Genomic DNA, 57671 nt, shown 5'->3' on the forward strand with positions numbered 1-57671 from the left:
GGCCCGGCATCGGCCGGCCGGTACGGGTCACCCGTACGGTCGGCGGCCACGGCGAGGAGGACGCGGAACTGGCCGCGTACAACCGCTACCTGTCATGGTTGAACGCCAATCCGGGCGCCAAGCCCGGCGACTATCCCGGCTGAGCCGGGCCCGGAAGGACACGAGAAGTGCGCGCTGCCCTCACCCGTTACCGCGTGATCGCCTGGATCGTCGGTGTGGTGCTGATCATGCTGGTCGTCATCGGCATGCCGTTGAAGTACGGCTTCGACGAGCCGATCGTGGTGGAGACCGTCGGCCAGGCGCACGGCTTCCTCTACATGCTCTACCTGGTCGCCACCTTCGACCTGTCCCGCCGGGTCGACTGGCCGCTCAAGCGGATGATCCTGGTGATGCTGGCCGGGACGGTGCCGTTCCTCTCCTTCTGGGCCGAGCGCCGGGTGAGCACCCTCGTCCTCGCCGAGCACGCCGAGCCGGCCCCGCAGCCGGTCGCCGGCTGATCCGACCCCTCGTCGACAGCGGGCTCAGCGCCGGGGACGCCACAGGTCGGCGTTGGCGAGCGGGTCCTCCCAGCCGCCGTGGCGGTGGATCTCGAAGGCCCGCCGCAGCGCCCGGCTCACCTGCCCGAACTGGTGCTCGTCGTCGCTGCTGAACAGCAACTCCGGCACTCCGCCGCGCTGCCCCCACAACTCGTACGCCGGCGGCCGCCACCGGTCGCCGGCCGCCGCGACCAGGATCGGCACCAGGAACACCACCCCGAGCAGGAGGTACGCCCCGGCGGTGAGCCGGTGCAGCCCTCCGGTGAAGCCGAGCGCCAGCCCGATCCCACCGATCACCGCGGCGGAGACCAGGGCGGCCCGCATGGCCACCCGGTCGTGTGGCCCCCGGGTGGTGTGCAGGTGGGTCAGTTCGGCGACCCGCCAACTGGTGCTGCCGACGGTGAACCGGTCGGCCGTGACGATGATCCCGGGTCGGGCGTAGAGCAGGGTCGGTCTGCCACCTGCGGTACCGCCCGGCGACCAGGGCGGTCGTGTCGTCGCACCTTCACGCTCCACGGCCCCTCCTCCACTGCTGGTGTGGGGGGCGGCCCGCTTGCCGGCCCCATCGATGCAGATGTGCGGGAATCCCGGCTGTGGGCTTCATTGTGTGCCCGCCTCGCCACCCTGGCCTGCCGGTTTGCGGTGCTCAGCGGGGTCCGGACGGACCGACGACGCCGGAAACACCACCCCGAGTCCGGCTTGTCGGACATACCGCGGAGTCATCCGACGTCATGTGCCGAGACCGACCCCTTTCGCATCTCCGGTATACCGGACTATTGCCACGGAACACGAACGTGATTCAAGCTCAGCATCCCCATTGGTCTCGGCTTTCACTGCCACCGACTCCTGTCGCGTACTACGTTGGGCGGGTCGGCCCGGTCGGCCGCCGTCCAGCCGGACGGCACCGGGTTGATGCCGCCGCGGAGCGTCAGCAGGCCCGCGCCGGCCATGGGAGAGGAGCATCGAGCTCTTGTCGCCCCTGTTACACACGCTGCGCGCCCTGACCGTCACCGCCTTCGCACTGGTGCTGATCGCACCCGCGACGGTGGCCCGGGCCGAACCGTCCCCCGCCGAACTGACCCGGCGGATCGACAAGGCGTCCACCGAGTTGGAGAACGTGGTGGAGGCGCACAACGAGTTACGCGAGAAGATCAAGAAGAATCAGGCCGCTGTGGCCCGGCTCCAGGAACGGATCGGTCCACTGGAGCGGCAGGCCGCGCAGAGCCGCGCGGATGTCAGCGAGTTGGCCGCCACCGCGTACAAGACCGGCAACCTCGGCGCGGTCGACGCGTTGCTGCACGGTGGCGACTCGGCGTCGGTGCTGGACCGGCTCGGCACGCTGGACCACCTGACCCGGCAACGCCAGGCGACCATCGCCGGCTACACCGCCGACCAGCGGCGACTGCTCGACGAGAAGACCCGGCTGGACGTGACACTGACCCAGCAGGCGGCCCGCTCGCGGGAGCTGAGCACCGCGAAGCGCCGGATCGAACGGGATCTGGCCAAGCTGTACGAGCTGCGCCGGCAGGCGTACGGCCGAGCCACCGAGCGTCCGAACAACCGGCCGGACAGCGCCAACGACGCGCCGGCCGTCTCCGGCCAGGCCGGCGTGGCCGTCCGGTACGCCTACGGCGCGCTCGGCAAGCCGTACGCCTGGGGCCAGGACGGGCCGAACGGCTACGACTGCTCGGGCCTGACCTCTGCCGCCTGGCGGGCGGCGGGCCGGTCGCTGCCGCACAACACCCGGATGCAGTGGGGGGTGGTCGCCCACATCAGCCGCAGCGAACTGCGCCCGGGTGACCTGGTCTTCTACCGCAGCCTCGGGCACGTGGCGATCTACGTGGGCGGCGGGCAGGTCATCCACGCACCCACCTTCGGGCGGAACGTGGAGAAGCGTGCCGTCGACCTGATGACGCCGTACGGCTACGGCCGGGTGCGCTGAGTTCCACCGCGCGACGAGGCGGCCGGGCGACCGGCCGCAGGCACGACGAAGGGCCGGCGTCCCCCTACCGGACGCCGGCCCTTCGTCGTCATTACTACCAGCTCAGGCCGCTTGCAGACCCTCCGCGCGAGCCAGCTCACGGAGCCGGCCGAGCGCCTGGATCTCCAGCTGCCGGATCCGCTCCCGCGACAACGAGAACCGCGAGGCGACCTCCGTCAACGAGTGCTCCCGGCCGTCCTCGAGCCCGTAGCGAGCCCGCATGATGCCGGCGGAGCGGTCGTCCAGGTGGTTGAGCAGACCCTCGATGCGCTGCCGCTCCAGGCCGGTGAGCACGATCTCCTCCGGCGAGGGCGCGTCGCTGTCGGCGACCAGATCACCGAGGTTGGTGTCGCCGTCGTCACCGACCGGCGTGTCCAACGACACGGTGTCCTGCGACCAGCGGACCAGCTCGTTGACCCGCTCGACGGTCACGCCCAGCGCCGCCGCGATCTGCTCCGGCTCCGGGTCGCTGCCCAGCTCACGGGTGAGCTGCCGGGCCACGTTGCGCATCCGGTTGACGTCCTCCACCAGGTGCACCGGCAGCCGCACGGTGCGCTCCTGCTGGGCGATCGCCCGGCTGATCGCCTGGCGGATCCACCACGTCGCGTAGGTGGAGAACTTGTAGCCACGTTCGTAGTCGAACTTCTCGACCGCCCGGACCAGACCGGTGTTGCCCTCCTGGATCAGATCCAGCATGGGCATCCCGGAACGGACGTACCGTCGGGCGATCGACACGACCAGGCGCAGGTTGGCGCGGATGAACAGGTCCTTGGCCCGCTCACCCTCGGCGACCAGCCGCGTCAGCTCATCCCGGGTGACGCCGTCGGGTACGCGGTCCTCGCCGAGCAGGTGCTCGGCGTACAGGCCCGCCTCGATGGCCTTGGAGAGGTCGACCTCCCTGGCGGCGTCCAGCAATGGCGTCCGGGAGATCTCGTGCAGGTAGACTCCAACCAGGTCGCGCTCCTCGGCAACCTCGTCGGTTCGCATCCCGATGTTCTTGTCCACGTTGCCCACGGTCCCCTCTATCGCGCCGGTTACCCGGTTGCTTGCCATCCCCACGCTCATCAGCCCCTCCCCGTAACCTCCGCTGTGCCCATCGGTGCTGACATCTACACAACAGATGAGACGTATCGGGGATTCCATGTCGTGGGTCGAAAGTGTCACGAATGCCTGATAATCAGCTGAGAGCACGGTCCATGTTTGCTGTCAGCACCCTGTCGGTGGTTGAGTCGACAGGGACCTGCTGAGGTCGACGGATCGACGAGTCACTGACCGTACTGGCCCATGGCAACACCGCCTGGCCGTCGTACACAGCGACCCGGGTCACCACCGTGCTGCGATCCTGGTCACTGCCAAACACGCGTACGCGGACCGATTGGTTCATCCACGCCGGTGGTAATACCCCACGCCCTGATGAACAATCCGCACCCCGGTTCTATGCCCGGGTTTGCCCCGCTGCTGGCGCTGATGCCTCGTCCGATGCCGTCGCGTCGGTGATCATGCCCGCCGTCGGCCGGATCCGACCCGGCGAGAGCGGACCGCCTCGGCGCCGGCCTCCAGTGCTTTACGCGCCCGGGGTCGGTTACGGGCGGCGACGCCGACGTAAAGGCAATCGACCACGGTGAGCTGAGCAATTCGGCTGGCCATCGTCCCCGAACGATAGGTGGTTTCGCGAGCCGCGGTGGTGAGCACATGGTCGGCGAGCACGGCGAGCGGTGACCGCGGGAAATTGGTGAGCGCCACCGTCGTCGCCACTCTCGACCGCGCCTGCGCCAGCACCTCGATCACGTCGGAGGTGGCGCCGGTGTGCGAGACACCGACGGCGACGTCACCGCGCCCCAGCAGGGCGGCCGAGGTCAGGGCGGTGTGCACGTCGGGGAAGCAGAAGGCGGCGCGGCCGATGCGGTGCAGCTTCTGTTGGAAGTCCAGCGCCACGAAGGCGCTGGCGCCCACGCCGAAGATGACGATCCGGCCGGCGCCCGCGATGGCCTCCACCACCTGCTCGCAGACCGCCGGGTCGAGTTGCTCGGCGGTCTGTTCGACGGCGCGCGCGTCGTTGAAGCCGATCATCGCGATGATCTGGGCCAGGTCGGCTCCGGGTGGGATGTCCCCGCCGGCGATTCGCCCGTCGGACGGTTCGATGCGCCGGGCCGCCTCGGCGGCGAGCCGGATCCGCAACTGTGGGTAGCCGTCGACGCCCACCGAGCGGCAGAACCGGATCACCGTCGCCTCGGACGTCTCGGCGGCGGTGGCGAGGTCGGTGATGGTCCGTCGGGCCGCCTTGGCGGGGTCGGCGACCACCAGCCGGGCCACCCGCTGCTCCGCCGGCGACAGGGACGGGAGCAGGCCGCCGATGTGGACGATCAACCCGCTCGGCTCGCCGCTAGCAGAAATTTTCGGAGCCTTCGCCACCAATGGAACTTACTTTCAGTAGGCCGGGAGTGCAATCGCACCGCCGGGCTCGGCACGGGCGCACCGGCGAGGCCGGCGACCGTCGGACAGCCTGGCATCCACGGCGCGTACGGCGCTTCCCCCGCAGGGCCGGGCACGGCCGGTCGGGTGGGCCCGGTGCACCCGCCGACCGGTCGGCGGCAGTAGCGTGAGGACCATGGCGGGACGCAGCGTGTTGATCACCGGAGGCACCGGCGGGCTCGGCGCCGCGGTGACCGCGACCTTCGTCGACGCGGGCTGGCGGGTAGTGGCTCCACAACGGAGCCAACCGACGCCACACCCGGAGCCGGACGCCAACGCGCCGGTACGGCTGGTCGCGGACCTGACCGACGCGGCCGACGCGGCGCGGGTCGCGGAGGTGGCCGCCGGGGATCCCGAGGCGCCGCTGCGGGCGGTGATCAACCTCGTCGGCGGGTACGCCAGCACCGGCCTGGTGCACGAGACTCCGGTCGAGGAGTTCGACCGGATGCTCACCCTCAATCTGCGTCCGACTCATCTGGTCACCCGGGCGGCCCTGCCGCATCTGATCCAGGCGGGCGGCGGCGCGGTGGTGTGCGTGGCGTCCCGCGCGGCGGTCGCTCCCTTCCCCGGCGTGGCCGGTTACGTGACCGCCAAGGCCGCGGTGCTCGCCTTCGCCTCGGCCGTCGCGGTGGAGTACAAGACCGCCGGGGTGCGCTGCAACACGGTGCTGCCGAGCGTCATCGACACGCCGAGCAACCGGGCGGCCATGCCGGACGCGGATCACACCCGGTGGGTGGCACCGGCCGAGATCGCCTCGGTGATCCACTTTCTGGCCTCCGACGAGTCCGCGCCGACAAGTGGGGCGACCGTGCCGGTCTACGGCCGGGCCTGAACCGGCACCACGGGAGCGGTGCTCGCGGCGCGTACGCCACACCACAGCGGGTCGGTTCCGGTCGGGGAGTCCTCCGCCGTCAACCATCCGGCCAGATGTCCCCGGATCTCCCGGGCCACCTCGTGGGGGGGTCGGGCCGCGTCGATGACGACGAACGTCGGGTACTCCGGGAGGGTGCGGTAGGCGTGGTCGGCGGAGGCCAGGTAGGTCAGGCTCTCCTGGTCGGTGCCACGTCGCTCGATCCGCCGGTACGCCTCCGCCGGGTCGACCGCCATCAGGAACGTCACCTGCGGTTGCGGGAAGATCCGGTACGCGGCTCGGACGAGACGCTCCCAGCGTCGCCCACCGTGCGCCCGAAGGCTGGCGTACTGGCAGACGGCGTAGCGGTCCATGATCGCCGTCCGGCGCGTCGCCCAGGAGGCGAGCAGTGCCGCCGCGATGGCCAGCCAGCGCAGGACGGACTCCACCAGGAGCATCCCGTCGCGCCCGAGAAGCCGTTGCGCGTCCGGCCGGCCCAGCCGGTGGGCCGCCCGACCCAACCACCGCCGGCCGCCTGCATTGCGGTGATAGGTGGCGGCATGACCGGCTTCGGTGAGTGTGTCGGCGAGCAACTGCGCCTGGGTGGTTTTGCCGGACCCGTCGATGCCGACCAGCGCCACGGCACGCAGCCGCGCCGCGCGTCTGCTGGACGTCGGTGCCGACCAGGCCGGCCGAGAAGCTCGCGTCGAACTAACCACTCTCGACAGGTTATCCGACCGGTGCTCACGGCCTGCGTGTTACCTCCCGGTTAGGGCAGGTTCACGGTGTTCCGCAAGCAGGACAGGTGTGGGCGGGCGGAATGCCGGGTACGGACCCTGAACCCCCCAGGGTGCACCCCCAACGAGTCGACGGGAGAGTCGAAATGGCCGAGCGCGACGACGAAACTCTTCTCCACACCCTGAAGAAGGTCGCCGCCGTGCTCAAGCAGGCCGACATTCCGTTCGCCCTCGGCGGGAGCTTCGCCGTCTACGCCCACGGCGGGCACTCCAGCGAGCACGACGTCGACTTCCTGATCCGTCAGGGCGACGTCGACGCCGCGCTGGAGGCGCTCGTGGCCGCCGGGTTCACCGCCGAGCGGCCACCGGAGGACTGGCTGGTCAAGGTCTACGACGGCGGCCGGATGGTGGACCTGATCCACCGCCCGATCGAGACTCCGGTGACCGAGGAGACCTTCACCGACACGGTGGTGCGTCCGGTGGACGCGATCCACATGCCGGTGCTGTCGGCGACCCAGCTGATGGTGCACAAGCTGCTCAGTTTCTCCCAGCACTACTGCGACTTCGCCCGGGGTCTGCCGCTGGCGCGGTCGCTGCGGGAGCAGATCGACTGGGAACGGGTACGTAAGGACACGCAGCACTCACCGTACGCGGAGGCGTTCCTGGTGCTGCTGGACAGGCTGGACGTCGTGCCGGACGCCGGCACGGCCGACGGGAGGGGAACACCGTGACCGTGCACGACCCCGGCGCCGGGCCACCCGACGAGTACGTCGAGGCGGAGATCCACCGGCTGCTCACCGAGGATCCGGCCGTGGCCGAACAGGGAATCACCGTGGTCCGTACGGAACGCGGCCTCGTGCTGTACGGCGAGGTGGAGAGCGCGTACCGGCGGAACGAGATCCTGCGCCGGGTGGCGGGACGCTTCCCGGACGTGCCGATCACCAGCGACATCGGGGTGACTCGCACGCAGGCGCCCACGGAGATCGAGCAACTGCCCTGAGGGAGGTTCGATGGTTATCCGGATCGCCGCCGTGGGTGACGTGCATCTGGACGAGGACGTGGTCGGCCGGTTCCGGCCGGCGCTGGAGGAGCTGCCCGACCGGGCCGACGTCCTGCTGCTCGCCGGCGACCTGACCCGGCACGGCACCGAGGCCGAGGCGCGCTGTGTGGCCCAGGAGTTCGGCGGTCTGGGCGTACCGGTGATCGCCGTGCTCGGCAACCACGACCACCAGTGCGACCAGGTACCGCAGGTGGTCGGGGCGCTGACGGAGGCGGGGATCACCGTGCTGGAGGGCGACGGGGTGGTGCTCGACTGCCCGGACGGGCGACTGGGCGTGGCCGGGGTCAAGGGCTTCGGTGGCGGATTCGCCGGCCGCTGCGCCAGCGACTTCGGCGAGCCGGAGATGAAGGCCTTCGTACGCACCACGACCGAGAGCGCCGACCGGCTGTCGGCGGCACTGAAGTCGCTGGACTGCGACGTGCTGGTGGCACTGACCCACTACTCGCCGGTGCCGGACACCCTCGCCGGTGAGCCGTTGGAGATCTACCCCTTCCTCGGCTGTTACCAGTTGGGCCAGGCGATCGACTCCGCGCCGACCGCGCTGGCCCTGCACGGGCACGCGCACCACGGCTCGGAGCGGGGTGTCACCCCCGGTGGGGTCCGGGTACGCAACGTCGCCCATCCGGTGATCAAGCAGGCGTACAGCATCTTCTATCTGGGTGATCACCTGGATCAGGCAGAGGTTTCCTCAGTCGGCACCGGGGGTATTCAGCAATCATGGAGCTGATTCTCTGGATTCTCGCAGTTGTACTGGTCGTCGCCGGCATCCTCGCGCTGTTCCGCCGGCAGATCCTCTGGGGCATCGTCCTCATCGTGGTCGGGCTGCTGGTCGGCCCGGGTGGTGTCAGCATCTTCAATTGACGTGGCGACGAAGGCGTCGCCCACAGAAGGACCCGCCGGGGTCGTCGTGACCGGAACTCCGTCCTCCCGACCGGAGCCACCGGGTACGGCGACCCCGGCGTGCTGTCTGCACCGTCCGATGTGTCCACCGGGGCGGCAGGTTTGCCGACCTCCTGACGCGGAGAAGCTGCCATCATGCGGATGACTACGGCACGTACCCGACAGCACACCCGCGGCGCGCGACAGTGGTGGGCGCTGGCCGGCTTCGCGGTGGCCGTGTTCGCAGCGGCGGCCCTCGGCAGCCTGGCCGTCACCGGCACGTCGGCCGAGTACGCGAGCCTCGACCAGCCCGGCTGGGCGCCGCCGTCGTGGCTGTTCGGGCCGGTCTGGACAGTGCTCTACGCGATGATCGCGGTGGCCGGCTGGCTGGTCTGGCGTCGGGTGGGCTTCGGCCCGGCCCTGATCGCCTGGGTGGTGCAGCTCGTGCTCAACGCCGCCTGGACGCCGTTGTTCTTCGGCGCCGGCCAGTACGGTCTGGCGTTCGCCGAGATCGTGGTGATGTGGCTGGCGATCGGCGTCACCGTGCTGCTGTTCCGGCGGGTCAGCACCCTGGCGACGGCGTTGCTGCTGCCCTACTGGGCCTGGGTCACCTTCGCCGCCGCGCTCAACTACTCGATCTGGCAGCTGAACGGGTGACCTGCCCCGGATACGGCGCTTGTGGCGCCGCGCCCGGGTGCCGTCGAGGTGCCGTCAGCAGCGCGGGACGTTCGGAATGAACCCGTCATGACCGGTGTAGACGTACGCGTCCGCGATGAACCGGCCCGCGCCGATCCGGTTCCAGATCGAGCTGGTGCCGTACGTGCCGGTGACCGTGGTGCCCCGGGTCTGGCAGTGGATCGTGACTGAGGCGCCGTTGGCGAGCGAGCCGACGGCCGAGTAGTCGGTGCCCGGGCCGGAGCGTACGGTCAGGTTGGCACCGGCGGTGCGCACGGTGCCGGAGCCGGTGTTCGACGAGCAGCCGTTGCCGCTGGTGTAGGTCTTGGTGCCCCAGTACAACGCGAGCGTGCCGCTGAACCGGATCTTGATGTCGGCCCCGTTGAGCCGCTGCTCGTAGTGCAGATGGGCGCCGCTCGAATTGCCGGTGCTGCCGACCCAGCCGATCACCTTGCCGTAGCCCACCGACTGGCCGACGGAGACGTTGAAGCCGCTCAGGTGGGCGTAGTAGGTGTGGTAGCCGTTGCCGTGGTTGATCCGGACGTACTTTCCGTAGCTGGTGCCGCCCAGGTCGGTCACCCGGTCGACGGTGCCGGGCGCGCTGGCCACCACCGGGTCGCCGGCGTCGTTGGTGCGGTTGAAATCGATGGCGTTGGCCGGGCTGTGGCCGCTGCGGGTCTGCCCGGACCACGACTGGCCGCACGGGAACGGCACCTTGAAGGTCGGCGCGGCCATCGCAGGCGCCGCCGGCACCAGCACACCGACGACGAACAGCACCAGGGCTCCCGCGGCGACCAGCCGGGCCGCGACAGGATTCAGCCACCGATCACGCATCTAGCACCTCCGACGTTGAAACCGCTCAATGGGTGACAACCAGCGTGACAGGAATCCTCCGGTGTCGATAGATGCCACAACCGCTGGGAGCGCACCCAGCAGCGGTGAGTCGATTTCGGGATTGTTACTCGTCCGTGTCGTCCCAGGGGTGGACCCCGTCGGATGCAAGCGCTTACATGTGAAAACGCCCCATCGGACCGGCGCCAGGATGACCGGATGCGACCCGGCCAGCGCCGGCTAGAAAGGAGGACGGCATGGCGGTCTTTGCCAGGCCACGCCAGGCCCTCGCGATCGCTGGCGTGCTCGGGCTGACGCTCGGCGTCACCGCGTGCGGCACCGGAAGCAGCGACAACAGCGGCGGCAACAACAACGCCGATTCCGCCGAGTGCGCCCCGTACGAGAAGTACCAGGGTCACAGCGGCAAGAAGGTGAACATCTACTCCTCCATCCGCGATATCGAGGCCGACCGTCTCGACCAGTCGTGGAAGGAATTCGAGGACTGCACCGGCATCGACATCAGCCACGAGGGCAGCGGTGACTTCGAGGCCCAACTGCCGGTACGCGCCGACGGCGGCAACGCCCCCGACATCGCGTTCATCCCGCAGCCCGGTCTGATCCAACGCTTCGCCGAGCGGGGCCAGATCAAGGCCGCCAGCGCCGACACCAAGGCGATGGCCGAGCAGAACTACCCGGCCGACTGGCTGAAGTACAGCACCGTCGGCGGCACCTTCTACGGCGCGCCGCTCGGCTCGAACGTCAAGTCGTTCGTCTGGTACTCGCCGAAGATGTTCCAGGAGAAGGGTTGGACCGTTCCGACCACCTGGGAAGAGATGATCAAGCTCAGCGACACCATCGCTGACAGCGGCATGAAGCCGTGGTGCGCGGGCATCGAGTCCGGTGACGCCACCGGCTGGCCGGCCACCGACTGGATCGAAGACGTCATGCTGCGTACGCAGACTCCCGAGGTCTACGACCAGTGGACGACGCACGAGATCCCGTTCAACGACCCGCGGGTCGTCGAGGCGGTCGACCGCGCCGGCAGCATCCTGAAGAACGAGAAGTACGTCAACGGCGGCTTCGGCGGGGTGCGCAGCATCGCCACCACCGCGTTCCAGGAGGGTGGCATCCCGATCACGGCCGGCAAGTGCGCCCTGCACCGGCAGGCGTCGTTCTACGCCAACCAGTGGCCGGAGAACACCAAGGTGGCCGAGGACGGCGACGTGTTCGCGTTCTACTTCCCGGCCATCGACCCGTCGCGGGGCAAGCCGGTGCTGGGTGGTGGCGAGTTCGTGGTCGCCTTCGCCGACCGTCCCGAGGTGCAGGCGGTGCAGACCTACCTGGCCTCCGGTGAGCACGCCAACAGCCGCGCGAAGATCGGCGACTGGGTGTCGGCGAACAACAAGCTCGACCTGGCCAACGTGAGCAACCCGATCGACAAGCTCTCCGTGGAGATCCTCCAGGACGACAGCTCGGTCTTCCGGTTCGACGGTTCCGACCTGATGCCCGCCGCCGTCGGCGCCGGGACCTTCTGGAAGGGCATGGTCGACTGGATCAACGGTAAGGACACCGCCAGCGTCCTCCAGGGCATCGAGAGCAGCTGGAAGTAATTCCGGTGGTGGGCCGGTCCGCGTTCGCGGGCCGGCCCACCGGCTCCGTGGAGTAACCCCTGGGAGGGTTGATGAACTTCGACTTCGCCGACCAGGCGCCGAAGATGATGATGTTGCTGTGGGGGCTTGTCGCCTTCGCAGTGGTGGTCGGCGGCCTGCTCTTCGTGCTCGACGCGGTGCCGTCCTACTTCGCCCGGCGCCGCGAGGCGCAACTCGTCGCCGCCTCCGCCAGCGGGGCTCCGCTGCCCGGGCGGAGCAAGCCCCGCGAGGGGTTCTTCGCGCTGTTCTTCCTGCTGCCGACGGTGTTGCTGCTGCTGATCGGCCTGGTGGTCCCCGCGATCCGGACCACCCTGCTGTCGTTCATGGACGGCGGCAGCGAGAACTGGGTCGGCCTGGACAACTACCGCTGGATGTTCGCCGAGGACGCGATCGTCCGGGTGCTGCTCAACACCCTGGTCTGGGTGACGTTGGTGCCGCTGGCCGCCACCGCCATCGGCCTGATCTACGCCGTGCTGGTGGACAAGGCCCGGCTGGAATCCGTCGCCAAGTCACTGATCTTCATGCCGATGGCGATCTCGTTCGTCGGCGCCAGCATCATCTGGCGGTTCGTCTACGCCTACCGGGGCGAGGACCAGGACCAGATCGGTCTGCTCAACCAGATCGTGGTCAGCCTCGGCGGCGAACCCCGGCAGTGGCTGCTCGACTCGCCGCTGAACACCCTGCTGCTCATCGTGATCATGGTGTGGATCCAGGCCGGTTTCGCCATGGTGGTGCTCTCCGCGGCGATCAAGTCCATCCCGGCGGACATCGTGGAGGCGGCCCGCCTCGACGGCGTCAACCCGTGGCAGATGTTCTGGCAGATCACCATGCCGAGCATCCGGCCCGCGCTGATCGTCGTGGTCGTCACCATCTCGATCGCCACGCTGAAGGTCTTCGACATCGTGCGGACCACGACCAACGGCAACTACGACACCAGCGTGATCGCCAACGAGATGTACAACCAGGCGTTCCGGTACGGCCAGAACGGGCAGGGCTCCGCGCTCGCGGTGTTCCTGTTCATCCTGGTGGTGCCGATCGTGATCTTCCAGATCCGGAACCTGCGTCAGCAGCGACGGGAGGGCTGAGATGACCACCACCACTCCCCCGGCCGCGGTCGGCGCCCAGCAGAGCGACGGTTCCACCCGGGCCTCCCGGGTACGCAAGCGGCTCAACAGCCGTACGGCGACAGTGGTCGCGATCGTCATCGCGCTGGTCTGGACGATCCCCACCTTCGGCCTGTTCATCTCCTCGTTCCGGCCCGAGGCGGAACTGAAGACCACCGGCTGGTGGACGGCCTTCACCGATCCGCAGTTCACCCTCAAGAACTACCAGGACGTGCTGTTCGGGCAGACCGCCTCGTCGGGGCAGCTCGCCAACTACTTCGTCAACTCGCTGGTGATCACCCTGCCGTCGGTGTTGTTCCCGCTGGCCTTCGCGGCGCTGGCCGCGTACGCGCTGGCCTGGATCAACTTCCGCGGCCGGGACTGGCTCTACATCGGCATCTTCGCGCTCCAGATCGTGCCGTTGCAGATGGCCCTGGTGCCGCTGCTCAGCTTCTTCTCGCGCGGAGTCAGCCTGGGCGGGGTCACCCTGATGCCCGCCTGGAACCTCGACGGCGCACAGAACTTCGCCCAGGTGTGGTTCGCCCACACCTGCTTCGCGCTGCCGTTCGCCGTGTTCCTGCTGCACAACTTCATCTCACAACTGCCCAAGGATCTGATGGAGGCGGCCCGGGTCGACGGGGCCACCCACCCCAAGATCTTCCGCACCATCGTGCTGCCGTTGGTCGCACCCGCCCTGGCCGCGTTCGCCATCTTCCAGTTCCTCTGGGTCTGGAACGACCTGCTGGTCGCGCTGATCTTCGCCGGTGGCAGCGAGGTCACCGCACCGCTGACCGTGCGGCTGGCCGAACTGGCCGGTACCCGGGGCAACGAATGGCAACGGCTGACCGCCGGGGCGTTCGTCTCGATCGTCGTACCGCTGATCGTGTTCCTGTCGTTGCAGCGCTACTTCGTTCGCGGGCTGCTCGCCGGCAGCGTCAAGGGCTGACTCACCGGTGGTGCCGCCGCCACGGCGGCACCACCGCAGGTCGTGAGCGGGGTTACCGTGACGAGGATCGACGATGTCGCCCGGTTGGCCGGAGTCTCCACCGCCACCGTCTCCCGGGCCCTGCGGGGACTGCCCACCGTGTCGGCGGCGACCCGCCGACGGGTGCTGGCCGCCGCCGAGCAGTTGCAGTACGCCGTCTCGCCGAGCGCATCGCGCCTGGCCGGTGGCCGTACCGGTGCCATTGCCGTGGTGGTCCCCCGGATCACCCGCTGGTTCTTCGGGGTGGTCGTCGAGGCGGTCGAGGACTTCCTCCACCAGTGCGGCTACGACCTGTTGCTGCACAACCTGGGCGGGCGGGAACAGAACCGCCAGCGCCTGCTGCACCCCGCCAACCTGCACAAGCGGGTCGACGGGGTCATGCTGGTCGCCACCCCGCTGCGCCCCGCCGACCTGACCGCCCTGACCAGGCTGGACCTGCCCGGGGTGACCGTCAGCTCCGGCACCGACGTGCCCGGCTGGCCCTGCGTACGCATCGACGACGTGGCCGCCGCGCGGCTCGCCACCCGGCATCTGCTGGACCTCGGTCACCGGCGGATCGCGCACATCTCCGGCGACCCCGACGACGAGTTGGCCTTCACCGCGCACCTGGACCGGCGGCGTGGCTACCAGGAGGCGCTGCGCGCGGCCGGGCTGCGGCCGGACCCAACCCTCGACGTGGAGTCCGGGTTCGACATCGCCGGCGGCACCCGGGCCACCGAGGAGCTGCTGCGCCGAGGTGACCCCCCGACCGCCATCTTCGCCGCCTGCGACGAGATGGCGATGGGCGCGTTGACCGCGCTGCGCGACGCCGGCCTGCGCGTACCGCAGGACGTCAGCCTGATCGGCATCGACGACCACGCGCTCTCCGGCGTGCTCGGCCTGAGCACCATCGCCCAACCGGCGGCCGAGCAGGGTCGGTTGGCCGCCGAGATGCTCATCGACCCGCTTCGGGGGCGGACCCGTGCCCCCGACTGCGGCGCGGACGATCTGCCGGTGATCCTGCCCACTCGGCTGGTCGTACGGGACTCGACCGCCCCACCACGGGCAAACTGATTCGACGGGTCACCGTCGCCCGCCGCCGCAACCCGCTCGGACCATGGGAGTACGCCCTGAACGACAACCCGATCCCCCAGCCCATGCCCGCCGTGGCGACCACCGGATGGTGGACCGAGGCGGTGATCTACCAGATCTACCCGCGCTCGTTCGGTGACTCCGACGGCGACGGCATCGGCGACCTGCCCGGCATCACCGCCCGTCTGGATCACCTGCGCCAGTTGGGGGTCGACGCGATCTGGCTCTCCCCGTTCTACCCGTCGCCGCAGGCCGACGCCGGGTACGACGTGGCCGACTACCGGGACGTCGAGCCGCTGTTCGGCACGCTGGCCGACGCCGACGACCTGATCGCCCAGGCACACGCCCGCGGGCTGCGGGTCATCGTCGACCTGGTGCCCAACCACACCTCGTCGGCCCACGAGTGGTTCCGGCAGGCCCTGGCCGCCGGGCCGGGCAGCCCCGAGCGGCAGCGCTACATCTTCCGCGACGGGCGGGGACCCGACGGCGCCGAACCGCCGAACGACTGGCAGAGCGTCTTCGGTGGGCCGGCCTGGACCCGCGTCGCCGACGGCCAGTGGTACCTGCACCTGTTCGACACCGCCCAGCCCGACCTGAACTGGGACGACCCGCAGGTACGCGCGGAGTTCCTGGACGTGCTGCGGTTCTGGCTGGACCGTGGCGTGGACGGCTTCCGGGTGGACGTGGCACACGGCCTGATCAAGCAGGCCGACCTGGCCGACTGGCACGAGCCGCAGGAGATCCTCTCCGGGCAGGAGGTGGACAAGCCGCGCCCACCGATGTGGGACCAGGACGGCGTGCACGAGATCTACCGCGACTGGCGGCGGCTGCTGGACGGCTACCCCGGCGAACGGGTCCTGGTGGCCGAGGCGTGGGTGGAGCCGGCCGAGCGGCTGGCCCGTTACGTCCGCCCCGACGAGATGCACCAGGCGTTCAACTTCGAGTACCTGCTCGCCTCCTGGACCGCCCCGGCCCAGTACGCGGTCATCACCCGCTCGCTGGAGGCCACCGACGCGGTCGGCGCCCCCACCACCTGGGTGCTGTCCAATCACGACGTGGTGCGCCACGCCTCCCGGCTCGGCCTGCCGATCGGCACCCCGCGACCGAACGGCATTGGCATCGGCGACCCGCAGCCGGACACCGCGGTCGGTCTGCGCCGGGCCCGCGCGGCCACCCTGCTGATGCTCGCCCTGCCCGGCTCGGCCTACCTCTACCAGGGTGAGGAACTCGGCCTGCCGGAACACACCCTGCTGCCCGACGAGGCCCGCCAGGACCCGACCTGGGAACGCAGCGGGCACACCCAGCGCGGCCGGGACGGCTGCCGGGTGCCGATCCCGTGGGAGGCCGACGCGCCGTCGTACGGCTTCGGGCCGACGGATGCGAGTTGGCTGCCCCAGCCCGGCGTCTGGGCCGAGTACGCGCTGGACCGCCAGCGTGACGTGCCCGGCTCGACCTACGAGATGTACCGCACGGCGCTGCGCCTGCGGCGTGGCCACGGGCTGGGTCGGGGCACGCTGCAGTGGCTCTCCTCCGGAGATGAGGTGCTGACCTTCCGCAACGGCGACGTGGTGGTGCTGACCAACTTCGGCCCCACCGGCGTACCGCTGCCCGCCGGCGAACTGCTGCACAGCAGCGCGCCGCTGGGCGAGGACGGCTCGGTCCCCACCGACGTCACCGTCTGGGTGCACACCGGCTGAGGCTCACAGCTTCTCCGCGCGGGCGTGCAGCAGGTCTGCCACGTCGGCGATGTCCTTGGGTGAGGTGCGGGCGGCGAGCCAGTACATGATGCCGGTGGGGATGAAGAAGAGCTGGAAGGCGGCCAACCCGACCGCGTAGTTCAACGGTGGCGGGAACGCCGCCCGCAGGGCGTGGAAGGCCACCCCGACCAGCCCGTTCCCGGCCGCCCGCCCCACCCCGTTGACCAGGTTGCCCAGGCTGTAGACCGTGCCCCGGTGCTCCGGCGGGTTCGCGTCGGCGATCAACGCGAACCAGTTCGGCGAGTTCGCCGAGGTCAGCGCCAGCGCGAGCAGCGCGGTGAGCAGGCTCAGCCCGACGGTGGGCTCGGTGACGACGCTGGCCAGCACGGCCCGTACCACCGTGCCGGTGCCGGCGCCGTCGGGCACGTCGATGCGGATCGGCACGAAGAAGAGCACCAGGTAGAACGGCAGCGCCGCGAGCACGCCGACCGCGGCGACCATGGCCCGACCGGACGGCGTACGCCGTTGCAGCGCGTCGCCGACCAGACCACCGACGATGGAGAGCACCCCGCCGAGCTGGAACAGGGTGGCGAAGACGCTGCCCACCACGATCGCGGTCGCCATCGAGTAGCCCTGGTCCTGGGCCCGCTCGGCGAACAGCACCGGCAACCAGACCAGCGAACCGAAGGCGGCCTGTGCGGTGAGGCCCTGGAGGATGAGCCAGCGGTTGGTCCGGCGGCGGAGGATGACGGGCAGGTCGCGGCGGCTGATCCGGTAGTCGTAGTCCGCGCCGCCGGCCAGCGCGTCGGCCAGTTCCGGTTCGCTCTGGCCCCGCCGGATGTCGTACGTGAGCAGGTAGGCCACCGTGGCGACCAGGCCGACGACGGTGAGCAGCAGGAACGGGCGACGCCAGTCGGCCGCGCCGAGCAGCCCACCGACCAGCGTGCCGGCCAACGTGCCGGCGCCCTGGGACAGCCCCCAGAAGCTCATCACCAGGCCCCGCCGACGCGGCGAGATCAGGTCGGTGACCACCGAGAAGCCGACCGAGCCGACCGCACCCAGCCCCACCGCGGCGAGCAGCTGCGCGGCCAGGAAGGTCGGATAGCTCCCGGCCAGGCCGCTGCCGCCGGTCCCGACGGCCCAGATCAGGGTGCCGATCATCAGCAGCGGTTTGCGGTTGGTGCGGTCGCCGACGTAGGCCCAGCCGACCGCCGCCACCGCGCTGACCAGGAAGCTGACCGCGGTGACCAGGCCGAGCAGGCGCTGCGGCACCGCGAACGACTCCGCGATCGTGCCGTACAGCGGTGGCACCAGCCCGATCGCCACGTTGTCCAGCGAGGCGAGCAGCACGAACACGACGACGCTGTAGAAGCGGTGCGCCGCGCTGCCACCCCACACCCGTGGGGCGCGGCCCGTGGTCGACGTCATGCGGGCAGCCAATCAGGACGCGACGACGGACCGATCACCGGCCCACCCCGTCGGGCGGGACGAATCCCCGGATCGAGTGGCTTCACCCCCGTGGGAGCCACTCGATCCGGGGATCGAGGGGTGGATCACCCCTGGGCCAGGCGGTCCAGGTGGTGATCGCGGGCCTGCGCGTAGCGCTCCCGGATGGCCGGGACCGGTTCGGCGGCGTACTCCCGGGTGCCGGCGGGCGTCCAGGAGGGCGCCTCCGTCGTGCCGAGCGCCAACCAGGCGGCCTGGCGGGCGGCGCCGTCGGCGACGTACTCACCGGGCGGCGGGACGACCACCGGGCAGCCGAAGACCTGCGCGGCGATGCGGCGTACGGCGGCGGAGCGGGCCCCACCACCGACCAGGAGCACCCGGCGCGGCTGCGCGCCCTGGGCGGCCAGCGCGTCGAGGCCGTCGGCGAGCGCGCAGAGCATGCCCTCCACGGCCGCCCGCGCCAGGTGCGCCGGGGTCGAGGTCCGCAGGGTCAACCCGTGCACCGCCCCGGTGGCCAGTGGCCGGTTCGGGGTGCGCTCACCCTCCAGGTACGGCACCAGCACCAGCCCGTCCGCCCCGGGCGGGGCGGAGAGCGCGAGGTCGGCCAACTCGTCCAGCCCGACCCGGAGCATCCCGGCGGCGGCGTCCAGCACCCGGGCCGCGTTGAGCGTGGCGACCAGCGGCAGGAACCGGCCGGTCACGTCGGCGAACCCGGCGACGGTGCCGCTGGCGTCGGCGGCCGGGGTCTCCGCGATGCTGAAGACGGTGCCGGAGGTGCCGATCGAGACCAGCACGTCACCGGAGCGGGCCCCCACCCCGAAGCCGGCGGCGGCGTTGTCGCCGGCACCGGGAGCCAGCAGCGCCGGCGCGGCACCGGGCACGGCAGCCGGGTCGAGGTGGCCGGCGGACTCGGCCGGGCCGAGCACGGTGGGCACCCGTACCACCCGGCCGAGTGCCCGTTCCAGCAGGTCGGGGCGGTACTCCCCGGTGGCCGGCGACCAGTAGCCGGTGCCGCTGGCGTCGCTGCGGTCGGTCCGCAACGCCTCCAGCCCGGGCGCACCGGCCAGCCGCCAGGTCAGCCAGTCGTGGGGCAGGCAGACCGCAGCCACCCGGTCGGCGTTGGCCGGCTCGTGCCGGGCCAACCAGCGCAGCTTGGTGACGGTGAAGCTGGCCACCGGCACGCTGCCCACGGCGTCGGCCCAGAAGCGCCCACCACCGGCCTCCGCCACCAGTTCGGCGGCGGCGTCGGCCGAGCGGGTGTCGTTCCACAGCAGGGCCGGCCGGATCACCTGCCCCGCGTCGTCCAGGCAGACCATGCCGTGCTGCTGACCGGCGACGGAGACCGCGGCGACGTCGGCCAGCCCGCCGGCGGCCTCGATCGCCGTCTGAAGGGCCGACCACCAGGCCTCCGGGTCGACCTCGGTGCCGTCGGGGTGCGGCGCCCGGCCCTCGCGGACCAGGGTGCCGGTCTCCGCGTCCCGGACGACCACCTTGCAGGACTGGGTGGAGGAGTCCACCCCCGCGACGAGCGGCATGCCGTCCGCCTCAGCGTGCGCCGAGCAGGTGCTCGACGGCGAGCTGGTTGAGCCGGACGAAGCCGAAGCCACGGGCGGCGACGGCGTCGACGTCGAACTCCTCGAACGCGCTGGTGTCGGCGAGCAGTTCGGCGTACCCCTCGCCCTCGCCCAGCGTCGGCACGCTCAGCTCGGCGACCTTGCTGGCGGCGAGCGCCTCGGCCACCTCCGGGTCGGCGCGGAACGCCGCGGCCCGCTCCTTGAGCAGCAGGTAGGTGCGCATGTTCGCCGCTGCGGAGGCCCACACCCCGTCGAGGTCCTCGGTGCGGGAGGGCTTGTAGTCGAAGTGCCGCGGCCCCTCGTAGGCGGGCGCGCCGGCCGGGCCGCCGTGCTCCAGCAGGTCGACCAGGGCGAAGGCGTTGAGCAGGTCACCGTGGCCGAAGACCAGGTCCTGGTCGTACTTGACGCCGCGCTGACCGTTGAGGTCGATGTGGAACAGCTTGCCCTGCCAGAGCGCCTGGGCAATGCCGTGGGCGAAGTTGAGCCCGGCCATCTGCTCGTGGCCGACCTCCGGGTTCAGCCCGACCCGCTCCGGGTGGGCCAGGGTGGAGATGAACGCCAGGGCGTGCCCGACGGTGGGCAGCAGGATGTCGCCGCGCGGCTCGTTCGGCTTGGGCTCCAGCGCGAACCGCAGGTCGTAGCCGCGGTCGATGACGTACTGGCAGAGCACGTCGACGGCCTCCCGGTAGCGCTCCAGCGCCGCCTGGACGTCCTTGGCGACGTCGTACTCGGCGCCTTCCCGGCCGCCCCACATGACGAACGTCTTGGCACCCAGTTCGGCGGCGAGGTCGACGTTGCGCAGCACCTTGCGCAGCGCGAAGCGTCGTACGTCGCGGTCGTTGCTGGTGAAGCCGCCGTCCTTGAAGACGGGCTGCTGGAACAGGTCGGTGGTGACCATCGGGACCACCAGGCCGGTCTCGTCGAGCGCCTTGCGGAACCGGGCGATCTGGGCGTCACGGGTGGCGGCGTCCGACCCGAAGGGGATGAGGTCGTCGTCGTGGAAGGTCACCCCGTACGCGCCCAGTTCGGCGAGTCGGTGCACCGACTCCACCGGATCGATGGCGGTACGGGTGGCGTGGCCGAACGGGTCTCGACCCTGCCAGCCGACCGTCCAGAGCCCGAAGGAGAACTTGTCGGCGGGGGTGGGACGGGGTGCCATGGCAGACCTCCGGTGATGTCGTCCGCTATTTGTTCAGTGGTTGAATTAAATGGCGGTGATGTGGCAGTGTCAAGAGGTGATCCCAACCGCAGCCCCGGCCGGCGCGGTGCGCCAGGGCAGCCTCCGCGAACTGAACCTCGCCCTCGTGCTCGGCCGGATCGCCGCCGCGCCCCGCCCACCGTCGCGGGCCGCGCTGGCGGCCGAGACCGGCCTGACCCGGGCCACGGTCTCCGCCGTGGTGGAAGACCTCGTCGCCGGCCGGTTGGTCACCGAGGCGGAGCCGCAACCGCGCTCCGGTGCCGGTCGACCGGCCCGTGGTCTGGTGCTCGCCGGTGACGGCCCGGCCGGGCTGGGCCTGGAGGTCAACGTCGACTACCTGGCGGCCTGCGTCGTCGATCTCGCCGGTGAGGTCCGACACCACTGCGTGCACCGTGCCGACCTGCGGCCGGTCTCCCCCGCCGACGCGCTGGGCCGGCTGGTGCGGCTGGCCGCCGAGGCCCGCGCCGCCGCCGACGCGCAGGGCCTCATCCTGGCCGGTGCCGCCCTGGGGGTGCCCGGCCTGGTCGACGACGTCGGGCAGGTCCGGCTCGCGCCGAACCTCGGCTGGCGCGACGTGCCGGTCCCCGAGCTGCTGGCCGGACATCCGCCGCTGACCGAGGTGATCGACGGCGTGCCGGCGCTGGTGGTGGACAACGAGGCCAACCTCGCCGCGCTCAGCGAGTTGCACGCGGGCGCCGGTCCGGGCAGCTTCCTGCACATCTCCGGCGAGGTTGGCATCGGTGCCGGCATCGTGCTCGACGGCGCCCTGTACCGGGGCGCCCGAGGCTGGAGCGGGGAGATCGGCCACATCCCGGTACGACCGGACGGCCCGCCCTGCCGGTGCGGCGGCCGGGGCTGCCTGGAGCGCTACGCCGGGCAGGAGTCGATCCTCGCGGCGGCCGGCCTGGCCGGGGCGGATCTGCCCGCCGACACCGCGCCGAACCGGTTGGCCGAGCTTGCCGGGGCCGGCGACGCGACCGTGCTGCACGCCCTGCACGAGGCCGGCGTGGCGCTCGGGGTGACCGTCTCCAGCGTGATCAACCTGCTGGATCTCGACACGGTGGTGCTCGGCGGCGGCTACGCGCCACTGGAGCCCTGGCTGCGGCCACCGATGCTCGCGGAGATCGACCGCCGGGTGCTGACCGCGGCCTGGTCGCCGGTGACCGTCCGCCCGGCGGCCCTCGGGGCGACCGCAGCCGCCGTCGGCGCGGCCGGATCGGTGGTACGCCGGATCATCGCCCGACCCGTCGCCTGGTTGGCTCGGCTGTAGCGGACTGCGCGCCGCGCGTCTCGTCGTGTCCCGGCGGCACTCGGTACCCTTGCTCCACAGCAACGATCACCGTGACCGCAGGAGCGACACCACCGGCATGCGCACCTCTCGACAGCGCAGGACGCACGGCGGGCATCGATGACCAGCACCCGCGAGGGCCGGGTCGCCGGCCCCGGACGCAGCAAGGGCCCCGGCAGGTCCGCCCGACCGGGGGTGGCCGCGCGCGTCGATCTGGCCGGTGAGCTCCTCGACGGGCTCACCGACGCGGTGCTGAGCACCGACGACCACGGGTCGGTCGAGCTGATCAACGCGGCCGCCGCCCGGCTGCTCCCCGAACTGCGCCCCGGCGTCGACCTGGCCACCTGCGCGGTGCCCGCGCTGGCGGCGGCGACCGTCGCCGGGCACACCCACTTCGAGGACGAACACCACCACCGGCAGCTGCACGGCGTACGGCGGGCACTGGCCGGGGGCCGGTCCGTCTGGTACGTCCGCGACGTCACCGAGGAGCGGGCCCGCAGCGAGGCCCTGCTGAGCGAACGCGGTCGTACCGCCTTCCTGGCCGACGCGGGCCGCCGGCTCGGGCTGGCGCTGCACCGCGACCAGGCCCTGCGGGCCGCCGCCACGCTGCCCGTGCCCTACCTGGCCGACCTGGCCCTGGTCGTGCACCTGCCGGCGGTGCCCGCCGAGCAACGGCCGCACTGGGTCCGGCACGCCGAGCACCAGTCCGGTCCGGTGGCCGGGGCGGCCGACTGGAGCCTGACCACCGCCCTGCCGGAGCTCGACGAGGCGCTCGACGGCGGGTTCCCGCCACCCCGGGTGTGGTCGGCCGGCCAGTTGGACCCGATCGTCGCGGCCGACCTCGAGCCCGGTGCCACCCTGCTGGTCAGCCCGATGCCCGGGGCCGGTCGGACGGCCGGGGCGCTGGTGCTGCTGCGGTACGCCCGACGAGGCGGCTTCGACCCGCGCGACGTCGACCTGGCCCGCGAGTTCGCCGCCCGCGCCGGCGCCGCCCTCACCATGGCCGAGTTGTACGACGAACAGGCCCACCTGGCGCGGGTGCTGCAGAACAGCCTGTTGCCCCCGGAGCTGCCCGGGATCGTCGGGATGGACGTCGCCGGGGGCTACCGCGCCGCCGGGGACAGCCTGCGAATCGGTGGCGATTTCTACGATGTCCTGCCCACCGACGGCGGCGCGTTGTTCGCCCTCGGCGACGTCTGCGGCAAGGGGGTCGGCGCGGCCGTGCTCACCGGCCGGGTACGGCAGTCGTTGCAGACGCTGCGGCTGGTCGAACAGCGACCGCTGGCGCTGCTGCGGCTGCTCAACCAGGCGCTGCTCGACATGTCCGACGCGGCCCGGCGCAGCCAGTTCACCACCCTGCTGCTCGGTACGCTGCGCCGCGAGCCCGAGGGCGGCCTGCGGATCCGGGTCGCGGGCGGCGGGCATCCGGCACCCCTGGTGGTTCACGCCGACGGCACGGTCACCTCGGTACGGGTGGGCGGGATGCCCGCCGGTGCCCTGCCCGACGCCCGGTTCACCGACGTCGACCTGCGGCTGCCGCCCGGTTCGGTGCTGTTCGCCCACACCGACGGGGTCACCGAGGCTCGGGGCGGCCCACACGGTGCGGAGATGTTCGGCGAGCGACGGCTCCGTCAGGCGCTTTCCTCCGGTGCCGGTCTGCCTCCCGCGGCTCTGGTCGACCGGGTGTTGCGCCTGGTCGACGAATGGTCCGCCGGGCAGCGGCACGACGACATCGCGATGCTGGCGGTGACCCCGGCCGGCTGAACCGTCAGGCCGTCCGGAAGACCGCAGTCTCCCCGTTCGACCAGCTCAGCGGGGCGTCGACGACGTCGCGGACCTCCGACAGATGACCGGTGTCCGGCTCGTCGGGCTGGGGCACCAGCGGCGACACCGGCCGGACCACGCGGGCCCGGGCCGCCTCGTCGAACTCCCGCAGACCACGCAGCAGCGCCTCACGGCCCTCCGGCGTCATGTCGGCCAGGATTTCGGCCAGGTGCTGGCGACGATCCTCGCGCAACTCGTCGAGAAGGCTGCGGGCCTCGGCGGTCAGGTGCAGGGAGATCTCCCGCCGGTCCGCCCGGCCGGGCTCACGCTCCAGCATGCCGGCGGCGACGAGCCGGTCGCAGAGCCGGCTGGCCGAGGAGAGCAGCATGTCCAGCCCGGCGGCCAGCCTGCGCAGGTTGATCCCGTCCTGCCGTTCCACGAGCATGACGGCACGAAGCTGGGCGGTGGAGATCCGGTTCGCTGTGCGCTCCCGGGCACCGTCCCAGACAGTCAGCAGGGCACCCGCCGCGACATCCACCTCGGCAGCCATACTCATCTCGGGTCCTGGAAAACCATGCTGTTCCGCCATCGTGCGCCTGAGCGTACTCCGATTCTGTCGGTCAATGGGCTTGTGATCAAGGAGATAGCCATGAGCGAGCCGGTCGAGCAAGCCCGCACCGTGCTCACCACGGCCCCTGCGGATCTCCTGCTGAGCCGGATCAGAGCGCTGCTCGACCAGGAGTACGGCATCGCGGACGTCGAACTCCTCCAGGTCGACTACCGGCTGGCCGCGCTGCTTCCGCTCACCTCCGGGGAGGCGGTGAGCGAACCGGGACACCCGGCCTGGCGGTGCTTCGACCACCAGAGCCCGGTGTACGTCGACAGCGCGGCCTACCTGCCGGTCAGCATGCGCGGCGAACGACGCGGGGTGCTCCGGGTGCACCCGGTCACGGACGAGGGCCTGCTGGCCGACCTCGCCGAGATCGGCACCGCCCTGGCCCACGAACTGACCGCGGTCGACCCGGGGACGGACGTCTACCGCACCGCTCGGCGGGCCCGGCGGCTCACGCTCGCCGCCGAGATGCAGTGGGAGCTGCTGCCGGGGCGCAGCCGGATCCGGCCCTCCTTCAGCCTGGCCGGGCAGCTGGAACCGGCGTACGCGGTACGCGGGGACAGCTTCGACTGGTCCGACGACGGTGACCGGGTGTGGACCGCCACCATCAACGGCATGGGTGCGGGCGTCGCCGCGTCGATGCTCACCACGTTGGCCACCTGCGCGCTGCGCAACGCCCGCCGGGCCGGCATCTCCCTGGCCGACCAGGCCGCGCTGGCCGACCAGGCGATCTACGCCCTGCACCGGGGCGAACAGTACCTCGCCACGCTGCTGCTCGAGGTCGACCTGCACAGCGGGTTGCTCACCGCCGTCGACGCGGGCTCGCCCCGGCTCGTCCTGCTTCGCGACGGCGAGGTCAGCGTGCAGCCGCTGGAGGCGCAGTTCCCCCTCGGCATGTTCGAGGGGTCGCACTATCGCGAGCAGCACATCCAACTCCAGCCCGCCGACCGCCTCTTCATGATCAGCGACGGGGTGCTCGACGCGACCGGGCAGGACGTCCGCTACGGAGAGAGCGCGTTGGACCGGATGCTGCGCCGCACCGCGCCGATGAGCCCGCTGGACGCGGTCCGCTCCCTGCTGGGCGACCTGCGGGCGTTCGTCGCCGGCGATCTCACCGACGACGCGGTGGTGGTCTGCCTGGACTGGTACGGACCGCAGCCGTGACCGGTCGGGTCAGTACGCGCCCCGGCTGTTGACCACCGCGCCGAAGGTCTTCCAGAGGATCGTCAGGTCGGCCGCCAGTGACCAGTTCTCCACGTAGTAGAGATCCAGCCGGATGCCGTCCTCCCAGCTCAGATCCGACCGGCCGCTGACCTGCCAGAGGCCGGTCATGCCCGGCTTGACCAGCAGCCGGCGGGCCACGTCACCGTCGTAGCGGGCCACCTCGGAGGGCAGCGGCGGGCGGGGGCCGACCAGGCTCATCTGCCCCAGCAGCACGTTGACCAGCTGCGGCAGCTCGTCCAGCGACCACTTGCGCAGCAGCCGTCCGACCCGGGTCACCCGCGGGTCGTCACGCATCTTGAACATCAGCCCGTCGGTCTCGTTCCGCGCGGCCAACTCGGCCAGCAGGGCATCGGCGTTGACCACCATGGTGCGGAACTTGAAGACGCCGAACTCCCGACCGCCCTGCCCGACCCGGATCTGCCGGAACAACACCGGCCCGCGGCTGTTCAGCTTGATGGCCAACGCGATGACCACGAGCAACGGCAGCAGCAGCGCCAACGCCACGAGCGAGATCGACCGGTCGACGAAGCCCTTCACCAGCTTGCGGATGCCCCGGAACTCGGGCGCCTCCACGTGGATCAACGGCAGGCCGGCCACCGGGCGGGTGTGGATGCGCGGGCCGGCGACATCCGTCAGCGCCGGGGCGAGCACCAGGTCGATCCCGGTGCCCTCCAGTTGCCAACCGAGCCGGCGCAGGCGGGCGGCGGTGAGTTCACCGCTGGCGGTGACGGCGACGGTGTCCGCGCCGATGGCGGCGGCGGCCTCCGGGATGCCCCGGAACGAGCCGACCACCGGCACGTCGCCGAGCCGCTGAGCCACCGGGGCCAGCAGGGCGTCCGGGATGCACGCGCCCACCACCTGGTAGCCCGCGTACGGCTCGCGGCGCAGGGTGTGCACCAGTTCCAGCACGTGCGCGGTGTCGCCGACCACCAACACCCGCCGGGACCAGCCGGTCCCCGCGGAGCGGGCCCGGTGCAGGCGCTTGCGCGCGGCGAACCGGGCGAGTTCGAGGCCGACCAGGCCCACGGCGAACGAGATCGCCAGGAATCCCCGGGACACGCCGACGTCGGCGATGTAACCGGCGATGGCCACCGCACCGGCCAGGCGGAGGCTGGCCATGCTGACCCGCCGGTACTCGTCCGCGCCGTAGCCGATCACCCGGTCGTCGTAGCAGCGCATCGCCTTGAGCGACAGCAGCCAGGCCAGCACCAGCCCGGGAGCGACCAGGACGTACGGCACGTGGGTGCCACGCGGAGCGGCCTCACCGAAGCGGGCCGCGTAGCCGGCGAGCACCGCCAGGGTCAGGACGGTGGCGTCCAGCACCACCAGGGTTCGCACGTAGGCCCGCTGGGCACCGCGTATCGAACTGCTCGATGACGCCGTGCCGTCGGGTCTTGCTGAAGATCTGGCGGGGGTCAACAGCGTCGCCGAGGTCACCAGCCCTCCCACTTCGCTCGCCGACGGCACGGGTCCGGCTCGTTGGAGAGCCGGAGCTGCCGATGCACGTCGACATCCTCCCCTGAAAACTATGACGGCCAATTGCTTCCGACGTATTGCCGTCACTTTCCGTGCCGGGTAACCAGCCGGAAGCTGGCCTGTGGTAAGGGTTTCCCCGATACCGCAGGGCTCGCCCTTGAGGCACCGATCAGGCCGGCGCCTTCCGCAGGGCGATCGCTCGCAGAAAGATGTCACCGATCTTAGTCGGGTCGGCGGCGACGAACGCACCCCCACCGGCGCTCTGTGCGATGGTGTCCAGCTCCGCCTTGCTGACCTCGGTGCCGATGCCGATGATGATCACCTGGATCGGCTGGTCCGGGTCCTTGATCCGCTTCAGCTCGGCGAGCAGCTGCCGCTGCGAGATGCCGTCGGCGTCCTCGTTCTTGCCGTCGGTGAAGAGCACGATCGAGTTGACCTTGCCCGGCTCCCAGTTCTGCTGCACGTCCTTGTACGCGGCCAGCAGCGTGTCGTACAGACCGGTGTCGCCGCTCGACGAGGTGATCGTGTCCAGGCTCCGCTCCAGGGTGCTGCGCTGCCGCGACAGCGGGCCGGTCGGCACCACCTGACGGTAGTCACGCGAGCCGTCCAACCGGGTGGAGAAGACCCACAGGCCGATCGACCAGGAATCGTCGAACAGGTTCAGACCCCGCCGGGCCGCTTCCGCGGTGACCTGCTGCCGGGTCGCCCCGTTGGCGGTCGGCACCGCCTTCTTCATCGAGCCGGACACGTCGATGATGCAGAGCATCCGACCGGAGAGGGTGGCGATGGACCAGCTGGAGACGGCCCGCTCCACCGCATCCGGCGCGAGGCCACCGGCGGCGATGCCGCCCTGGGGAGGTGGCGCCGCGGAGGGGTCACCACCGGCCGGGCTCGGTGCGCCCTTGGGCGGCTCGAAACCGCTGCCCCAGTTGCCGTCCGGCCCGCGCAGCGCCTGGGCCGCCAGCTTGTCCTTGAACGAAGGTGTGGTGAGCACCTCGAACAGCACCCGGGCGGCGGAGTCCTTGGCCGGCTCGATGCCCGGCAGCACCGCGTACGGGTAGTCCAGCGGCAGCGGCGACGGCTTCAGGTAGAGCGCAGCCAGCGGTACCGGCGGCTTCTTCGCGTTGTACTGGATGACGTCCTCTTCGGACAGCGCCGCCGCGCCCAGCGAGCTGGCCAGCGTGGTGCCGTCCGACGCGGTGGGGAACTTGGCGAGCAGGTCCTGGCGCAGCGCCGAGGCGCCCGAGGCCAGCGCCCGCAGCGCGCCGATGCGGTCCTGCTCGGCGGTGGCACCACCGGCGGAGGAAGCCGCCGTCATCAGCGACAGCAGTCCGGACAGTCCGGCGGCGTCGCGGGTCGGCTCGACGATGCCGGTCTTCAACGGCCGGTCGCTGTTGACCCGGGCCAGCAGCTCGGTCCAGCCGATTTCCTTGTCCGGCCAGCCCAGCACCTCGGCCCTCGGTTCCGGCATGGCAACCACCACCGGGCTGCTGGCGATGGAGGCGCCGTTGCCCGGCGCGAAGGCCGCCGCGCCACCGGTCTGCAACCGCAGCAACCAGGTGGAGGAGTCCGGGATCCAGACGTCGGGGCTCACCGCCGTGCCGCTGGCCTGACCGACGCCGGCCAGGGTGGCGCCGTGCTTAGCCGCCACCACCGCCGCCACCTCGACCGCGTCGGCGGCCGCTACGGTCACGTCGATGCAGGTGCCGTCGACCGCGGCACCTTTCTGCTCCCACTCGGAGGCCGCCGCGTCGACCGCCGGCGCGAGTTCGGTCGCGACCGCGACCGACAACTCGATCTTGCCAGAGCAGTCCGGGCCGGCAAGCTGGCGATAGCCCACCCACCCACCGGCGGTGACGACGAGCACGCCGACCGCTGCTGCGGCGGCGGCACCGTGAATACCTGAACGCATGCGATGGCGGCCTGCTGACACGCTGACCATCTTGCGGACCCGGCCATGGGACTGCCATGGCCGTTCGGACGAAAGTTACAGAGGAGAAACAGTTTACCGCGATTTAGTAACTTTGAGTGACGATTCAGCGGCGCAATGTGGATGGATCGCTGTCCACCACCACGATCAGGGCAGAACGCAAGTAGGGCTGGGAATCGGCAACGGCTCACCGACCGCCACCGGCACCCCGGTCTCCCGATCGACCCGGAAGGTGCGCACCATGTCCGCCCGTTCGTCCGCGACGTAGAGATGCGCTCCGATCAACACGAAATGGCGGGGCCATTCGCCGCCGGTCTCCACTTCATCGACCAGTTCCGGTAGACCCGCCCCGAGCGCGAAGACGGAAATCGTGCCGACCCCCCGGTTGGCCAGGTAGAGATGGCGACCGTCCGCGTCGACGGCGATCTCCGACGGCTGGACGTGCCCGGCCCGGTCGCTGGCGTCGACCCGCCCGCGCTGGTGCAGCACGCCGTCCTCGTCCGCCTCGTAGACCAGCACCGACCGGTCCAACTCCCCGGAGACGTAGCAGCGGCGTCCGTCCGGATGCCGGGCCAGGTGCCGGGGGCCGGCTCCCGCGGGCGTACGCACCCGGGGTGGCCGGGGCACCAGCCGTCCGGAGGCGGCGTCGAGGTCGTACCGGTAGATCGAGTCGGTGCCGAGATCGACCGCGAGCAGCGGCTGACCACCGACCCCGGGCGAGACCATGTGCGCATGGGCCCGCTCCTGGCGCTCCGGATCCGGCCCGTGACCGGAATGCTCCACCACGTCGCTGCGCTCGCCGGGCACCCCGTCGGCGTCGAGCGGGAAGACCGTCACACTCCCGCCACCGTAGTTGGCCACGAACAGGAACCGGCCGTCCGGCGCGACGGCCAGGTGGCAGGGCTCGGCCCCGCCGGTCGCCCACGAGCCGATCTCGGTCAGTTCGCCCTCGGGCCCCACCTGCCAGGCACTGACCTGCCCGTCGGGCAGCTCGTTGACCGCGTAGAGCACGGGCCGGCGGGGATGACGGGCGAGGAACGACGGCGACGCGGCGAGCGCGACGGTGCCCAGCGAGGTCAACTCGCCGGTCTCCGGGTCACGTCGAACGGCGACGATCCCCGTGCCCCGGCCGCCGCTGTGCGCCGTGTATCCGCCGATGTAAACGATCTCGCCTCGACCTGCCACCAGGTGTCACCTCTCCGCTGGACACTGCCCCGCCACCAGAAACCTTCCCCCGACACCGCCGGGTTAGACCTGCCGCCCGGCGCCGGCGGTGGTCACGCCGCCGGCACCGGCTCGCCCCGTTGCCGTGCCACGTGCTCGACCAGGGAGATCAGCACCGCCTTGCCGGACTGCCGGTCCCGGGCGTCGCAGAGCACCATCGGCACGTCCGGGTCGAGGTCCAGGGCCCGGCGTACGGCCTCCAGACTGAACCGTTGCGAGCCGTCGAAGCAGTTGACCCCGACCACGAACGGCACGCCCCGCTGCTCGAAGTAGTCGATCGACGGGAAGCAGTCGGCCAGCCGGCGGGTGTCGGCGAGCACCACCGCACCCAGCGCCCCGAAGGCCAACTCGTCCCAGAGGAACCAGAAACGGTCCTGTCCCGGCGTACCGAACAGATACAGCTGGAGATCGTCGTTGATGGTGATTCGTCCGAAGTCCATCGCCACCGTGGTCGTCGACTTGCCCTCGACGCCCGAGATGTCGTCGGTATCGACGCCTGCCCCGGTGAGGATCTCCTCGGTCTGCAGCGGCCGCACCTCACTCAACGCGCTCACCAGAGTCGTCTTGCCGGCGCCGAAGCCACCGGCGATGAGGATCTTCAGCGCGATCGGGATCCGAGAACCCTGACGCTCGGCGTCATAACGCACGGAGTCCATCCACCACCGCCTTGAGGATGTCGTTGTCGGGCAGGTACGTGGCGCGCGGCGGTTGTTGCACGGCGACCAGTCCCCGGGTGAGCAGATCACCAAGTAGCACCCGGACAACACCCACCGCCAGGTCCAGATCGGCGGCGAGTTCCACCACCGGCGTGCCCCGGCCCGCCAGTTCCACCAGCAGCCGGTGCTCGGGATGCAGTTCCGGGTACGCGCCGAGATCCGGGTTCGGGCTGGCCAACACGTACGCGACCAGGTCGAATCCGTCCGCGCAGGAGCGCACCCGGCCACCGGTCAGGGTGTACGGCCGCACCACCGGCCCGGCGTCGTCGTCAAGCCACTCGTGTCGATGCCCCGGTAAGTCAGTCCGCATCGGCGGCACCCAGCGACGCCCGGACCGGTGCCTGCAGGTTCTCACCGACCCGGGTCACCAGCATGGCCATCTCGTACGCGACCAGCCCGATGTCGGCGTCCGTGTCGCTCGCCACGGCCAGGCAGGCGCCCTGCCCAGCCGCCGTCACGAACAGGTACGCGGACTCCATCTCCACCACCGTCTGCCGGACCGGTCCCCCGGCCAGGTGCCGGCTGGCGCCTCGGGCCAGGCTGGCGAGACCGGAGGCCAGGGCACACAGGTGTTCGGCGTCGGCCTGGTCCAGTTCGGCGGAGGAACCGAGCAGCAGGCCGTCCGCCGACAGCACCACCGCCCGCCGCGCGGCGGGCAGGCGCTCCACCAGATCGTCGAGCAACCAGTCGAGATTGGCACTCTGCCTCGTCGATTGCATCAGGCGTCCCTCTCAGTAACGGTCAGGGATTCCACGGTGACCGGTCCGCCGGGTGGCGGTCCAGCCTCGTCGGTGCTCGTTTCCCGGTTCGCTGTGGCGGTCTCGTCCGGCGGATGCCCGGCGGGCGGGTCACCCTGCCCCTCGCGGCCGGCGGAGCCGACCTCCGCGGGGCGACCGTCGCCCGACTGCGTACGCGCGGCGGCCAGCCGGCCCTGCGCGGTGCCGGACTGCAGCGCCGACATGAACCGACGTGCCTCCTCCGGGCTGCGCGGCGTCGGCTCGGCCAGCCGCCCGGCGCTGCCTGCGGGGATCGTCAGGGGCTGGCGCAGGGTCGGCCCGTCGAGTGCCCCCGATCCGGGCGATCGGCGGGTCAACGCGGGCAGTGGGATGGTCGGGGCGTCCACCACGGCACCGCGGTCCGTCGCGGTCGGCACCGTCCGCCCCGAGGCCCCGTCGCCGCCCGCAGGCACGGCTTCCCCCGGCGACCCGGCGGCCGACTCAGCCTCCGTCCCGCCCGGCCCAACGTCCGACCCGACCGACTCGGCGCTCGCCCTGGCCGGCGCAGCGCCGGCCTCAGCGGTTTCCGCCGCCTCGGTGGTGGAACTGGACGCGGTCGGCTCGGCGGTGGAGCCGACCGGACGCCGTCGGATGCGCCGAGGCAGACCGTCGGATTCGGCCACACCGACGGTCGAGGCCTGGCTCGGGCCGCCCAGCTTCGTGGATGGGCGGGACGACTGCGGCCGCTCGGACGTCCCCCCACGGGTGCGTGGTCGGGGGACGGTCGTGAGCCGGGTGGCCCGGACCAGCCGCCGCTGCTCCATGCTGGCGTCGTCGCCACCCTCCATCGCGTCGAGTGGGGGCAGCGCCGACGGCTCGGCGGTGATCAACTCGGTGGGAATCAGCACCACCGCGGTCAGCCCCGCCCCGTCCGACCGGCGCAGTCGCACCCGGATGCCGTGCCGGCCGGCGAGTCGCGCCACCACGAACAGTCCGAGCCGGGCGGTCTCCGCCGGATCGAACTCCGGCGCCCGGGCCAGCTTGCGGTTGGCCTCCTCGATGGCCTCCGCGGTCATGCCGAGGCCGTGGTCGGAGACGGAGAGCGCGTACCCGTGGGCGACGTGCTCACCGGAGACCTGCACCCGTGACTCGGGCGGCGAGAATGCGGTTGCGTTCTCGATCAGCTCGGCGAGCAGGTGGATGATGTCGCCGACCGCCCGACCCACCGTGCCGGCGGGTTGCAGGTCCGTGATGTCGACCCGGTCGTACGACTCGACCTCGGAGATCGCCCCCCGGATCAGGTCCACCATGGCGACCGGTTCGCGCCAGCCGCGCCCTGGCGTGGCCCCGGCCAGGATGACCAGGTCCTCCGCGTGCCGGCGCAGCCGGGTCGCGAGGTGGTCGACCCGGAACAGCTCGGCCAGATGGTCCGGATCCTCCGCGTCGCGTTCCAGCCGGTCGAGCAGGGCGAGCTGGCGGTGCACCAGGCCCTGGCTGCGACGCGCGATGTTCAGGAAGACCTCGTTGAGCCCACGGCGCAGGGTGACCTCGACCTGGGCCGCGCGGATGGCGACCTTCTGCACCTCGGTGAAGGCCTGGGCCACCTGGCCGATCTCGTCGGTGCCCTGGTCGGCGACCGGCGTCTCCCGGGCGACGTCCACCTGTTCACCCCGGCGCAGCCGCTCCACCACGTCGGGCAGGCGCTGCTCGGCAGTCTCCTTCAGCCGCCCGCGCATCAGCGTGAGCCGCTGTGCCAGGGACCGGCCGATCCGCAACGCCACCACCAACGACGCCACCACGGCGATCAGGCCGAGCAGCCCGGCGCCGGCCAGCCGGGTCAGGATGCTGACCGCCATCGGCACCGACCGGTCGGCCAGTCCGTCGGCCTGGGTCAGCTCGAAGTCGCGCAACGACTGCTGGACGGTGTCGTACCCGGACTGCCAGGCGCGCGCGTCGACGGTGACCCGTCCCGACGGCCCGGCGGCGATCAACTCGTCCTGCATCGCGCGCAGCCGCGCGAACCCGTCCTGCTCGGCCAGGCGCTGGTACGCGGCCTGCTCGGGAGCGGGCAGGTCGGCCACCGCCGAGGCGAGGAGGAACCGCTGGTTACCGATGCTCTGCACGAGCAGCGTGTGTTCGCCCTTGGCGAACCCGCCGGCGGCCAGCGCCCCGGCCAGCAGCGCATCGGTCTGCCCGAGCAGTTCCCGGGAGCGACCGAGGTCGGTCAGCGCCCGCGCCTCCCGGTTGAGATCGTGGTCGGGCAGGTTCGCCAGGGCCTCGAAGGTGTGGAACGCGGCCGAGACCAGGTCGCTGTAGAGATTGACGGCGCCGATCCGGTCCAGATCCCGGCGGTCGATCGCCGCCCGTCCCGCCGGCAACGCCTCCAGCTTGCCGAGCAGCCGGTCCAGCCGCGCTTCGAGCAGCTCACCGGCGGCGTCGCGGAACTTCTCGCCGGAGACCCGCAGGCGCAGCTGCGTCACTGCCGCGTCGGTGCGCTCCCGCTGCTCACGCAGCGCCGGGAGGTTGGTACGGGACGAGGCGAGCTGCACCACCGAGAGCCGCCGCTCGCGCTGCAACTCGGCCACCACCGTCTCGCCGGGCCGGCCCAGGTCGTACAGGAGAGTCCGGGCGGCCAGCAGATCGAGCGCCGGGCCGAAGGTGAGCGTGGTCGCGAATATCCAGAGCGCCAGCAGCGCGGTCACCGGCACGACGACCAGGGCGGTCAGCTTGGAGCGGATCGGCCAGTCGCGGGTGTTCAATCGGACCTCGCCCGGAAGGGTGGCTGGAGGGGCTCCGGCACGGCCGGGCAGCACCGTTGCCGGGAACGCCCCAGTTGTCCGCCGGGGCGCCGGCTCGGGCGCCTTGGGCAGGATACGTAATCCGCGCTCGCCGCACTACCGTCCGTCGAGACTACCGGTACGTTGACGAACGTTCGGTTGACGCGCATCCCGCCCGAATCCATCCCGAACCGGTCGTTGCCGGTGCAATCGGCGGACACCGCAGCGGCTCCGGGGCCGCCAGGGGGCGACGTGGGCGAGGAAAGTGCTCCGGAAGGGGATTGGCGATCAGTGGACGGAGGGAATACCTGCAGGCGAAGGAGGAGCCATGTCGCCCACGCAGATAGTCGTCACCGTCCTCATCATCCTGATCGTCGCCGCCGTCGCCGCGGCCCTGGTGGTGGCCGGCCGCCGCCGGGCGCTCCGACAGCGCTTCGGGCCGGAGTACGACCACGTCATCGCCGAACAGGACAGCCGTAGCGCCGCCGAGCGGGAGTTGCGCGAACGCGAGCGCCGGCACGCCGAACTCGAACTGATCCCCCTCGACCCGGCCGCCCGGGCCCGGTACGCGGAGGCCTGGGAGGAACTTCAGGTCCGTTTCGTCGACTCCCCCGCCGAAACCGTCGGGCAGGCCGACGAACTGGTCACTCGGCTGATCGCCGAACGTGGCTACCCCACCGGTGACTTCTCCGACCAGATCGCGCATCTGTCCGTCGAACATGCCCGCACGCTCAGCCACTACCGGGACGCGCACGAGATCCACCTGCGCAACAGCCGTGGCGAGGCCAGCACGGAGGACCTTCGCCAGGCCGTCGTCCACTACCGGGCCCTCTTCGCCGACCTGCTCGGGTCCGAGCCTGCGGCACGGACCCCGGACCAGCGCCAGCCCGACGCCGCCCACGACGCCACCAACCGCTGAGGAGACCACCATGCGGCAGCAAGAGCAGCTCAACAACGACCACCCCGAGACCGTACGGTCGACCCCCGTGCCGGTCACCGACGACGACCACGTGACGGACGAGTTCGACGGCACCGACGAGCGGGGCGCCCGCGCGGAGGCCGGTGCGGACCGGAACCGGCCGTGGGACGGCCGACCGGGCGACGACGAGCGGGCCGAGTTCCACGACCCGGGGCCGGTGCCGACGGCCTTCGGTGCCACCTCGGTCGGCGGTGCGGTGGCCGCTTCCGCGCTGGCGAACCCCCGTCCGGAGAACGAGCCCGACCCGCGTGCGGAGCGCACCGCCCGGCCCGGCGACGGTGCCGTCGACGGCGAGCGTGAAGGGCTGCGCGCCGACCCCACGGCCGAGTTCGGCGGACGGCACGACGAGATCGACCCGGCCGAGGTGACGGAGGCCGACGATGTCGCCCGTGACGCGGGGACGCATCGGGCCGACCGCTCCGACGAGGTCGACGAGGACCGGTTCGACGACGAGGAGCGTGCTGCGGTGACCGACGAGGACCGGTCGCCGGGAACCGACACCGCGGCCGCGGCGGCCGGCGGGGCCGGCTACGGCAGCGCCACGCCCGCGATGGTCGACCCGGACACGCAGTCCGCAACCGGTGTCGCCGCCAACGGGTCCAGCGCCGCCGTACCGGCCGGAGCGGCGACGCTCTTCGACGACACGACGGCCCAGGGCTTCCGGGACCGCTGGCGCGACGTACAGCTGCGGTTCGTCGACGATCCCCGGGCCGCGGCCGGTGAGGCCCAGACCCTGGTCGACGAGGCCATGCAGGCGCTGTCGACCGCGTTGACCCAGCACAAGGAGAAGCTCGGCAGCTGGCAGGAGGCCGGTGCCACCGACACCGAGCAGTTGCGGGTCGCCGTACGCGAGTACCGCGACTTCCTGGACCGGGTCCTCGGTCGCTGACCACCACGAGCGGCGGGCGTCCTGCGGATGCAGGCGTCCGCCGTTTGCCGTGCGGTCCCAGCGGCGCGCTGTTCGTACCGCCCACGGATTCCCGTGCACCGAGCCGGCTCGGCGGTGAGGCATGTCGTCCCACCTGGCGGGTACCCCGCTGGGGGCCAGGTTGATGTGGCTGCGGACAGGAGGGCGGCAACGATGACCGAGCGTGGGCGGGAACGGCCGCTGGAGGAGCGCCCCGAGGTGGCCGCGGCGGTCGACGACGACTCCGGGGTGCCCCAGCTGATGACCGGGGGCGGTCCCGATTCGGACACCCCAATGTTCACCGAACCGGGCGAGCGGGCCGACCGGGGCGAATCGACCGACGAGATCATCGGTGATCCGTACGCCGCCGGAACGGGTGCCACCGGCACCGGCACCGGTGCCGCTCCGGACAACATCCGCACCGGCGCGGAACAGCCCTGGGATCCCGAGGATCTGGTGGTGGCCCGGGGCCAGGACCCCACCGCGGAGAACATCGAGCGGGCGCGGCGGGAGCTGGCCGAGACCGGTCGGGCGGCGGTCGAGAAGACCGTGCCCTGACCTCACCCCACGGCGGGGATTCCTCGCCGTGCACAGGGGTGGGCCCCTGGTCCGACCGGTGCGGTCGGACCAGGGGCCCGGGTAACCTGCCGCCGCAGTGCCTCACCTACCGCAGGCGGCGGGTGTGCCTGACCGTCAGGACAGCGGCGGGTAGGCGTTCTGCATCAGCTCGGTGAGCTGCGCCGGGAACCAGGCGCCCGAGATCGGGGCGTCCGGCAGGGCGCCGCTGCGGCTGTTGCCGTTGCGGACGTTACCGGTGTAGGTCGGGTCGCACATCCGGTCGAAGCCCTTGCCGTCGTTGTTGGGGATCTCGCGGCTGGAGCCGTCCGACTCACCCGGGGGCTTGATCCAGACGTACGCGTCGATGCCCGGCTCCGGCGCGGCCTTGGGCCGCTCACCGAGACCCGCACCAGCCTGGTTGCACCAGTTGCCCTTGTGGATACGGCGGTCGACCCGACCACCGTCGATGTAGGCGTCGATGCTGGTCGTCGGGCCCGCGGCGGTGGGCCGGTTGGCGCCGCCCCAGCCGTTGCGGGAGGTGTCGATCAGCATGCCGATCCCGCTGTCGAAGCCCTGCCGGACAAGCTCCTGACGGAAGGCCTGAGCGAAGCTCAACTCGTCGTTGTAGTAGTTCCAGTCGATCCACTTCGACTGCCGCACCGTCTGCCCGTTCACCGTGTCGGTGACCTTCGCGTACGGCTCACGCAGGGCCGAGTAGTTCGCGGTGTTCACGATGAAGCCGTGCACGTGGGCGACCGTGGCACCCGAGGCACTCGCGGCCTGGCGCAGGATCTGGGCGCTCGGGGTGAAGTTGGTGTCCCAACCGAGCCAGCCGTGGTGGCCGGCGTCGATGTAGTTGTAGACGTTCGGGATCGCGCCCAGCTTGGCGAGGGCGTAGCCGACACCCTGCACGTACCCGCCGTTGGCCTTCATGGTGTCGCACATCGCGACGCCACCATCCCGGTCGGTGGTGTTGGTGACCAGGTTCGGCAGCGAGTCGATCTCGATGATGTTGATGATCCGCAGGTTGCGGTACTTCGCGTCACCCTGGATCGCCGCGATCGGGTCGATGTACTCCGCCTTGTACTTGGGCAGCTCATCCGCCTTCAGCTCACCGTTGGAGGCGAGCGCCGAGCAGTCCCGGCCGGGCAGGTTGTAGATCACGACCTGGATGTACTGGGCGTTCTGCCGCAGCGCCTCGTCCAGGTGATCACGCAGACCCATCGGGCCGTTGGACTGGCTGTCCTCGGTGCCCTCGATCGCCGCGATCCGGTCCAGCCACACACCCGTCGGAGTGTTCGAGATCCGGTTGCCACCGGGAACCGACTCGGCCTTGGCCTTCCACTCCGGGTTCACGTAGCCCCGGGCGTTCAGGTACGGGTTGTCCACTCGGTTACCAGGCGGCGGGCTGGTGGGCGGCGGGCTCGTGGGGGGCGGGCTGGTGGGGGGCGGGCTCGTCGGCGGCGGGCTGGTGGGCGGCGGGCTGGTGGGCGGCGGGCTCGTCGGCGGCGGGTTGCCGCCGTTACAGGCCACACCGTTGATCGTGAACGAGGTCGGACGCGGGTTGCTGCCGCTCCACGCACCGTTGAAGCCGATGGAGGCGGTGCCGCCGGTCGCCAGGTTCCCGTTGTAGGACTCGTTCTGGGCGGTCACGTTGCGGCCCGACTGGGACCACCGGGCCGACCAGCCGTTCTGCACCCGCTGGTTGGCGTCCGGGAAGGTGAAGCCCAGCGTCCACCCGTTGATCGGGTCGCCGATGTTCCTGATCGTGATGTTGGCGGTGAATCCGCCCGGCCAGTCATTCGTCGTGTAGGCCACGTCGCACTGCGTCGCCGCGTACGCAGCCGAGACCGGCAGCGTCACCAAACCGCCCGCAACCAGCGCGCTCGCGCCGGCCAGCGCGACGGCCCGGCGTGGGCCGGACAGTTTTCTCCACAGATTCATGCCACTGATCTCCTTGGGCGAGACCGGATCCGCGTACGGCCCGGCACGTGGCCCCAGGGCGCCCTACGTGGACGGCCGCCGGTGCCAACGGGATTCTTGTGAAAGCGCCCGACCCGGACGGGCGTTGGTGGTGGTGCGGCAACCGAGGGCTGACCCGGTCGCCTCAGCGGGTGGTCGTCCGGTGTGACCGGTTGCCCTCGACTCCCTGCCTGCGCGGTGTGGCTCCGCCGAACCGCGTGGAGCGATTCTTGCATGGGAGCGCTTCCATGGCAATGGTTCGATACTTCCGGAGCCTAGCGGACAACCGGCCCACCTCCCCTGCGTGCACGAACGCCGCTCGTCGACCGGACACCGGGGACGAGTTCGGGGCGGCCCGGCACGCCGGGATCAACCATCCGCGTGGACCCACTACCGGAACTAATGCCAAAACACGAATCTTTCCCTGCATAAGTCATGAAACGGTCTAACGTCGGTTCTGGCCCGGTTGCAACCGGCCGCAGGACAAATCAGGGATGGAGTGACACAGGTCATGGCTAAGAAGATGCTCGGGAAGGTCGTGGCGGGGGCTGCCCTCGGCGGCGCCTCCCTGCTGGTGTTCGCGCCTGGGGTCGCGTTCGCCGACGGCCAGCCGCACGAGAACGAGGGCAAGGTCTTCGCCAAGCCGCACGCGGCAAAGCCCGGCGAAGAGATCAAGCTGGTGGAGATCTGCGAAAAGCCGCAGGAGAACGCCTTTGTCTGGTCGAAGGTCACCGGCAAGGTCAAGCTCCAACCGGCCCGCGACGGCGGCAAGTGGGACGGCGGCGGCTGGAACGGCGAGGACGGCTCCTACGAACACGGCAAGGACGGCAAGGACTGGCCGAGCCGCGAGCACGAGAAGGACGGCAAGGACTGGAAGTCCGACAAGGACGGCAAGGACTGGCACGGCGGCGAAGAGGGCAAGGACTGGCAGGACGGCAAGGACAGCGGCGGCGACTGGAAGCCCGGCGACGAGAGCGGCGACTGGCAGGGCGGCAAGGACGGCGACGACTGGAAGCCCGGCCAGGACGGCAAGGACGGCAAGGACGGCAAGGACGGCGGCGACTGGAAGCCCGACCAGGACGGCAAGGACTGGCAGGACGGCGAAGACCGCGGCGGCGACTGGAAGTCCGGCGAGGAGGGCGGCGAGTGGCAGGGCCGCGAGGACGCTCCCCAGGCCGGTGCCGGCGGGGGCGCGGCCAGCGACGAAGAGCGCGACTGGAAGAGCGACGAGCACGGCCAGGACGCGGAGGGCGGACGCGACTGGAAGGGCCGCGAGGACGACAAGCACGGCGAGAAGCCCGAGTCGGACTGGAAGGACCGCGGCGAGCACGGCAAGGGTGACGGCTGGGAGCACGAGAAGGACTTCGTCTACTACGGCGAGGCCCGGATCGCCAAGGACGCCAAGCCCGGCACGTACAAGCTGGAGGGTTCCTGCGGCGAGGGCGAGCTGGTCGTCCTGCCGCACGGTGGGGTCGACGGTGGTGACGGTGGCCTGACCGCCGGCACCGACCGCAGCATGGCCACCGCCGGTGCGGGCCTGGTCGGCGCGGCGGCCCTCGGTGGCCTGGTGCTGTTGCGTCGCCGTCGGACCGATGAGTTCGCGGCCTGACGTGACGACGAGGCGGGCCGGCGGCCGTCACGGTAACCCGTGGCGCGCCGTCGGCGCCGCCGTCGTCGTGGCGCTCGCGATGGTGGGGTCCGGGCTGATCGGCGCCTCGCTGAAGAGTGCCGAGACCGTCCGCCCGCCCCAGCCGGTGGCACGGGCGGGAGCCACCCCGCCGGCCGACGCACCCTTCGACGACGCCGACCTCGGCAGCGAACATGTGGCGGCCGCGTTGCCCCGCTCCGCGCCCACCACGATCAGCATTCCCCGCATCGGGGTCCAGGCGGAGATCATGTCGCTGGGCACGAATCCCGACGGCACGGTGCAGGTTCCCCCGCTGGATCAGGCGCTGCTGGCCGGGTGGTACGAACCCGGTCCGAGCCCCGGCGAGGTGGGCAACGCGGTAATCGTCGGCCACGTCGACTCGGCCGCCATCGGACCCGCCGTCTTCTTCTCCCTCGGCGCGCTGCAACCCGGCGACACCATCACCGTCGCCCGGGCGGACGGCAGGCCCGCCAGCTTCCAGGTGGACTCGGTCGTCTCCCACCCGAAGGACGCCTTCCCCACCGAGCAGGTGTACGGCCCCAACGACCGGCCCGGTCTACGGGTGATCACCTGCGGCGGCCAGTTCGACGAGGTCACCGGCGACTACCCCGACAACGTGATCGTCTTCGCCTCCCTGACCCCCTGACCGACCCACTCCCTGACCGACCCACCCACCCCCGAAACGGCCCGTGGCCCGGCGGTTCTCCCGCCGGGCCACGGTTCGTCCGTCGCGATCGGATCAGGTGGCAGCCGAGGTACGGACGAGCGTCCGGATCTGCCGCAGCAGGACCGACAGGGCCGCCAGGTCGGCCCGGGACTCGTCGAACTCGCCCATCGCCCGCTCCGCCCGATGGATCGAGGTCGCGTTCGACTGCTCCCACTGCTGCACCCGCTCCAACGGCGGCAGGTCGGCCGGAGTGGAGTCGAGCACCTCGCCGGTCAGCGCGGCCAACGCGGCGTACAGGTCGTAGCGCAGCGCCATCCGGGCCAACGTCTGCCACCGGTCCTCGCGGGGCAGCAACGAGATCTTCGACAACAGCGAATCGACCCGGAACCGGTCGGAGAGCACGAAGTAGACCGAGGCCACCTCGCCCACGTCGCGCCCGGAGGCGGCCGCGGTCTCCACCACGTCGAGCAGACCGAAGCTGTACATCAGACGGGTGCTCTGCTCGGCCAGCTCACGCGGCAGGCCACGCTCGGTCATCGCGTCGATGTGCGCCGCGATCGCCTCCCGCTCGGTGCCGTAGAACAGCGTCTCCAGCTGCGGCAGCAACCGGGCCACGCCGCCCCGCAGCCGATCGATCTCGGCGCGTACGTCGATCGGCGACCGGCGGTTGGTCACCAACCACCGCACCGCCCGGTCGAGCAGCCGTCGGGTGTCCAGGTAGACGTCGGTCTGCAACTCCGGGTCGACCTTGTTGTCCAGCGCCTCGACCGCGTCCCAGAGCGCACGCAGCCCGAAGACCTCACGGACCACCACGTACGCCCGGATCACGTCCGCGGCCGGGGCCGCGGTCTCCTCGACCACCCGGAAGATGAACGAGATGCCACCCCGGTTGACCGCCTCGTTGACCAGCACGGTGGTCACGATGTCGCGGCGCAGCCGGTGCCGGCCCATCCGCTCGGCGAACCGCTCACGCATCGGCGTCGGGAAGTAGTTGACCAACACCTCGTTGGTCCACTCCTCGTCGGCCAACCCGTCGGTGAGGGTCTCCTTCTCCAAGGCGATCTTCACGTACGCGAGCAGCACCGCGAACTCCGGAGCGGTCAACCCCGACTCGGTGCGTACCGCCAGTTCCTCGTCCGACGGCAGCGCCTCCAGGGCCCGGTTCAACGTGCCGGACCGCTCCAGCTCGGTGATCATCCGGCGGTGCACCGGCAACAGCGAGGCGGCCTGCGCCTGCGAGTTGTTGATCGCCCGGGCCTGGTCGTAGTTGTCCCGCAACACCAGCTGGCCGACCTCGTCGGTCATCGCGGCGAGCAGCTCGTCCCGCTCGGGGACGGTCAGTTCGCCGTCGGCGACCGCGGTGTTCAGCAGGATCTTGATGTTCACCTCGTGGTCGGAGCAGTCCACCCCGGCCGCGTTGTCGATGAAGTCGGTGTAGATCCGACCGCCCGTCTGGGCGTACTCGATCCGGCCGTGCTGGGTGAAGCCCAGGTTGCCGCCTTCGCCGACCACCCGGCAGCGCAGGTCCTTGCCGTTGACCCGGATGGCGTCGTTGGACTTGTCGCCCACCTCCGCGTTGCTCTGCGTGGACGCCTTGACGTAGGTGCCGATGCCGCCGTTCCAGAACAGATCCACCGGTGCAGTGAGGATCGCCTTCATCAGCTCCTGCGGGCTCATCTGCTCGACGTCGTCGTCCAGCCCGAGCACCGCGCGCACCTGCGGCGAGATCGGCACCGACTTCGCCGTACGCGAGTAGACCCCACCGCCGGCCGAGATCAGCTCGGCGTTGTAGTCCTCCCAGGTCGAACGGGACAGCTCGAACAGCCGCCTGCGCTCGACGTACGACGACGAAGCGTCCGGATCCGGGTCCAGGAAGATGTGCCGGTGGTCGAAGGCGGCCACCAGCCGGATGTGCTCCGACAGCAGCATGCCGTTGCCGAACACGTCACCGGACATGTCGCCGACACCGACCACGGTGAAGTCCTGGCTCTGGGTGTCGTGGCCCATCTCGCGGAAGTGCCGCTTGACCGACTCCCAGGCGCCCCGGGCGGTGATGCCCATCTTCTTGTGGTCGTACCCGGCCGAGCCACCCGAGGCGAAGGCGTCACCCAGCCAGAACTTGTGCGCGACGGAGACCTCGTTGGCGATGTCGGAGAAGGTCGCCGTGCCCTTGTCGGCCGCCACCACCATGTACGGGTCGTCGCCGTCGTGCCGGACCACGTCCTCCGGCGGCACGATCTCACCGGCCACGATGTTGTCGGTGACGTCGAGCAGCGCGCCGACGAACTCCTTGTAACAGGCCACCGCCTCGTCGCGGTCGCCCGGCTTCTGCTTGAGCACGAAGCCGCCCTTGGCACCCACCGGCACGATCACGGCGTTCTTCACCATCTGCGCCTTGACCAGGCCGAGCACCTCGGTGCGGAAGTCCTCCCGCCGGTCCGACCAGCGCAGACCACCACGGGCCACCGGGCCGTACCGCAGGTGCACGCCCTCGAAGCGCGGCGAGTACACGAAGACCTCGAACTTCGGCCGAGGCGCGGGCAGGTCCGGGATCGCCTGCGGGTCCAGCTTGAACGCCACGTACGCCTTCGGGCGCCCGCTGCCCGGCTTCTGGTAGAAGCTGGTCCGCAGGGTGGCCTGGATCAGCGTCAGGTAGGCCCGCAGGATCCGGTCCTGGTCGAGGCTGGCCACGTCGTCCAGGGCGGTGCCCAGCTCGGCGACCAGCTCCGCGCTGCGCTGCTCACGCTGCTCGGTGGTGAGCGGGCCCGGCTCGAACCGCGTCTCGAACAGCTGCACCAGCAGCCGAGCCAGGTGCGGGTACGCGATGAACGTCGACTCCATGTAGTCCTGGGAGAAGACGGTGCCGGTCTGCCGCAGGTACTTCGCGTACGCGCGCAGCACCACGACCTGCCGCCAGGTGAGCCCGGCGCGCAGCACCAGCTCGTTGAAGCCGTCCACCTCGGCCTCGCCCCGCCACGCCGCCGCGAAGGCGTTCTCCACGTGCGGGCGTACCTCGGCCAGGTCCTGGTGGCCCTCGGGCAGGCACAGCCCGAAGTCGTACAGCCAGATCCGCCCGTCGACGCGTTCCACCTCGTACGGGTGCTCGTCGACCACCCGTACGCCGAGCGAGTGCAGCACCGGCAACACCGCCGAGAGCATCATCGGCTCGCCGTACCGGTAGACCTTGAACCGGACGTCCATCGACTCGTCGACGTCCGCTCCCCGGGCGACCGCGCGCGGCAACGGCTGCTTGCGGAACAGGTGCATCTCCAGTTGGCCGGGCTCCTCCAGCAGCTCCAGCTTCGCCAGATCCTTCATTGCCTCGTACGGCGTGTGCCCGTCCTTGTAGCCCTCCGGGAACGCGTCGGCGTACCTGGCGAACAACTGCTTGGCCTGCTCGTCACCGAGCTTGCGCTCCAGCACCAGCCGGTAGTCGTCGTCCCACAGCCGGGTGGCGTCGGCCAACTCCTCGGCGAGCAGGTCGGCGTCGATCTCCCCGGGCGGGTTGCCCGGGTCGGTACGCACGATGAAGTGCACCCGAGCCAGCATCGACTCGGTGACCCGGGTGGTGTAGTCCACCCCGACACCGTTGAGCTCGCGCAGCAGGATGTCCTGCATGCGCAGCCGGTTCTGCGTGGTGAACCGGTCCCGGGGCAGGTAGATCAGGCAGGAGATGAACCGCCCGTACGCGTCCCGGCGCAGGAACACCCGCAGCTGCCGGCGACCGGCCATCCGCAGCACGCCGATCACCGCGTGGTACAGGTCGTCGGTCTTGATCTGGAACAGCTCGTCGCGCGGGTACGTCTCCAGGATCTGGAGCAGGTCCTTGCCGGAGTGGCTGCGCTGGCTCAGGCCGGAGCGGTCCAGCACCTCGGCGACCTTCCGGCGGACCACCGGCAGCTCCTGCACGCTGGTCCGGTACGCGGCGGTGGAGAACAGGCCCAGGAACCGCCGCTCGCCCACCACCTCGCCGTTGTCGTCGAAGACCTTGAAACCGATGTAGTCCAGGTACGCCGAGCGGTGCACCGTGGCCCGCGAATTCGCCTTCGTGATGATCAGCAGGCGTTTCTCGGCGACCTTCTCGTGCGCCTCCGGGGTCATCGACGACAGCGCCCGCGCCTCCGGCGAATCCTGTCGCAGGATGCCCAGCCCGGTGCCGAGCACCGCCTCCAGAGCCGGCCCGCCCTTGTCCGAGTCCGACACGAGCCGGTACTCCCGGTAACCCAGGAAGGTGAAGTGGTCGTGCGCCAGCCAGCGCAGCAACTCCACCGAGTCGGTGATGTCCTTCTCCGGCACCGGTGGCCGGTTGTCGCTGGTCCGCGCGGCGGCCAGGTCGTCGGCGAGGGAGAGGGCCTGCTGGCGCATCTTCGGCCAGTCCTCGACGGCCTCCCGCACATCGGTCAGCACCCGCTGCAACTCGCGGCGCAGCTTGTCCCGTTCCGCCGGGTCGCGGACCGGGTCGATCTCGATGTGCATCCAGCTCTCGACCAGGTCACCGGCGATCGCGTCGTCCGGTTCCACGTCGGCGGCCACCTCGATCAGCCGGCCCAGCGGCTCCCGGCGCACCACCACCAGCGGGTGCACCAGCAGGTGCACGTCCAGGTGATGGCTGTTGAGCAGCGCGGTCACCGAGTCGACCAGGAACGGCATGTCGTCGGTGACGATCTCGATGACGCTGTGATGCTGCTCCGCGTCGGGTGAATGGATCCGCAGCTTCAACTCGCCCGGTACCCGCTGCTCGGCCAACTCCCGGTGGTCCCGGGCGGCTTCGAGCATCTCCTCGGCGGTGAAGCCGATCAGCTCCTCGTCCGGCGCGAACCGCCAGAAACGCCCCACCAGGGTCGCCGCGTCATGGTCGTCGCCGGCCAGTGCGACCGCCTGCGCCACCAGTCGCTCGGCGTTGGGTACCGGCTCGTCGAGCTCGTTGTCCTCCACGTCGCCTGCCAACGCCTCTGGCGGCAGACCCAGATCGTAGAGGGTGTCGATGCTCGAACCGGTCATGCCGGTCGCTCCTGAATCGAGCCGGCCGTAGCCGTCTCCGTCGGTTACCGTGTCGAAGCTGTCGTCCCGGCTGGTGTCAGCCTGCCGGAGGTCGGGTCCCGGTTTGATCGCCGGACGCCGGTCCATCGGTGCCACTCCCCTCGACCCACCGCGTTGTGGGTCACTCTTCCGCCAAGCCTAGGCCGACCGACCGGTTCATCCGTCGGCGGACCTATGACCGGCCTTCCGGATCTCGGACGGTCGTCCTTTCACCCGTTGCGGTACGAGGTTCGGCCGGGTCAGGAGTACCCCGGCTGATGTTGTTCATCACATCGTCACCGGCCTGTCTTTTCGCCGAACCCCGGCCGACCGGGTCAGTGCGGGCGGCCCGGACGTACTACCGTGCAGGGCAGCCTGACCAGGAGGAACCAGCGCTGATGCACCGCTCGCACCGACATCGCCACAATTGGTCACGTCTCGCCGCCGTGGTCGCCGGTCTCGTCGCCTCGGCAGGCCTGGTCGCCTGTTCCGGCGAGGACGGCCCGGAACGCACCGTCGACGCCTTCCTCAAGGGGTGGCGTACCGGCGAGCTGAACACGATCGGCTTCGTCGACCCGACCGGGGCGAAGGTGCCCGCCGCCACCGTCGCCCAGGAGATCCGCGAGCTCTCCGGCGAGTTGGTCGACGCCCCGCTCACCCTGACCCGGCAGGGCGACCCGACGGTGGTCCAGAGCACCGCCACCGCGACGGTGCGGTTGGAGTGGACCCTGCCGGACGAGACGAGCTGGGCGTACGACCGTCCGGTGCGACTCACCCAGGGCCGCGACGACCAGTGGCAGGTGATCTGGGAGCCGCAGATCGTCCAGGAGAAGCTCACCCGGGGTGACCGGCTGGGACTGCAACGGGTCCGGGCCCCCCGGGCCACCGTGCTCGACGCCGCCGGCGAGCCGATCGTGGCCCCGCGCGACGTGGTCCGGGTCGGGCTGCAACCCAGCGAGGTCACCGACGTCAAGGCCATGACCCGCGAGCTGGACGCCGCCTTCCGCGCGATCCGCCCGGCGATCACCCCACCCGTGGACCTGTCGGATCTGCCCAAACGCCTGGACGAGGCGAAACCGGACGCGTTCGTCGAGGTGGTCACCCTGCGCGACGAGGCGTACCGGCAGATCCGGTCGCGGATCTACGACCTGCCCGGGACGAAGTTCCAGAGCGACAAGCTCGACCTCGCGCCGACCCGGGAGTTCGCCCGGGCGGTGCTCGGCACCGTCGACCCCGCGCACGCCGAGGACCTGGCCAAGCACCCCGACCGGTACGCCCCCGGCGACCTGGTCGGCCACGGCGGATTGCAGGGCCGCTGGGACGAACACCTCCGCGGCGCACCCGGGCTCACTGTGACCATCAAGCGGCCGAAGCAGGACGGGACGCTGGAGTCCACCGGCACCGATGTGTTCGAGCGCGAGCCGCAGCCCGGCAAGCCCGTCAAGACGACCCTCGACGTCGCCACCCAGAAGGCGGCCGACCAGGCGCTACGAGCCGAGCGACGCCGCTCCGCCCTGGTCGCCGTACGCATCAGCGACGGCGCGGTCCTCGCCGCCGCCAACGGCCCCGGCGCCGCCGGGGAGAACCTGGCCTTCACCGCGCAGGTGCCGCCGGGCTCCACGTTCAAGATGGTCAGCGCGCTCGGCCTGGTGGAACGCGACGCGGTCACCCCGGACACCGACGTGGACTGCCCGAAGACCCTCGTCGTCGACGGCCGCTCGTTCAAGAACTCCAACAACTTCGAGCTCGGCGAGGTGCCGTTCCGCACCAACTTCGCCAAGTCCTGCAACACCGCCTTCGCCGCCCTGGCCCCGCAACTCGGCGCCGACGGGCTCGCCGCCACCGGCCGGAGCCTCGGCCTGGAAGGTCAGTGGCAGGTGGGCCTCGACGCGTTCACCGGAAAGGTGTCCGCCGGCGGTGGTGCCACCGAGCAGGCCGCCGCCGCGATCGGGCAGGGCACCACGGTGGTCAGCCCGCTGGCCATGGCGGCGGCGACCGCGGCGGTGGCCAAGGGTGCCTTCACTGCACCGAAGCTGGTCCTCGACCCGGCACCGGAGCCGGCTGGTGAGCCCGGCCCGGAGTTGAAGCCCGAGGCGGTCACGGCCGTCCGCGAGATGATGCGGGCAGTGATCACCGACGGCACCGGCACGGCTCTGAAGGACGTACCGGGCGAGCCGGTGCACGGCAAGACCGGCACCGCCGAGTACGACAACAACCCGAAGAACACGCACGCCTGGTTCGTCGGCTGGCAGGGCGACATCGCCTTCGCCGTCTTCGTCGAGAAGGGCGGCTCCGGCAGCGGCACCGCCGCCCCCATCGCCGAACGCTTCCTACGCGCCCTCCCCTGACCCCCATCCCCGCCTTCCGCGCGGGCTTCCATGATCGACTCCGTTTCGCCGGAATGGCGTGATCAAAGCACCCAGATCACCGCCATTCCGCCGTAACGGTGTCGATCATCGGGATCACCGCCCCGACCGACCCCGCCACCGACCTCATCCGGCTCGGCCGGGGACCGGGTCAGGCGGGTCCGTCGGCCGGGGCATCCGGGTCGGTCGGGCTGGCGAGGGCGGCAGGCGGCTCAGCGACGACCGGGCGTAGACCACCGGCCGCACGCAGATCACCTATCGGATCGGCGGGCACCAGGCGCAGACCACCGGCCACGCGCGGATCATCAGTCGGTTCGGCGGCCACCGGGCGCAGGCCGTCCACACGCGGCCCGGCCTGGTCGTCCACCGCTGACCGGCGCAAGGACCCCGGGCCGGCCGACCCCTCGTCCGCCGCCGGCCAACGCAGGGACCCCGGGCCGGCGGAGAAGTCGGTGTCGCGTGGATCCGGCACAGCGACAGCGCCCACCGCACCTACGGCCTGGTCCGCACGGTCACCCAGGTCTCCACCGTCGGCCAGATCCGCACCGTCGGCGAGATGGGCGCGCCCATCCAGGCCACCAAGGGCGACCAGATCCCCGCGATCACCCAGATCCGCACGGTCGTCCAGATCCGCGTGTTCGACCAGATCCTCACGAGCGGCCTGGTCCCCACGAGCACCCTGGCCCGCGTGGGCGTCCTGGTGCAGGCGAGCGGCCAGATCCGCGCGATCGCCCAGGTCCCGACGAGCGGCCTGGTCCGGGCGAGTGCTCAGGTCGCCACCAGCAGCCTGGTCCGGGACGGCGCTCAGGTCCGCACGGTCAGCACGGCCCGACGCGCGCTCGGTGGTCCGACGGGGAGCGGGTGCCGCCCGGTCGCTGCCTGGCCGGGTCAGCGGCGGCGCGGGCGCGGTGACCGGGCGCAGTCCCGCCACCACGGTGTTGACGATCTCGGCGGCGTACGCGCCGTCCCGGTCATAGTCGGGGTCGAAGACGGTCAGCTCGACGCCGAGGCAGTGCGGGGTGTCCACCAGACCGGCGAGCAGGATCTCCAACTCGGCGAAGGCGATGCCGCCCGCGTCGGGGGCGTCGACCGCCGGCATCACGGCCGGGTCGAGTACGTCCACGTCGACGTGCACCCAGTAGCCGGCGCAGTCGGCCAGTTGCTCGTGCGCCCACTGGGCGGTCCGCGCCGCCCCCTCGGCGCGCAGCGCCGGCACCGGACGGGTGACGATCCCGGCGGCCTGCAGGTCGAGTCGGTACTCGTCCTGGGCCCGGATGCCGAGCACCACCACGTCGATGTCGCGAAAATAGGGGCGTCGCCCTTCGATGGCCGCCAGGTCGGCCTGCCCCCGCCCGGTGACCAGGGCGAGGCTCTCACCGGCTGCCGCCCCGACGTAGGAGGCGTTGCCGGGGTGCCGGAAGTCTGAGTGGCCGTCCACGTAAATCAGGCCGATCCGGCCGCCGACCTCCTCGCCGAGGCGGTGCATGGCCAGCGCCGAACCGAGCAGGATCGAACAGTCGCCGCCGAGGACCAGTGGGAACTCGCCCCGGTCGATGATCGCGCCGACCCGGTCGGCCAGCGCCGCCGAATAGTCGGCGATCTCTCGCGCGTGGCACACCCCGTCGCCCGGTCGCCAGTCACCGGCGTCGTAGCGCGGCGAGGTCAGGCAGCCGGCGTCGCGGGCCCGTAGCCGGGGCAGCAGACCCTGGTCACGTAGCGCGCCGGGGGCCTTGCCGCAGCCCGGGACCGAGGTGAGCGTGGGTGGGCGCAGGCCGAGGTTGCTCGGCGCATCGAGGACGGCGATCCGGCGCATCATGGGCCGCTGTCGTTCGCGACTGCGGGGCTCGCAAGCTCACTCCTCGCGCTCACCGAACCCACCTCCCGCTCGCGACTGCGGGGCTCGCAAGCTCACTCCTCGCGCTCACCTGGGCTCCCGTCCTGTGGGTGTCGGGGCGGGCCGGCGGTACGCCGGCCCGCGCTGGCGGTGGCTGGAGGATCAGAAGAGGGCGCTGGCCAGGGCGCGACGGGCCGAGGCGACCGTCGGGTCTTCCGGGCCGGCGATGGTGAACAGGCCGACGAGGTGCTGGCGTACCTTTTCCCGATCTTCACCGGCGGTGCGCCGGACCAGCCCGACGAGGCGCTGGTACGCCTGCTCGGCCTGGCCGCTGAGCACCTCGATGTCGGCGGCCAGCAGTTGGGCGTCGACATCGTCGGGGTTGGACGCGGCGGCGGCCAGCGCGGTCTGCGGGTCGGCGCCGGAGACCCGGCGGGCGAGACCGACCTGGGCCAGGCCCGCCTCCGCCGCAGCGTCGTTCGGGGTCTCGGCCAGGATCTTGCGGTACGCCTGCTCGGCGGCGTCCAGGTCGCCGTCCATCAGGGCGTCGTCGGCCGCGTCGAGTCGGGGGTCCTCCGGCTCGGTCACCGAGACGCCGCCGGCCTTCAGGACCGCCTGGAGCCACTGGCGCAGCTGCGGCTCGGGCACGACGCCCGGGAAGGCGTCGACCGGCCGGCCACCGACGATCGCGTACGTGGTCGGCAGCGCCTGGAGTTGGAACATCTGCGCGAGCCGGGGCTGCTGCTGCACGTCGACCCGGGCCAGGAGCCACGTGCCGCCTCCCTCGGCGGCCAGCCGCTCCAGCACCGGCGCGAACTGGTCGCTCTCCGGATAGCCGGCGGCCCCGAAGAAGACCACGACGGGTGTGGTGAGCGAACGTTCGAGCACTGCGGACTGGATGTTCGCCTCGGTCACGTCGATGACGGCGGCCCCACCGACGGAACCGCCGGGTGCGGTGGCGGGGGGACCGGCCTGGGCCGGGGCGGGACTGGGGGCGGGGGTGCGCAGCGCGCTGAGGTCGACCGCGCCGCGGGTAAAGATCGACGAGGTGATCCGTGGGTCGCTCATGGTTACCTAGTCTCGCACGCGAGGCGCGGAACTCAGATCAACCGTGGCCGGAGACAGTTGCCACTGTCACCCCTGCCCAGCCGCTCTTTTCGAGCCCGGGTCAGAACCGGGCAGGCTCGCGGTAAACGCCCCATTCCGCCCGCAGCGCGTCACAGATCTCGCCCAGCGTGGCTTCGGCGCGTACGGCGTCGAGCATCGCGGGGATCATGTTCTCCCCGGTACGACTCACCGCCACCATCTTCTCCACCGCCGCGCGCACCGCCGCGTCGTCCCGGCCGGTCTTGCGTTCGGCCAGCGCCCGGCGCTGCTCCACCTCCACCTCGTGCGAGATGCGCAGGATCTCCAGGTCCTTGGCGATCGTGCCGGTGTGACAGTTGACGCCGACGATCTTCTTGTCGCCCTTCTCCAGCGCCTGCTGGTAGACGAACGCCGACTCGGCGATGTGCCCGGTGAACCAGCCGTCCTCGATGCCACGCAGGATGCCGGAGGTCATCGGGCCGATGGCGTGCGGACCCTCGCCGCCGAGCTGCTTGATCCGGGCGAAGATCTCCTCCGCCTCGGCCTCGATCCGGTCGGTGAGCGCCTCGACGTACCACGATCCGCCGAGCGGGTCGGCCACGTTCGTCACGCCGGTCTCCTCCATCAGCACCTGCTGGGTACGCAGGGCGATCTCGGCGGATTCGTCGGTGGGCAGGGCGAGCGTCTCGTCCAGCGCGTTGGTGTGCAGCGAGTTGGTGCCGCCGAGCACCGCGGCGAGGGCTTCCACGGCGGTGCGTACCACGTTGTTGACCGGTTGTTGGGCGGTCAGCGACACCCCGGCGGTCTGCGTGTGGAATCGCAGCCAGAGGGCCTTCTCGCTGGTCGCGCCGTACACGTCGCGCAGCCAGCGGGCCCAGATCCGGCGGGCCGCGCGGAACTTGGCGATCTCCTCGAAGAAGTCGACGTGCGAGTCGAAGAAGAAGCTCAGCCCGGGGGCGAAGACGTTGACATCCAGCCCGCGCGAGAGGCCCAGTTCGACGTAGCCGAAGCCGTCGGCGAGGGTGTACGCCAGCTCCTGCGCGGCGGTCGAGCCGGCCTCGCGGATGTGGTAGCCGGAGACCGACAGCGGCTTGTAGCGCGGGATCTCGGTCGCGCAGTACTCCATCAGGTCACCGATCAGGCGCAGGTGCGGCTCGGGGTCGAACAGCCACTCCTTCTGCGCGATGTACTCCTTGAAGATGTCGGTCTGCAACGTACCGTCGAGTGTGGACAGATCCGCGCCCTGCCGCTCGGCGGCGACCAGGTACATGCAGAACACCGGCACCGCCGGCCCGGAGATCGTCATGCTGGTGGTGACCGCGGCCAGGTCGATGCCGTCGAAGAGCACCTCCATGTCGGTGGCGCTGTCCACCGCCACCCCGCAGTGACCGACCTCGCCGAGCGACTGCGGGTCGTCGGAGTCGCGGCCCATCAGGGTGGGCATGTCGAAGGCGACCGACAGACCACCGCCACCGGCGCCGAGGATCATCTTGTAGCGCTCGTTGGTCTGCCGGGCGTTACCGAACCCGGCGAACTGCCGGATGGTCCAGGTCCGTCCCCGATAGCCGGTCGGATACAACCCCCGGGTGTACGGGAACTCGCCCGGCCAGCCGATCCGGTCGAACCCCGGGTACGCGACACCCTCCGGCGGACCGTAGACCGGCTCGACGGGGATCCCGGAGAGCGTGGTGAAGTCCGCGTCCCGCTTGCGCGCGGCGTCGTAGCGGGCCTGCCAGCGGGCCCGTCCGGCAGCGATCTCGTCGGCGTTCATCTCCGGGCTCCTCCTCGAGTCCTTGAAGACTGCACGTCGAGTGTAGAACTCTTCCTGAACGATCGATAAGGAAGTTCGTACCGGACGGTAACTGTGCCCTCAGCTCGCCGGACCCCCGATGGCCACGTCGTCCACCCGGATGTTGATCTCGTCGACCCGCAGCCCGTACGCCTCGATCGCCTGGGTGACCCCGACCCGCACCGCGGTGGTCACCTCGGGCACCGGATGCCCCGCGTCGGTCACGATGACCAGGTTGACCACGGCCGCACCATTGGTGACGTGGGCCGAGCAGCCCCGGCGGGCGTCACCCACCTGGTCGAGCCCCACCCGGTCGAGCACCGCGTTGAAGAACCGGGCGACGTCCCCGCCCAACTCGACCACACCCGGCACCGCCTTCGCCGCGGCCACCGCGATCTTCTCCACCACCTCGTCCGAGATGTCCGTACGACCACCCGCCACCGCATCCGGCGTCATCGGCATCTCCTGCGTCATCTCGTGATCCACGCTCACTCCCCGCACGCATCCACCACCCGCCCACCGCGAGCCCCTGCGAGCCTAACCGCCCCCCTCCCTCCGCAGTGGACACCTCACCACCCCACCTCCCCCCGCGATCTTGCACTTCTGGTCGCCGAAAAGTCCCCTTTAAGCCTTATGCCGAGACAGCAAGTGCATGATCGACGGCGAAAAAGGGGTGGGGTGGGGGGCTAGCGGGTGAGTTGGGTGAGGAGGGTGTTGGCGGCGGCGTAGGGGTCGGTGGCGCCGGCGGCCACCTCGGCGGCCAGCGCCGGCAGTTGCGTACCGTCACGCAGGGAGCCGATCCGGGCGCGGAGCACGCCCAGCGCGATGGCCTCGATCTCGGCGGCGGCCCGCGCCTCCCGGCGACGGCGCAGCTCGTCGTGCTCGACCAGCCAGCCCCGGTGCTTGTCGATCGCCGCGGCGATGTCGTCGACGCCCTCGCCACGGACGGCCACCGCACGTACCACCTGCGGGCGCCACTCGCCCGGCCCGCGCTCACCGAGAGCGATCATGCCCTGGATGTCGCGGACCGTGGCGTCGGCACCGTCCCGATCGGCCTTGTTGACCACGAAGACGTCAGCGATCTCCAGGATGCCGGCCTTCACCGCCTGGATCGCGTCACCCATCCCCGGCGCGAGCAGCACCAACGTGGTGTCGGCCAGCGAGGCCACCTCGACCTCGGCCTGCCCGACCCCGACGGTCTCCACCAGCACCACGTCGCAGCCGGCACCCTCCAGCACGCGTACCGCCTGGGGTGTCGCCGCCGACAGGCCGCCGAGATGTCCACGGCTGGACATCGAGCGGATGTAGACCCCCGGGTCGGTGGCGTGATCCTGCATCCGTACCCGGTCGCCGAGAATCGCCCCACCGGTGAACGGGCTGGACGGGTCGATGGCGAGCACCCCGACCCGGCGACCCCGGGCCCGCAGGGCGCGTACCAACTCGTTGGTGGTGGTCGACTTGCCCACCCCCGGCGAACCGGTCAGGCCCACGACCTGGGCCTGACCGGCGTACGGCGCAAGCGCCGCCGCGATCGCCGGCAGCGTCTCGTCGCCCGACTCGACAAGCGTGATCAACCGGGCCACCGCGCGATGGTCACCCGCCCGAGCCCGATCAACAAGCATCGGTACGTCCCGACTACGGCGCACCGACCCGCTGACCGCAGCCGCCGCCCCGCCCTTCGACTCGCTACTCACACCACCACCTCGGTTCGCGACTGCGGGGCTCGCAAAACCGGCTCACTCCTCGCGCTCACGGAGCCTCGGCGGGGGCGGGGACGTGGATGATCAACGCGTCGCCCTGGCCGCCACCACCGCAGAGCGCTGCCGCGCCGGTACCGCCGCCGCGCCGCTTGAGCTCCAGCGCGAGGGTGAGCACCAGGCGGGCGCCGGACATGCCGATCGGGTGGCCCAGCGCGATCGCGCCGCCGTTGACGTTGACCTTGTCCGCGCTGACCCCGAGGTCACGGATGGACTGGATGCCGACCTGCGCGAACGCCTCGTTGATCTCGATCAGGTCGAGATCGGAAACGGTCAGCCCGCCCTTGCGCAGGGCGTGCTGGATCGCGTTGGACGGCTGCGAGTGCAGCGAATTGTCGGGGCCGGCGACGTTGCCGTGCGCCCCGATCTCCGCCAGCCAGGTCAGGCCCAGCTCCTTGGCCTTCGCCTTGCTCATCACGACCACCGCGGCGGCACCGTCGGAGATCGGCGACGAGCTGCCCGCGGTGATGGTGCCGTCCTTCGCGAACGCCGGGCGCAGCTTCGCCAGGGACTCGGCGGTGGTGTCCGGGCGGATGCCCTCGTCCTCGCTGATCACCAGCGGGTCACCCTTGCGCTGCGGGATGACCACCGGAGTGATCTCGTCGGCGAAGTGACCGTTCTTCTGGGCGGCGGCGGCGCGCTGGTGGCTGGCCGCGGCGAACTCGTCCTGCTCCTGCCGGGTGATGCCGCGCGTGCTGCCGTGCCGCTCGGTGGACTCCCCCATGGCGCAGCAGTCCCAGGCGTCGGTCAGCCCGTCGAGCGCCATGTGGTCCTTGAGCGTCACGTCGCCGTACTTGTAACCACCGCGCTGGCCGAGCAGCAGGTGCGGGGCGTTGGTCATCGACTCCATGCCGCCGGCCACCACGACGTCGAACTCGCCCGCCCGGATCAGCTGGTCGGCCAGGGCGATCGCGTCCAGGCCGGAGAGGCAGACCTTGTTGATACTCAGCGCCGGTACGGCCATCGGGATGCCCGCCTCCACGGCCGCCTGGCGGGCCGGCATCTGCCCGGCACCGGCCTGGAGCACCTGACCCATGATCACGTACTGCACCTGGTCGGGCGCGACTCCGGCCCGCTCCAGGGCCGCCGAGATGGCGATGCCACCCAACTTCGTCGCCGGTAGGTCCTTGAGGTTGCCCAGCAGGCGCCCCATCGGGGTCCGCGCGCCGCTGACGATCACCGAAGCCATACCTGCCTCCGAGGGGGGTGCCGACCGTACGCCTTAACGATTGTTCGGTCAGACTAGCGTCATGCCTGAGAACTCCCCCGTCGAGCCCGCTGCCGACTATGTCACAGACATCGGCCTACGACGCATCGACCATGTCGGGATCGCCGTGGCTGACCTCGACGCCGCGATCGACTTCTACACCCGGACGTTCGGCATGCGATGCGTACACACCGAGACGAACACCGAGCAGGGCGTACGGGAGGCGATGCTGGCGGTCGGGCCGACCACGGAGGGTGGCTGCCTGCAACTGCTCGCCCCGCTGACCCCGGAGTCGACCATCGCGAAGTTCCTCGACCGCAACGGTCCGGGCGTGCAGCAGGTGGCGTACACCGTGACGGACGTCGACGCGGCCTGTGCGGCGCTACGCGACCGTGGCCTGCGCCTGCTGTACGACACCCCCCGGCGAGGCACCGCGGGCTCGCGGATCAACTTCATCCACCCCAAGGACGCCGGCGGCGTCCTGGTCGAACTCGTCGAACCCGCCCCCCACTCCCCCACCGCTTGACCCCATCCCCGTGGGTCCAGCCCGCCGACACCGAGCGACCCGCCGACATCCGCAGCCCGGGCCAGCGGGCGGGGTCAGTTCCACTCCGACAGGCAGGCCGCCCAGACAGAAGGGCGGGCCACCCAAGCCGACGCAGGCAAGATCGCGCTCGATCCGGGATCGAGTGGCCTCACACCCCACTCAAGCCACTCAATCCCGGATCGAGTGGCCACCACCCCGACCCGTCGCCGTATTCATCGACGGGCGTGAGGTGATCGAGTGGGGGTGCCCGCCCTGGCCTGACGGACGAGCCGTCGATGGCCTTTCGGTGAACGCGCAATGGTTTTCCCCGTCCCGGAGCGGCGACCATTCGCGCGGGGCGCAGCGCCCGGAAAGAAAAGCAGTGGGCGGATGGCTTCGATGCCATTTTCACGTCACGCTGCGTACCGTCGGGCTCCTCCCCGAACTGGCAAGATCGCCCGTCGGCGCGGGGTTCCGGTGACCCTACGAGTTGACCATGTAAAGAGGACGGCAAAGGGCGGCCCGCTCTTGCGAAGCACCCCGGGGGGTCTGCCAGTATGTCCCAATGCCCCAGCAGCAGTCCTCCCCTCTCGCGTTCTTCGATAACGCGAACTCGCAGCCAGATTTCACGGTTGGCCTGCGCGGATACAACACCGGTCAGGTCGATGACTTCATCGGCCGGCTGAACGCCGCGCTGAGCCAGGCCAACAAGGACCGCGCCGACGCCGAGCAGGCGCTCAACGACGCCCAGCGCCGGCTCCGCCAGTCCGAGCAGCGGCTCACCGCCTTGGAGCAGAAGCTCACCGACACCAGCAAGCAGCTTGAGGAGAACAGCCGCCCCACGCTGTCCGGCCTCGGCACCCGGGTCGAGCAGATCCTCCGGCTCGCCGAGGA

Annotated in this window: 48 protein-coding genes and 1 pseudogene (2 of these 49 only partly in view); 25 read left to right on the plus strand and 24 right to left on the minus strand. The window is 71.1% G+C overall.

Annotation, left to right across the window (positions count from 1 at the left end):
* Both JMF97_RS14625 and JMF97_RS14630 read left to right on the plus strand, forming a co-directional pair.
* Positions 1 to 143 carry the end of a hypothetical protein gene (locus tag JMF97_RS14625; RefSeq protein WP_203222086.1) on the plus strand. 307 nt of this gene lie to the left of the window's left edge, so only the last 143 of its 450 coding nucleotides appear in the window; its start codon lies beyond the left edge, outside the window; the stop codon is at positions 141 to 143.
* A gap of 24 nt (positions 144 to 167) precedes the next feature.
* A complete protein-coding gene (locus tag JMF97_RS14630) occupies positions 168 to 497 on the plus strand; it encodes a DUF3817 domain-containing protein (protein WP_203222087.1) in 330 nt (109 codons plus the stop codon).
* Between the two features lie 24 nt (positions 498 to 521).
* On the opposite strand, the gene JMF97_RS14635 is transcribed toward JMF97_RS14630, so the two are convergent.
* Positions 522 to 1052, minus strand: coding sequence for a DUF6232 family protein (locus JMF97_RS14635; protein ID WP_013735559.1), 531 nt, complete (start codon positions 1050 to 1052; stop codon positions 522 to 524).
* Positions 1053 to 1506: 454 nt separating this feature from the next.
* On the opposite strand from JMF97_RS14635, the gene JMF97_RS14640 reads away from it, so the two are divergent.
* Complete coding sequence (locus tag JMF97_RS14640) at positions 1507 to 2478, plus strand: C40 family peptidase (protein ID WP_203222088.1); 972 nt, start codon at positions 1507 to 1509, stop codon at positions 2476 to 2478.
* A gap of 102 nt (positions 2479 to 2580) precedes the next feature.
* Here the strand turns inward: JMF97_RS14640 and JMF97_RS14645 are convergent, their stop codons facing one another.
* Complete coding sequence (locus JMF97_RS14645; RefSeq protein ID WP_203222422.1) at positions 2581 to 3570, minus strand: sigma-70 family RNA polymerase sigma factor; 990 nt, start codon at positions 3568 to 3570, stop codon at positions 2581 to 2583.
* Positions 3571 to 4014: 444 nt separating this feature from the next.
* A complete protein-coding gene (locus JMF97_RS14650; protein WP_203222089.1) occupies positions 4015 to 4929 on the minus strand; it encodes a MurR/RpiR family transcriptional regulator in 915 nt (304 codons plus the stop codon).
* Between the two features lie 196 nt (positions 4930 to 5125).
* Here JMF97_RS14650 and JMF97_RS14655 point away from each other — a divergent pair, with 196 nt between their 5' ends.
* Complete coding sequence (locus tag JMF97_RS14655) at positions 5126 to 5821, plus strand: SDR family NAD(P)-dependent oxidoreductase (RefSeq protein ID WP_203222090.1); 696 nt, start codon at positions 5126 to 5128, stop codon at positions 5819 to 5821.
* On the opposite strand, the gene JMF97_RS14660 is transcribed toward JMF97_RS14655, so the two are convergent.
* Positions 5806 to 6558 (minus strand): dTMP kinase, encoded by a 753-nt coding sequence (locus JMF97_RS14660; protein ID WP_438803756.1) that lies wholly within the window; start codon positions 6556 to 6558, stop codon positions 5806 to 5808. The genes JMF97_RS14655 and JMF97_RS14660 overlap by 16 nt on opposite strands.
* 101 nt (positions 6559 to 6659) lie before the next feature.
* Here JMF97_RS14660 and JMF97_RS14665 point away from each other — a divergent pair, with 101 nt between their 5' ends.
* The 5 genes from JMF97_RS14665 to JMF97_RS14685 all read left to right on the plus strand — a co-directional run bounded on the left by JMF97_RS14665 (position 6660) and on the right by JMF97_RS14685 (position 9172).
* Complete coding sequence (locus tag JMF97_RS14665) at positions 6660 to 7307, plus strand: nucleotidyltransferase family protein (RefSeq protein WP_269764269.1); 648 nt, start codon at positions 6660 to 6662, stop codon at positions 7305 to 7307.
* The gene (locus JMF97_RS14670; RefSeq protein WP_203222091.1) at positions 7304 to 7576 is read left to right on the plus strand and encodes a hypothetical protein; all 273 of its coding nucleotides are present in this window, start codon (positions 7304 to 7306) and stop codon (positions 7574 to 7576) included. The genes JMF97_RS14665 and JMF97_RS14670 overlap by 4 nt, the downstream gene beginning before the upstream one ends.
* 10 nt (positions 7577 to 7586) lie before the next feature.
* A complete protein-coding gene (locus JMF97_RS14675; RefSeq protein ID WP_203222092.1) occupies positions 7587 to 8363 on the plus strand; it encodes a metallophosphoesterase family protein in 777 nt (258 codons plus the stop codon).
* On the plus strand, positions 8354 to 8497 hold the full coding sequence (locus JMF97_RS14680) for a GPGG-motif small membrane protein (RefSeq protein WP_007464364.1): 144 nt from the start codon (positions 8354 to 8356) through the stop codon (positions 8495 to 8497). The genes JMF97_RS14675 and JMF97_RS14680 overlap by 10 nt, the downstream gene beginning before the upstream one ends.
* 174 nt (positions 8498 to 8671) lie before the next feature.
* Positions 8672 to 9172, plus strand: coding sequence for a TspO/MBR family protein (locus JMF97_RS14685; RefSeq protein ID WP_203222093.1), 501 nt, complete (start codon positions 8672 to 8674; stop codon positions 9170 to 9172).
* Between the two features lie 54 nt (positions 9173 to 9226).
* Here the strand turns inward: JMF97_RS14685 and JMF97_RS14690 are convergent, their stop codons facing one another.
* Complete coding sequence (locus JMF97_RS14690) at positions 9227 to 10024, minus strand: M23 family metallopeptidase (RefSeq protein WP_203222094.1); 798 nt, start codon at positions 10022 to 10024, stop codon at positions 9227 to 9229.
* 254 nt (positions 10025 to 10278) lie between these two features.
* On the opposite strand from JMF97_RS14690, the gene JMF97_RS14695 reads away from it, so the two are divergent.
* The 5 genes from JMF97_RS14695 (at position 10279) to JMF97_RS14715 (ending at position 16526) form a co-directional block, all read left to right on the plus strand.
* The gene (locus JMF97_RS14695) at positions 10279 to 11631 is read left to right on the plus strand and encodes an ABC transporter substrate-binding protein (RefSeq protein ID WP_203222095.1); all 1353 of its coding nucleotides are present in this window, start codon (positions 10279 to 10281) and stop codon (positions 11629 to 11631) included.
* Positions 11632 to 11702: 71 nt separating this feature from the next.
* The gene (locus tag JMF97_RS14700) at positions 11703 to 12755 is read left to right on the plus strand and encodes a carbohydrate ABC transporter permease (RefSeq protein WP_203222096.1); all 1053 of its coding nucleotides are present in this window, start codon (positions 11703 to 11705) and stop codon (positions 12753 to 12755) included.
* 1 nt (position 12756) lies between these two features.
* The gene (locus JMF97_RS14705) at positions 12757 to 13719 is read left to right on the plus strand and encodes a carbohydrate ABC transporter permease (protein ID WP_203222097.1); all 963 of its coding nucleotides are present in this window, start codon (positions 12757 to 12759) and stop codon (positions 13717 to 13719) included.
* A gap of 57 nt (positions 13720 to 13776) precedes the next feature.
* Complete coding sequence (locus JMF97_RS14710) at positions 13777 to 14811, plus strand: LacI family DNA-binding transcriptional regulator (RefSeq protein WP_203222098.1); 1035 nt, start codon at positions 13777 to 13779, stop codon at positions 14809 to 14811.
* Positions 14812 to 14894: 83 nt separating this feature from the next.
* Positions 14895 to 16526, plus strand: a complete 1632-nt coding sequence (locus JMF97_RS14715) for a glycoside hydrolase family 13 protein (protein ID WP_203222099.1) — start codon at positions 14895 to 14897, stop codon at positions 16524 to 16526.
* Between the two features lie 3 nt (positions 16527 to 16529).
* Here JMF97_RS14715 and JMF97_RS14720 read toward each other — a convergent pair whose 3' ends face one another.
* The 3 genes from JMF97_RS14720 to xylA all read right to left on the minus strand — a co-directional run bounded on the left by JMF97_RS14720 (position 16530) and on the right by xylA (position 20705).
* Positions 16530 to 17954, minus strand: coding sequence for an MFS transporter (locus tag JMF97_RS14720; protein ID WP_203222100.1), 1425 nt, complete (start codon positions 17952 to 17954; stop codon positions 16530 to 16532).
* Between the two features lie 125 nt (positions 17955 to 18079).
* Positions 18080 to 19507 carry a xylulokinase gene (gene xylB, locus JMF97_RS14725; protein WP_203222101.1) on the minus strand — a complete coding sequence of 476 codons (1428 nt, stop codon included), beginning with the start codon at positions 19505 to 19507 and terminating at the stop codon, positions 18080 to 18082.
* Between the two features lie 10 nt (positions 19508 to 19517).
* Positions 19518 to 20705 (minus strand): xylose isomerase, encoded by a 1188-nt coding sequence (xylA, locus tag JMF97_RS14730; protein WP_203222102.1) that lies wholly within the window; start codon positions 20703 to 20705, stop codon positions 19518 to 19520.
* Positions 20706 to 20754: 49 nt separating this feature from the next.
* On the opposite strand from xylA, the gene JMF97_RS14735 reads away from it, so the two are divergent.
* Positions 20755 to 22014: an ROK family protein gene (locus tag JMF97_RS14735; protein ID WP_203222103.1), complete on the plus strand. Its 1260-nt coding sequence runs from the start codon at positions 20755 to 20757 to the stop codon at positions 22012 to 22014.
* 138 nt (positions 22015 to 22152) lie between these two features.
* Positions 22153 to 23796, plus strand: a complete 1644-nt coding sequence (locus tag JMF97_RS14740; RefSeq protein WP_203222104.1) for a PP2C family protein-serine/threonine phosphatase — start codon at positions 22153 to 22155, stop codon at positions 23794 to 23796.
* Positions 23797 to 23800: 4 nt separating this feature from the next.
* Here JMF97_RS14740 and JMF97_RS14745 read toward each other — a convergent pair whose 3' ends face one another.
* The gene (locus JMF97_RS14745; RefSeq protein WP_238359422.1) at positions 23801 to 24352 is read right to left on the minus strand and encodes a MarR family winged helix-turn-helix transcriptional regulator; all 552 of its coding nucleotides are present in this window, start codon (positions 24350 to 24352) and stop codon (positions 23801 to 23803) included.
* Positions 24353 to 24445: 93 nt separating this feature from the next.
* Between JMF97_RS14745 and JMF97_RS14750 the strand changes: the two genes are divergently transcribed.
* Positions 24446 to 25573, plus strand: coding sequence for a PP2C family protein-serine/threonine phosphatase (locus JMF97_RS14750; RefSeq protein WP_203222105.1), 1128 nt, complete (start codon positions 24446 to 24448; stop codon positions 25571 to 25573).
* 9 nt (positions 25574 to 25582) lie between these two features.
* On the opposite strand, the gene JMF97_RS14755 is transcribed toward JMF97_RS14750, so the two are convergent.
* The 7 genes from JMF97_RS14755 to JMF97_RS14785 form a co-directional block, all read right to left on the minus strand.
* On the minus strand, positions 25583 to 27070 hold the full coding sequence (locus JMF97_RS14755) for a sugar transferase (RefSeq protein WP_203222106.1): 1488 nt from the start codon (positions 27068 to 27070) through the stop codon (positions 25583 to 25585).
* A 208-nt stretch (positions 27071 to 27278) separates the two neighbouring features.
* On the minus strand, positions 27279 to 29042 hold the full coding sequence (locus tag JMF97_RS14760; protein ID WP_203222107.1) for a substrate-binding domain-containing protein: 1764 nt from the start codon (positions 29040 to 29042) through the stop codon (positions 27279 to 27281).
* Positions 29043 to 29186: 144 nt separating this feature from the next.
* Positions 29187 to 30224, minus strand: coding sequence for a lactonase family protein (locus tag JMF97_RS14765; RefSeq protein ID WP_203222108.1), 1038 nt, complete (start codon positions 30222 to 30224; stop codon positions 29187 to 29189).
* Between the two features lie 92 nt (positions 30225 to 30316).
* A complete protein-coding gene (locus tag JMF97_RS14770) occupies positions 30317 to 30919 on the minus strand; it encodes a GTP-binding protein (protein WP_013735585.1) in 603 nt (200 codons plus the stop codon).
* Positions 30900 to 31289 (minus strand): DUF742 domain-containing protein, encoded by a 390-nt coding sequence (locus tag JMF97_RS14775; protein WP_043725610.1) that lies wholly within the window; start codon positions 31287 to 31289, stop codon positions 30900 to 30902. Before JMF97_RS14775 ends, JMF97_RS14770 begins: the two co-directional genes overlap by 20 nt.
* Positions 31279 to 31698: a roadblock/LC7 domain-containing protein gene (locus JMF97_RS14780; RefSeq protein WP_013735587.1), complete on the minus strand. Its 420-nt coding sequence runs from the start codon at positions 31696 to 31698 to the stop codon at positions 31279 to 31281. Before JMF97_RS14780 ends, JMF97_RS14775 begins: the two co-directional genes overlap by 11 nt.
* Positions 31698 to 34454: a sensor histidine kinase gene (locus tag JMF97_RS14785; RefSeq protein ID WP_203222109.1), complete on the minus strand. Its 2757-nt coding sequence runs from the start codon at positions 34452 to 34454 to the stop codon at positions 31698 to 31700. Before JMF97_RS14785 ends, JMF97_RS14780 begins: the two co-directional genes overlap by 1 nt.
* A 346-nt stretch (positions 34455 to 34800) precedes the next feature.
* On the opposite strand from JMF97_RS14785, the gene JMF97_RS14790 reads away from it, so the two are divergent.
* From JMF97_RS14790 to JMF97_RS14800, 3 genes are all read left to right on the plus strand, one after another.
* A complete protein-coding gene (locus JMF97_RS14790) occupies positions 34801 to 35391 on the plus strand; it encodes a hypothetical protein (protein ID WP_203222110.1) in 591 nt (196 codons plus the stop codon).
* A gap of 10 nt (positions 35392 to 35401) precedes the next feature.
* On the plus strand, positions 35402 to 36340 hold the full coding sequence (locus tag JMF97_RS32335; protein WP_203222111.1) for a hypothetical protein: 939 nt from the start codon (positions 35402 to 35404) through the stop codon (positions 36338 to 36340).
* A gap of 192 nt (positions 36341 to 36532) precedes the next feature.
* Positions 36533 to 36916, plus strand: coding sequence for a hypothetical protein (locus JMF97_RS14800; RefSeq protein ID WP_203222112.1), 384 nt, complete (start codon positions 36533 to 36535; stop codon positions 36914 to 36916).
* 135 nt (positions 36917 to 37051) lie between these two features.
* Here the strand turns inward: JMF97_RS14800 and JMF97_RS14805 are convergent, their stop codons facing one another.
* Positions 37052 to 38860: a glycoside hydrolase family 6 protein gene (locus JMF97_RS14805; protein WP_203222113.1), complete on the minus strand. Its 1809-nt coding sequence runs from the start codon at positions 38858 to 38860 to the stop codon at positions 37052 to 37054.
* Between the two features lie 529 nt (positions 38861 to 39389).
* Here JMF97_RS14805 and JMF97_RS14810 point away from each other — a divergent pair.
* Together JMF97_RS14810 and JMF97_RS14815 are read left to right on the plus strand one after the other, a co-directional pair.
* The gene (locus tag JMF97_RS14810) at positions 39390 to 40487 is read left to right on the plus strand and encodes a GVDTG sorting domain-containing protein (RefSeq protein WP_203222114.1); all 1098 of its coding nucleotides are present in this window, start codon (positions 39390 to 39392) and stop codon (positions 40485 to 40487) included.
* Position 40488: 1 nt separating this feature from the next.
* On the plus strand, positions 40489 to 41172 hold the full coding sequence (locus JMF97_RS14815) for a class F sortase (protein ID WP_203222425.1): 684 nt from the start codon (positions 40489 to 40491) through the stop codon (positions 41170 to 41172).
* Between the two features lie 93 nt (positions 41173 to 41265).
* Here the strand turns inward: JMF97_RS14815 and JMF97_RS14820 are convergent, their stop codons facing one another.
* On the minus strand, positions 41266 to 46320 hold the full coding sequence (locus JMF97_RS14820; RefSeq protein ID WP_203222115.1) for an NAD-glutamate dehydrogenase: 5055 nt from the start codon (positions 46318 to 46320) through the stop codon (positions 41266 to 41268).
* 290 nt (positions 46321 to 46610) lie between these two features.
* Here JMF97_RS14820 and JMF97_RS14825 point away from each other — a divergent pair, with 290 nt between their 5' ends.
* Positions 46611 to 48560, plus strand: coding sequence for a penicillin-binding transpeptidase domain-containing protein (locus JMF97_RS14825; RefSeq protein WP_203222116.1), 1950 nt, complete (start codon positions 46611 to 46613; stop codon positions 48558 to 48560).
* A 766-nt stretch (positions 48561 to 49326) separates the two neighbouring features.
* Here JMF97_RS14825 and JMF97_RS31320 read toward each other — a convergent pair.
* The 6 genes and pseudogenes from JMF97_RS31320 to JMF97_RS14855 form a co-directional block, all read right to left on the minus strand.
* Positions 49327 to 50394 (minus strand): annotated as a pseudogene (locus JMF97_RS31320) (arginase family protein); the annotation flags it as partial.
* A 180-nt stretch (positions 50395 to 50574) separates the two neighbouring features.
* The gene (locus tag JMF97_RS14835; protein ID WP_203222118.1) at positions 50575 to 51480 is read right to left on the minus strand and encodes a tetratricopeptide repeat protein; all 906 of its coding nucleotides are present in this window, start codon (positions 51478 to 51480) and stop codon (positions 50575 to 50577) included.
* 100 nt (positions 51481 to 51580) lie between these two features.
* Positions 51581 to 53269 carry a coenzyme B12-dependent isobutyryl-CoA mutase large subunit gene (gene icmA, locus JMF97_RS14840; protein WP_203222119.1) on the minus strand — a complete coding sequence of 563 codons (1689 nt, stop codon included), beginning with the start codon at positions 53267 to 53269 and terminating at the stop codon, positions 51581 to 51583.
* A 99-nt stretch (positions 53270 to 53368) separates the two neighbouring features.
* On the minus strand, positions 53369 to 53773 hold the full coding sequence (locus tag JMF97_RS14845; protein WP_203222120.1) for an Asp23/Gls24 family envelope stress response protein: 405 nt from the start codon (positions 53771 to 53773) through the stop codon (positions 53369 to 53371).
* Between the two features lie 200 nt (positions 53774 to 53973).
* Positions 53974 to 54909: a methylmalonyl Co-A mutase-associated GTPase MeaB gene (gene meaB / locus JMF97_RS14850; RefSeq protein ID WP_013735602.1), complete on the minus strand. Its 936-nt coding sequence runs from the start codon at positions 54907 to 54909 to the stop codon at positions 53974 to 53976.
* Between the two features lie 127 nt (positions 54910 to 55036).
* Positions 55037 to 56233: an acetyl-CoA C-acetyltransferase gene (locus tag JMF97_RS14855; protein WP_203222121.1), complete on the minus strand. Its 1197-nt coding sequence runs from the start codon at positions 56231 to 56233 to the stop codon at positions 55037 to 55039.
* A 61-nt stretch (positions 56234 to 56294) separates the two neighbouring features.
* On the opposite strand from JMF97_RS14855, the gene mce reads away from it, so the two are divergent.
* Positions 56295 to 56777 carry a methylmalonyl-CoA epimerase gene (gene mce, locus JMF97_RS14860; RefSeq protein ID WP_203222122.1) on the plus strand — a complete coding sequence of 161 codons (483 nt, stop codon included), beginning with the start codon at positions 56295 to 56297 and terminating at the stop codon, positions 56775 to 56777.
* 565 nt (positions 56778 to 57342) lie between these two features.
* Positions 57343 to 57671, plus strand: the beginning of a protein-coding gene (locus JMF97_RS14865; protein WP_013735605.1) for a DivIVA domain-containing protein. 940 nt of this gene lie beyond the right edge of the window; only the first 329 of its 1269 coding nucleotides appear in the window; its start codon is at positions 57343 to 57345; the stop codon falls past the right edge of the window.

The organism is Micromonospora fiedleri (assembly GCF_016774385.1).
GTDB lineage: Bacteria > Actinomycetota > Actinomycetes > Mycobacteriales > Micromonosporaceae > Micromonospora > Micromonospora gifhornensis.

Coding starts and splice junctions, on each gene's coding strand:
- JMF97_RS14645 (WP_203222422.1), bottom strand. CDS start 3,570: ATGGCAAGCAACCGGGTAACCGGCGCGATAGAGGGGACCGTGGGCAAC.
- JMF97_RS14655 (WP_203222090.1), top strand. CDS start 5,126: ATGGCGGGACGCAGCGTGTTGATCACCGGAGGCACCGGCGGGCTCGGC.
- JMF97_RS14665 (WP_269764269.1), top strand. CDS start 6,660: ATGCCGGGTACGGACCCTGAACCCCCCAGGGTGCACCCCCAACGAGTC.
- JMF97_RS14675 (WP_203222092.1), top strand. CDS start 7,587: ATGGTTATCCGGATCGCCGCCGTGGGTGACGTGCATCTGGACGAGGAC.
- JMF97_RS14680 (WP_007464364.1), top strand. CDS start 8,354: ATGGAGCTGATTCTCTGGATTCTCGCAGTTGTACTGGTCGTCGCCGGC.
- JMF97_RS14685 (WP_203222093.1), top strand. CDS start 8,672: ATGCGGATGACTACGGCACGTACCCGACAGCACACCCGCGGCGCGCGA.
- JMF97_RS14690 (WP_203222094.1), bottom strand. CDS start 10,024: ATGCGTGATCGGTGGCTGAATCCTGTCGCGGCCCGGCTGGTCGCCGCG.
- JMF97_RS14695 (WP_203222095.1), top strand. CDS start 10,279: ATGGCGGTCTTTGCCAGGCCACGCCAGGCCCTCGCGATCGCTGGCGTG.
- JMF97_RS14700 (WP_203222096.1), top strand. CDS start 11,703: ATGAACTTCGACTTCGCCGACCAGGCGCCGAAGATGATGATGTTGCTG.
- JMF97_RS14705 (WP_203222097.1), top strand. CDS start 12,757: ATGACCACCACCACTCCCCCGGCCGCGGTCGGCGCCCAGCAGAGCGAC.
- JMF97_RS14715 (WP_203222099.1), top strand. CDS start 14,895: ATGCCCGCCGTGGCGACCACCGGATGGTGGACCGAGGCGGTGATCTAC.
- JMF97_RS14720 (WP_203222100.1), bottom strand. CDS start 17,954: ATGACGTCGACCACGGGCCGCGCCCCACGGGTGTGGGGTGGCAGCGCG.
- xylB (WP_203222101.1), bottom strand. CDS start 19,507: ATGCCGCTCGTCGCGGGGGTGGACTCCTCCACCCAGTCCTGCAAGGTG.
- xylA (WP_203222102.1), bottom strand. CDS start 20,705: ATGGCACCCCGTCCCACCCCCGCCGACAAGTTCTCCTTCGGGCTCTGG.
- JMF97_RS14735 (WP_203222103.1), top strand. CDS start 20,755: ATGGCGGTGATGTGGCAGTGTCAAGAGGTGATCCCAACCGCAGCCCCG.
- JMF97_RS14740 (WP_203222104.1), top strand. CDS start 22,153: ATGACCAGCACCCGCGAGGGCCGGGTCGCCGGCCCCGGACGCAGCAAG.
- JMF97_RS14745 (WP_238359422.1), bottom strand. CDS start 24,352: ATGAGTATGGCTGCCGAGGTGGATGTCGCGGCGGGTGCCCTGCTGACT.
- JMF97_RS14750 (WP_203222105.1), top strand. CDS start 24,446: ATGAGCGAGCCGGTCGAGCAAGCCCGCACCGTGCTCACCACGGCCCCT.
- JMF97_RS14770 (WP_013735585.1), bottom strand. CDS start 30,919: ATGGACTCCGTGCGTTATGACGCCGAGCGTCAGGGTTCTCGGATCCCG.
- JMF97_RS14775 (WP_043725610.1), bottom strand. CDS start 31,289: ATGCGGACTGACTTACCGGGGCATCGACACGAGTGGCTTGACGACGAC.
- JMF97_RS14780 (WP_013735587.1), bottom strand. CDS start 31,698: ATGCAATCGACGAGGCAGAGTGCCAATCTCGACTGGTTGCTCGACGAT.
- JMF97_RS14790 (WP_203222110.1), top strand. CDS start 34,801: ATGTCGCCCACGCAGATAGTCGTCACCGTCCTCATCATCCTGATCGTC.
- JMF97_RS32335 (WP_203222111.1), top strand. CDS start 35,402: ATGCGGCAGCAAGAGCAGCTCAACAACGACCACCCCGAGACCGTACGG.
- JMF97_RS14800 (WP_203222112.1), top strand. CDS start 36,533: ATGACCGAGCGTGGGCGGGAACGGCCGCTGGAGGAGCGCCCCGAGGTG.
- JMF97_RS14805 (WP_203222113.1), bottom strand. CDS start 38,860: ATGAATCTGTGGAGAAAACTGTCCGGCCCACGCCGGGCCGTCGCGCTG.
- JMF97_RS14810 (WP_203222114.1), top strand. CDS start 39,390: ATGGCTAAGAAGATGCTCGGGAAGGTCGTGGCGGGGGCTGCCCTCGGC.
- JMF97_RS14820 (WP_203222115.1), bottom strand. CDS start 46,320: ATGGACCGGCGTCCGGCGATCAAACCGGGACCCGACCTCCGGCAGGCT.
- JMF97_RS14825 (WP_203222116.1), top strand. CDS start 46,611: ATGCACCGCTCGCACCGACATCGCCACAATTGGTCACGTCTCGCCGCC.
- JMF97_RS14835 (WP_203222118.1), bottom strand. CDS start 51,480: ATGAGCGACCCACGGATCACCTCGTCGATCTTTACCCGCGGCGCGGTC.
- icmA (WP_203222119.1), bottom strand. CDS start 53,269: ATGAACGCCGACGAGATCGCTGCCGGACGGGCCCGCTGGCAGGCCCGC.
- meaB (WP_013735602.1), bottom strand. CDS start 54,909: ATGCTTGTTGATCGGGCTCGGGCGGGTGACCATCGCGCGGTGGCCCGG.
- JMF97_RS14855 (WP_203222121.1), bottom strand. CDS start 56,233: ATGGCTTCGGTGATCGTCAGCGGCGCGCGGACCCCGATGGGGCGCCTG.
- mce (WP_203222122.1), top strand. CDS start 56,295: ATGCCTGAGAACTCCCCCGTCGAGCCCGCTGCCGACTATGTCACAGAC.